Genomic DNA, 46,208 nt, shown 5'->3' with positions numbered 1-46,208 from the left:
TGTTGCTGCAAAAAGCCCGTCGCGCCGTAGACACTGCGAGTAATGCGGGCGACGGGCTCATCTTCGGCCCGCAAACGGTGGTAAGCCACCGTGCGTACCGGGGCCCCTCGGGGGTCGAACGCCGTAAGCGCGGGGGTATGTCGGTGCAAGGAAGGCATGGCGCGTCACCTGATTGGCACAAGGGAGCAATCAGGCTAAAGCGCCGGGGTTGGCGGGGTGCGGTAGTTATTGGTTGCGGGGTGTCGCGGGCTTGCATCAGTGCGAATCCTTGCCATCACACCACTCAGCCAAGGCGTGCCCTGAGCCACTGCCAATGCATAGCACCCTAATTAAAAGCCCGGACTAGAGGCCTTGGCGCGGCTCTGTATCATTCTGAATGATATTGATCTTCGCTGGGTTCGATTCGTGTGCAGCCACGCGCGACAGCATTATCCGCCCCATCTCAACAGCTTGGCGGATCTCCCTCTCATGGAACAGTCACTTAAACAGTTGCGCTTCCCACTGGCGGCCTTGGCCATCGTGGTGATGAGTGCATGCGGCAAAACTCCACAAGCGACTGCTCCTGCGACTGCGGCAAAGGTCAGCGTGGCTCAGGTGCTTGAACAGCCAGTCAATGAATGGGACGAATTCACGGGGCGCCTTGAAGCGCCCGAAACCGTTGAAATTCGTCCGCGCGTATCCGGCCAGATTGATCAGGTCGCCTTCACCGAGGGCGCCCTGGTGAAAAAAGGCGACGTGCTGTTCCAGATTGACCCGCGTCCGTTCCAGGCCGCGGTGCGTCAACTCGAAGCCCAACTGCAACAGGCCCGCGCCAGCGCGTCACGCAGCGAAAACGAAGCCCAGCGCGGCGAACGCCTGCGTCAGAGCAATGCCATTTCCGCCGAACTGGCCGACTCGCGCAGCACCGCCGCCCAGGAAGCCCGCGCCGGGGTTGCCGCCATTCAAGCGCAACTGGACCTGGCCAAACTCAACCTGAGCTTTACCCGCGTCACCTCACCGATCAGTGGGCGGGTCAGCCGTGCCGATATCACCGCCGGTAATATCGTCACCGCCGATGTCACGCCGCTGACCAGCGTGGTGTCTACCGACAAGGTCTACGCCTACTTCGACGCCGACGAACGCGTGTTCCTCAAGTACGCGCAACTGGCCCGCGACGGCCAGCGCGGTCAAGCCACACCGGTGTACCTGGGCCTGTCCAACGAGGAAGGCAACCCGCACCTGGGCCAGATGAACTTTGTCGACAACCAGGTCAACCCCAAGACCGGCACCATTCGCGGTCGCGCCGTGTTCGACAACAGCAAGGGCGACTACACGCCGGGCTTGTACGCCCGCCTGAAACTGGTGGGCAGCGGCACGTATTCGGCGGTGCTGATCGACGACGAAGCCGTGGGCACCGACCTGGGCAAAAAATTCGTGCTGGTGATGGATGCCAATAACACGTCGGCCTACCGCGCCGTAGAGCTGGGCCCGAAACTCGAAGGCCTGCGCATTGTGCGCAGCGGCCTGAACAAGGGCGACACGATTATCGTCAAGGGCTTGCAGAAAGTACGCCCCGGCTCGCCGGTCACCCCTGAAGTGATCCCGATGGCCACTGAACAGACCCTCGCCGCACTGGCGCAACAACGACAAGCCCTGGAAGCCAGCAACCTGCCCCCGGTCAAGCCCGCCATTGGCGCGCCGAAGCTGGCCAGCGTTACGACTCCTCGCGGTTAAGGGACGAACACTCCGATGAATTTTTCCCAGTTCTTCATTCGGCGGCCGATTTTCGCTGCCGTGCTGTCTTTATTAATCCTGATTGCGGGCGGCATTTCGCTGTTCCAATTGCCGATCAGCGAATACCCGGAAGTGGTGCCACCGACCGTGGTCGTGCGCGCCAACTTCCCGGGTGCCAACCCCAAGGTTATCGGCGATACCGTCGCGGCACCGCTGGAGCAAGCCATTACCGGCGTTGAAAACATGTTGTACATGTCTTCACAGTCCACCGCTGACGGCAAGATGGCCCTGACCATCACCTTTGCCCTGGGCACAGACCTGGACAACGCCCAGGTGCAGGTGCAAAACCGTGTGACCCGAACCCTGCCCAAGCTGCCGGAAGAAGTCACGCGCATCGGCATTACAGTGGACAAGGCCTCGCCCGACCTGACCATGGTGGTGCACTTGACCTCACCCGACCAGCGCTACGACATGCTGTACCTGTCCAACTACGCCATCCTGAACATCAAGGATGAACTGGCGCGGCTCAACGGTATTGGTGACGTGCAACTGTTCGGCATGGGCGACTACTCGTTGCGCGTATGGCTGGACCCGAACAAAACCGCGTCACGCAACCTCACGGCAACTGATGTGGTCACCGCGATTCGCGAGCAAAACCGTCAGGTAGCGGCCGGTGCCTTGGGTGCGCCGCCGTCGCCAAATGCCACCAGCTTTCAATTGTCGGTCAATACCCAAGGCCGCCTGGTTACGGAAGAAGAGTTCGAGAACATCATTATCCGCTCGGGGGATGATGGCCAGATCACACGCCTCAAAGACATTGCCCGGGTGGAACTGGGCTCCAGCCAGTACGCCCTGCGCTCGCTGCTGAATAACCAGCCGGCCGTGGCGATCCCGATCTTCCAGCGCCCGGGTTCCAACGCGATCCAGATCTCCAATGACGTTCGGGCCAAGATGAATGAGCTTAAGCAAAGCTTCCCGGCCGGCATGGACTACGAGATCGTCTATGACCCGACGATTTTCGTGCGAGGCTCTATTGAAGCCGTGGTGCACACGCTGTTTGAAGCGCTGATTCTGGTTGTGCTGGTGGTGATCCTGTTCCTGCAAACCTGGCGCGCCTCGATCATCCCGCTGGTGGCGGTGCCCGTGTCGCTGATCGGTACATTTGCCGTCATGCACATGCTGGGCTTCTCGCTCAACGCGCTGTCGCTGTTCGGCCTGGTGCTGGCCATCGGTATCGTGGTGGACGACGCCATCGTGGTGGTGGAGAACGTCGAGCGAAACATCGAACTGGGGCTCGCCCCCGTGGAGGCTACTCAACGGGCCATGCGCGAAGTGACCGGCCCGATCATCGCCACCGCTCTGGTGCTGTGTGCGGTGTTTGTACCGGCCGCGTTTATTTCGGGCCTCACCGGGCAGTTTTATAAGCAGTTCGCCCTGACCATTGCGATTTCGACCGTGATCTCGGCGTTCAACTCGCTGACCTTGTCGCCAGCGCTGGCCGCGGTGTTGCTTAAAGGCCATCACGCGCCGAAAGACCGCTTTACCCGTGTGCTGGACCGGCTGTTGGGTAGCTGGCTGTTTGGCCCGTTCAACCGGTTCTTCGTCAAGGCCAGTAATGGTTACGTAGGCACTGTACGGCGGATTATCCGTGGCAGCGGCATCGCCATGCTGGTGTACGCCGGCCTGATGGTGCTGACATGGGCCGGGTTTGCCCACACGCCGACCGGGTTTGTGCCTGCGCAAGACAAGCAGTACCTGGTGGCCTTCGCGCAACTGCCGGACGCCGCGAGCCTGGACCGCAGCGAAGCTGTGATCAAGCGCATGTCCGATCTGGCCCTTAAGCAGCCGGGTGTGGCCAACTCGATTGCCTTCCCCGGCCTGTCGATCAATGGCTTCACCAACAGCCCGAACAGCGGCATCGTGTTTGTGGCCCTCAAGGACTTCAAGGAGCGCAAAGACCCGAGCCAATCGGCAGCGGCGATTGCAGCCACCTTGAATGCCCAGTTTGCGGATATCCAGGAAGCCTATATCGCGATCTTCCCGCCACCGCCGGTACAAGGCCTGGGCACCATCGGCGGGTTCCGCCTGCAGGTCGAAGACCGTGGCGGCCTGGGCTATGACGAGCTGTATAAAGAAGTGCAAAACGTCATCGCCAAGAGCCACGGCGTACCGGAACTGGCGGGCCTGTTCACCAGCTTTACGGTGAACGTGCCGCAAGTCGATGCCGCCATCGACCGCGAAAAGGCCAAAACCCACGGCGTAGCGATCAACGACATCTTCGACACCCTGCAGATTTACCTGGGTTCGCTGTATGCCAACGACTTCAACCGCTTCGGGCGTACCTATCAGGTCAACGTACAGGCCGATCAACAGTTCCGCCTTGACGACAGCCAGATCGGCCAGCTGAAAGTGCGCAACAACAAAGGCGAGATGATCCCGCTGGCGACCTTTATCAAGGTCAGCGACACCGCTGGGCCTGACCGCGTTAGCCACTACAACGGCTTTATCACCGCCGAGATCAACGGCAATGCCGCGCCGGGCTACAGCTCGGGCCAGGCTCAGGCGGCGATCGAGAAACTGCTCAAAGAGGAACTGCCTAACGGCATGACTTACGAGTGGACCGACCTGACCTATCAGCAAATCCTGTCGGGCAACACCGCGCTGTTCGTGTTCCCGCTCTGCGTGCTGCTGGCGTTCCTGGTGCTGGCCGCGCAATACGAGAGCTGGAGCCTGCCGCTGGCGGTGATCCTGATCGTACCGATGACCCTGTTGTCCGCCATTACCGGGGTGATTCTGTCGGGCGGTGACAACAACATCTTCACTCAGATCGGCTTGATCGTACTGGTGGGCCTGGCATGCAAGAACGCGATTCTGATTGTCGAGTTCGCCAAGGACAAACAGGAAGAAGGCCTCGACCCGCTGGCCGCCGTGTTGGAAGCCTGCCGCTTGCGTCTGCGGCCGATTCTGATGACCTCGTTTGCCTTCATCATGGGCGTGGTGCCCTTGGTGCTGTCCAGCGGTGCCGGTGCTGAAATGCGCCATGCGATGGGTGTGGCGGTGTTCTCCGGGATGCTGGGGGTCACGTTCTTCGGCCTGCTGCTGACGCCGGTGTTCTATGTCCTGATTCGCCGGTATGTGGAGCGCAGTGAAGCGCGCAAAGCTGCCAGGCACCTGAAGCTGGAGTCGCAACAATGAGCGTGAAACTGTTTATGCCGAGCCTGTTGGTGCTGGCCTTGAGCGCCTGTGCCGTCGGCCCGGACTACAAAACGCCGGACACCGCGCCGGCACAGATCAGTGCCGGCAACCTGAAGGGCTTTGACCGGGCGCATTTTGAAGGCATCTGGTGGCAGCAGTTCGACGACCCGACCCTCAATCAGTTGGTCACCGAGTCGCTGGCGGGCAACCGCGAGTTGCGCGTCGCCTTTGCCCGCCTGCGGGCGGCCCGGGCGATTCGCGATGACGTCAGCAACGACGCCATGCCCACCGTCACCAGCCGCGCCAGCAGCGATGTGGGCAAAGGCCAGGTACCCGGCCAAACCGAAAAACGCGTCAACAGCGAGCGTTATGACCTGGGCCTGGACATGGCCTGGGAGATCGACCTGTTTGGCCGTATCCAGCGCGAGTTGGAGGCCAGCGACGCCGACGAGCAGGTGGCCGCCGCCGACCTGTACCAGTTGCAGGTCACGATGATTGCCGAGCTGGTGGATGCCTACGGCGAGCTGCGGGGCGCGCAGTTGCGTGAACGCATCGCTCTGGACAACCTGAAAAACCAGCAGGACTCCAAGACCATCACCGAAAGCCTGCGCGACGCCGGTGTCGGCGACCAATTGGACGTGATGCGTGCTGATGCGCGCCTGGCGGCGGTTGAAGCCAGCGTGCCGCAACTGCAGGCCGAGCAAGTGCGCGAGCGTAACCGCATTGCCACCTTGCTGGGGCAGCGGCCGGAACAGTTGAACATCGACCTGAGCCCCAAACAGCTTCCGGCCATTGCCAAAGCGTTGAATATCGGCAACCCCGGCGACCTGTTGCAACGTCGCCCGGACATCCTCAGCGCGGAACGCAAACTGGCAGCGGCCACCGCCCGTATTGGCGTGGCCAAGGCCGACCTGTTTCCACGGGTCAGCCTGAGTGGTTTCCTGGGCTTTACCGCCGGGCGCGGCTCGCAAATCGGTTCGGCGGCGGCCAATGCCTGGGCACTCGGCCCGCGCATTACCTGGCCGGCGTTTGACCTTGGCAGCGTGCGTGCACGTTTGCGCGGTGCCGATGCTCAAGCCGAAGGCGCACTGGCCAACTACGAACAGCAGGTGCTGTTGGCATTGGAAGAGTCGGAAAACGCCTTTAGCGACTACGGCAAACGGCAACAACGGTTGGTGTCGTTGATTCGCCAGAGCGAATCCAGCCGTACCGCTGCCGACCTGGCGGCCATTCGCTACCGCGAAGGCACGGTGGATTTCCTCGTGTTACTCGATGCCCAGCGTGAGCGGCTGGCGGCTGAAGACAGCCAGGCCCAGGCCGAAGTGGAGTTATATCGCGGCGTTGTCGCGATCTACAAAGCCCTGGGCGGCGGCTGGCAAGTCGACACCCTGGCCAGCGTGAACTGATTTAACCCCTGTTTTAAAGCGCTCCTTTGGTTGGCCGCAACCAACCATTTTTTAGCCCCGCAATCATTCGGCTGCGGGGCTTTTTTTGCGTGCTGTTCCGCCCCCGCGCGCCTTGAGTGCACTGGCAAGGCGTTTGACTCCAAGCGCCCTCATGTCCCAATCTTGCGCTTCATCCATACGCCTGTTTCTGGATATTGCATGTCCCAGCCTCACCGCTACCTTGTTATCAGCCTGCTGTCGGCCTTTATTGCCATGGGCCTGTGGTTCTGGATGCGCCCCGCACCGACCGTAGCGCCCGCCACCGCGCATCAAAACTACGCTGCCTCGCTGGCCATGGCGCATAACGGTCAACCGGGGGCTGCTCGCGTGCTCTACCGGCAACTGATGCGCACCGACCTCACCGACATTCGCCGTGCTGACCTGCATGCCGAGCTGCCCAACTACCCGAGCCCGCGGGCACTGAAACTGGCAGATGACGACTTGCAGAACCCCTCTGCGCGGGTGCGTCAGGCGGCGATCCGGAGCATTGTCGGCTTGGTGCCCAACGCCCAGCGCACCCTGTTGCTTGGCCCGTTGTTGAGCGACGAAGAACAACCCGTACGCTTCGCCGCGGCCAACGCCTTGCTGGGGTTGTCGCCGGATGAGCAAGGCCTGTACTACGGGCCGTTGCAGCAAGTGATTGACGAATACGAGCGTGACCTCAAAACCCGCCCCGAAGACCCTCAAGCCCTGGGACAACTGGCGCGGTTGTACCTGCATGAAGGCCAACTGGATGAGGCCCAGGCCACCCTGGAAACGGTCATGGCACTGGCACCGAACGACCTCAGGGCTGTCGTCGCACAGATCGATTTACTGGACAAGCGCGGCCAGCCTGACCAGGCCCGACAACTGCTGGCCCGGCAACTGGCCTCGCACCCGGACTCGGCGTACCTGCAACATGCGCTGGGCATCTGGCTGCTCAACCATGGTCAAACCGAATACGCCCTGCTCGGCTTGGCCAAGGCGGTTGAACTGGAGCCTGACAACAGCGACTACCGCTACAAACTGGCGATTGCCCTGCATGACCTCGACCAACTGGAAGCCGCCCAGCGCCAGTTGGAAGACCTGCTGCAACGCCAGCCAGCCAACCGCAAAGCGCGTGTTTTGTTAATTCGCTACTGGAAAGAGTCGGGGCAATTGCAGAATGTACAAGTGCTACTGGCACAACTCGAACAGCAAAACCCGGACGACCCGGCACTGCAACAAGGGCTGTAAACCCGGAATTGCGGTTCAGACAGGAACATCGCACCAGACGTTGCCTCACAAGATTCGTCAACGAGGGGCACGCGTTATAGGCTGACTCAAGCCTGGCCTTCGCCAAGGGGCAAGCGAACGCTGAACAGGGCCCCTTCGCCCAAGGCACTCTGGACCGTCAAGGTGCCGTTGTGGGCCGTGACGATCTGCTCGGATATAAACAGCCCCAAGCCCAGGCCGGCAGCCGCGTGACCTGCCGAAACCCGTTCAAATTGCTGGAACACCCGCTGCTGGTTTTCCGGGCTGATGCCGATGCCTTGATCACGCACATCAATCACCGCCTGTTCACCGTCACGGTACACAGAGACGTCAATGGGCTTTTTCGCCCCGTAGCGCAGCGCGTTGGTCAACAGGTTTGAGACCACTTGCTCAATCCGGAACTCATCCCAATGCCCGATGACCGGCTGGTCAGCAGTGAACGTGACACTCGACTGCGCCGCGCTGATTTGCGGTGCAAAACCCTCCAGCAACTGGCTGACCACATGGGCAAGGTCGAACTCCACCGGGCGGATAGACAGCTTGCCAGTGCGAATACGGGACACGTCGAGCATGTCTTCGATCAACCGGATCAGGCTCAGGATCTGACGCTCGTCGCGTTCAACCATGGCGTGCATTTTATCCAGGGTGAAGGCCGACGCGTTATCCCGCGCCAGGTGCAATTTGCGCAGTTGGGTTTCGAGGATCAAGCCGTTGAGCGGCGTGCGCACTTCGTGCGAAACAATTGACATAAAGTCGTCGCGCATGCGCACTGCATGTTCCAGTTCGCCTTGCGTCACTTGCAACTGGGCCAGTAACGTTTCCTGCTCGCGGCGGCTCTGTTCCAGGGCTTCGACTTGCTGTTTCATCGCCTTGCTCTGGCGATAAAGGTCGACAAACACATTGACCTTACTTTTCACCGCGTGGGTGTCCAGCGGCTTGTGCAAGAAGTCCACCGCACCGCTTTCATAGCCCTTGAAGGCATAGTTCATCTCGCGGCCCGCCGCGCTGACGAACACAATCGGGATGTTTTTGGTCTTTTCCGTACCGCGCATCAATTCCGCCAGCTCAAAGCCATTCATGCCGGGCATTTGCACGTCGAGAATGGCCAGGGCGAACTCATGCTGCAGCAACAGTGACAGCGCCTGGTCTGCCGATAACGCTTGATAAACCTGCAAGTCATCGCGCTTGATCAACGCTTCAAGCGCCAGCAGGTTTTGCGCCAGGTCATCCACGATCAATAATTTGGCTTGAATACCACGTAGTCCCATTCGATTCGTTCCAGCTTGACGGGCAGACGGCCAATGCCGTGAAAAGTAAGGTGCAGTCGATCTTGTCTGAATCACACTCACCGTTTTCGGTAGATCCGCGCATGCGCAACGACCGGGGTGAACTGTTGGCTGTACGACGAGAAGTCCAGGGTTTCCTTACTGCCCAGCATCAGAAAACCACGATGGCATAACGACTCATGAAACAACCCAAACGCTCTACCTTGAAGATTTTTATTAAAGTAAATCAACACATTACGACATGAAATTAAATTAGTTTCTGAGAATACACTGTCCGTCGCCAGGCTGTGGTCAGCAAACGTGACTGACTCACGCAGGCTCTTGTCAAAAATCGCGTAGTCATAGGCGCTGGTGTAGTAATCGGCCAACGACTGTGTTCCGCCCGCTTGCTGGTAGTTACGGGTGTAGGCGCGCATGGACTCCAACGAATAAATCCCTTGCTTGGCCTTTTCCAGCGAATGCGGGTTGATATCCGTCGCATAGATGATAGTACGATCCAGCAGGCCTTCTTCACGCAGTAAAATGGCCATGGAGTACACCTCCTCACCCGTGCTGCAACCGGCAATCCAGATTTTCAGTGACGGGTACGTCCTGAGAATCGGCACCACTTCCTGACGCAGGGCCAGAAAGTACTCAGGGTCGCGAAACATCTCACTGACGGGTACCGTCAAAAACTGCAGCAACTGCATAAACACAATCGGGTCATGCAGCACGCGCTCCTGCAAGCCCGAGAGCGTCTGGCAATCGAGCTGGTGCATCGCCTGCTGAACCCGGCGCTGGATGGACGCCCCGGCGTAGTCACGGAAGTCATAGCTGTACTTCAGGTAGATCGCTTCGATCAGTAGCCGTAACTCGATATCACTGCTTTGTAGCACTTAGAGACGTTCCATTTTCGGTAGCCATACCCGGATCAGCGAAAACAGCCGGTCCAGATCAATGGGTTTGGCCAGGTAATCATTGGCACCGGCCTGTAAACAACGCTCTTGATCATCCTTCATGGCCTTGGCCGTTACGGCAATGATCGGCAGCTTGCTCCAGCGCGGGTTCTTGCGAATTTCGAGGGTGGCTTCATAGCCATCCATCTCCGGCATCATCACATCCATCAACACCAGGTCGATGTCATCCATTTCATGCAGGCGCGCAAGGGCTTCATGGCCATTACGGCCGATAACCACGATGGCCCCCTTGTGCTCCAAAGCGCTGGTCAACGCAAAAATGTTGCGCACATCATCGTCCACCAGCAACACCTTGCGGCCTTCGAACACTTTGTCGCGGCTGCGGGCTGACTGCAGCATGTTTTGGCGGTCATGGGACAACTGCGATTCAACTTTGTGCAGAAACAGCGTCACTTCATCGAGCAAACGTTCCGGTGAGCGCGCGCCCTTGATGATGATTGAACGCGAGTACTTGCGCAGTTCGACCTCTTCATCACGGGTCAAGTTGCGCCCGGTGTACACAATCACCGGCGGGAACGAGCAGATATCTTCGGTAGACATGCGCTTGAGCAAATCACTGCCCAGCATGTCCGGCAGCTTGAGGTCGATGATCATGCAGTCGTACAGCGTGGTGCGCAGCAGGTCCAGGGCTTCCTGGGCCAGACCCACGGCGGTGATTTCGATGTCATCGTCGCCGATCAGGCGCGCAATGCTGTCGCGTTGCAGGTCGTCGTCTTCCACCAACAGCACCCGCTTGACCTTTTGTGCGAGCTTGGCTTCCAGCCGGGCAAACACCCCCTTGAGTTCATCGCGCGACGTGGGTTTGACGGCATAACCGATAGCCCCCATGTGCATGGCGGCTTCGACCCGGTCCTCGACTGAAATCACATGCACAGGAATATGCCGCGTCGAGGCCCGCTCTTTGAGGCGCTGCAACACGGTCAGGCCGGAATGGTCCGGCAAGCGCATGTCCAACAAAATGGCGTGGGGGGTATGCTCGGCCGCCAAGCTGAAGCCCTCATCCGCGCTGTGAGCAACCAGGCAGTGATACCCCAGTTCATGCGCCAGGTCGAAGAGGATGCGCGCAAAGTTCGGCTCATCTTCAATCACCAGAATACTGCGCGTGTTGAACGGGGCCTGGTCGCGGTCATCCGCAAAGCTGGCTATTTCCAGTGCCGCGACCCGAGGTGCGGGCAACCGGAGTTCAGCCGGTCGAACGGCCACGGGGGGGCTGAAAGATGCGGGCTCCGGTGCCGGTTCCTGCTCGACATACTGCTCAGGCACCACCAACGTAAACTCGCTGCCCTGCCCCGGCGTGCTGCTGACACTGATCGAGCCACCCAGCAAGGTGGCCAGGTCACGGGAGATCGACAGGCCCAGGCCCGTGCCCCCGTACCGGCGGTTGGACGTGCCATCGGCTTGGCGGAAGGCTTCGAAGATGCATTCCTGTTGATCCGGCGCAATACCAATCCCGGAGTCACGCACTGTGAACGCCACGCCAAGTCCCGGTGCACGGGCAATACTCAAGCTGACCTCACCGCGCTCGGTGAATTTGATGGCATTGGACAGCAGGTTCTTCAGCACTTGCTCCAGCCGCTGGCTGTCGGTGTAGAGCATCGACGGGGCGTCGGGTTGAATATCGATCCTGAACGCTAGCGACTTGTCGTCGGCCAGGGGTTGGAACAGGCTGCGCAGCCCCTCAGCCATGCGCGCCACGCGGGTGTTTTCGGGGCGCACTTCCAGCTTGCCGGCCTCAACCTTGGCGATGTCGAGGATGTCGTTGATCAGGTTGAGCAAATCATTGCCCGCGGAGTAAATCGACTCGGCAAACTTGACCTGCTCATCGGTGAGGTTCTGATGCAGGTTTTCCGACAACAGTTTGGCCAGAATCAGTGAGCTATTAAGCGGTGTGCGCAGTTCATGGGACATATTGGCCAGGAACTCGGACTTGTAGCGGCTGGAACGCTGCAGCTCGTCAGCTCGCTCCTCCAACTGCACCTGAGCAAGGTTGAGCTGATCATTCTTGCGGTCCATGGCGTCACGCTGCCCCGCCAAGGCCTCATTGGTCTGTTCCAGTTCTGCCTGCTGCGCTTCCAGGTGGGCCTGGGAGTCCTTCAAGTGGCGCGACTGCTCTTCCAGCTCTTCGTTGGCCGCCTTGAGTTCCTCTTGTTGCACCTGCAGTTCTTCGTTGAGTTGCTGGGTTTCGGCCAGCACTTCTTGCAGGCGCTGGCGATAACGCGCGGCTTCTATCGAGGTGCCGATATTGTCGGCAATCAGCTCCAGCAACTCGACATCCCGTTGCGTCAATGGCCGTAGAAAACCCAACTCGATCACACCGTTGACCTGCTTGTCGTCGCTGGTGGGCATGACCAGCACACTGCGGGGGCTGCCCTCGCCCAACCCGGAGCTGACCTTGAGAAAGTAATCGGCGGGCACATTGTCCAGGCGAATCATCTGCCCCTGCTGCGCGGCCTGACCGACGATGCCTTCATTGTTGTGGATCAACTGATCCTGAAGTTGCTGATCGCGGGAAAAACCATAAGTGGCTATGCGCTTCAAGCCTCCATGATCTTCACGCACATACAACGCAGCCACTACGGAGCCCAGGTACTGGGCACAAAATTGCAGAATATTGCGGCCCAACATGTTCAGGGTTAGACGCCCCAACACTTGCTCTGCCAGTTCGGTTTGCCCGTTTCGCAGCCATGCCTGCTGCTCCAGACGCTGCGCTGCTCTTGACTGTGCTTCGAGCGTTTTATTGTAACTGCTTGAAAGCTCGACCAAATCTCGACGACCTATATAGGCCAGGAATCCGCTCAAACCCAAAATGAAAATGAGGTAAAGCCCGACACTGACGACGGTGGTGGTGCTGGCTTGCGCGTTGCGAGTTGCGCGTAATTGCTGCTCAAATTGTATGAATTCGTCATATTCCTTGCGCATCTGGTCCGTCAAGCGTTTGCCTCGCCCCGCCTGCACCGGGGAGCGATAATCACCACTGTCACGACGAATCGTGACCATGGATTGGGCATACAACGCCCACTCATGCTGCAAGGCCTCAAGGCGCTTCAAACGCTCGACCTGCTGCGGGTTATCGCTCACCAACGCCTGCAGGTTCTGCAACTGCGCGGTGATTTGTGGCTTGGCCACTTCATACGGGTCCAGGAAATGCTCGTCCCCGGTGATCAGAAACCCGCGCATGCCGGTTTCAAGGTCGACGGTCAATCTGACCGCCTCATTGGCGTTGCCGATCACCCGGTCGCTGTGTTCGACCCACTTGATCACCGACAGCAAATAACTGATCAACACCACAAACAGCACAGCACTGAGCACGCCAACCGCCAACGGCAAGCCGACGTTGCGCGCCAAAAGCCTGCGAAAACTTTTCTCATCAATTAATGCAGGTGCGTTCATTTGTCAAAACCCGGGAACCGTCAGTAAAAAACCCGATTGTGCAGGATCAAGCGGGAATAGTTCTAATTTCTTATTTTCATTGGAGGTATTTCCTACAATAAAATGTATATTTTCTTGCACAATAAACGTCTTCTAACAGCAGTAAACGCTATTCTTCCCCCACGACGCCGCCCGGAGCCCGTCATGCGGCACCTCCCCCCGAGCTGTTGATGACCCCGCACGCGTTTTTTCATTTTCGAGATCATCACTATGTCTGCAACAGGCTCCACCATCCTGGTCGTCGAAGATGACGCCATAATTCGCATGCTGATCGTTGACGTGCTGCAAGAGCTCGATTACAGCGTGCTTGAAGCCGCCAACAGTGAAGATGCAATCACCGTGCTCACCGACATAGCCCAACCCATTGACCTGTTGATGACTGACGTGGGCCTGCCTGAAATGGACGGTCGGGAACTGGCCACCAAGGCCCGCGAGCTGCGCCAGGGCTTGCCTGTCCTGTTTGCCAGCGGCTCTACCGAGTACCTGACCCCCGAGCACGGCATGTCGGTCATTGGCAAACCGTTCTCCATTGATCAGTTGCGGGACAAGATCCGCAGCATCCTGAGCTGACATTTCGATTTGACGGATCCGGCGCTGCCGTGATCTCCTACACATCTTGTATCAGGTGCCCTTCACAGGGTGAAACGGGAAACCGGTGCGTCAGGCCAATCGTCTTGACCAGTCCGGTGCTGCCCCCGCAACGGTAAGCGAGAGATGCATCTAATCCACTGTGCCACCTCGGCATGGGAAGGAGGTGCAAAAAGGTTCGATGTGAACCCCTCGCAAGCCCGGAGACCGGCCTGGTTACGTCGAATAACAAACCCGCGGTGGGCGGGCGCTGTTGAACCCTGCGAGCTTCGTTCGTGGGGTTTTTCTGTGCTCTGAGGCCCGCTGCTTGCCCAAAGGGAAGCGCCATGTCTATCAGCACCAGCCAAACCCGTTCCGCGGCGTCAACCGCCACTCAAAGCCAACGCATTGTCGCCGCTGTCGGTGCTGCCGTGCTGGGGGCCTTCCTCGTTTACTTCGCCGGCTTTTCCCATATAGAAGCGGTGCACAACGCTGCCCACGACACCCGTCACAGTGCTGCTTTTCCGTGCCATTGAGAGTACCTGCCATGATTAAGCGTATTGCTCAAACGGCCGGTTTCACGGGCTTGCTGGCTGCCTTGTTGCTGACCCTGCTGCAAAGTTTTTGGGTGGCCCCGCTGATCCTGCAAGCGGAAACCTACGAAAAACCCGAAGCGTCTGAAGTGCACGAACACGCCGACACCGCCATGCCTGCTCACGCACACGACGCTGAAGCCTGGGAACCTGAAGACGGCTGGCAGCGCGTGCTCTCGACCACCGGTGGCAACCTGGTGGTAGCGGTTGGCTTCGCCCTCATGCTGGCGGGCCTTTACACCCTGCGCACGCCGACTCGCACTGCACAGGGCCTGCTGTGGGGGCTGGCGGGTTACGCCACTTTCTGCCTGGCCCCGACCCTGGGTTTGCCGCCAGAACTGCCCGGTACGGCGGCCGCTGATTTGCTGCAACGCCAGACCTGGTGGGTCGGCACAGCGGCATCGACTGCGGTGGCCATTGCGCTGGTGGTGTTCGGCAAACACTGGGCCCTGAAAATTCTCGGCGTGGTGATTGCAGTGATCCCTCATCTCCTGGGTGCGCCGCAGCCGCTGGAGCATTCAAGCCTGGCCCCGCAAGCGCTGGAGTCACAGTTCATCATTGCTTCGCAACTGACCAACTGCGCGTTTTGGCTGGCCTTGGGCGTGATCAGCGCCTGGCTGTTCCGCCGCAAACCGGAAGGCCAATACTCGGCATGATAGCTCCCGGCCGGGCACCCATCCTGGTCATTGGCCTGGGCTGTCGTCAGGGCTGCAGCGTGGAAGACTTACACGCCTTGATCCAGCAAGCGCTGGGTCAAGCCAACCTGGTGGTCGAAGCGATCAGCGCCCTGGCCAGCATTGATCTAAAACGCCAGGAGCCGGGGCTGATACAGTTAGCCGCACAACTGGACAGGCCTTTTGAAGTGTTCAGCGCCTCACAGTTGCGCCGTTATGAGCCGCATCTGAGCCATCACTCGCCCATAGCTTTTGAGCAAACCGGGTGCTGGGGCATTGCTGAAAGTGCCGCCCTGGCATTGGCCGAACAGTTGAGCGGCCACCCGGCCACACTGCTTGTTCGCCGACAAAATTCCCCTATGGCGACCTTTGCGTTGGCCTGCGCCGGGTAAAAACCGCGATAATCCCCCGCCTCACTATGAGCGTTCCTCAAGAGCGACTCACTCCCGTTCCCTTCAAGAGACTGCCATGACTGTTTACTTCATTGGTGCCGGCCCCGGTGACCCGGAGCTGATTACCGTCAAGGGCCAGCGCCTGATCCGCCGTTGCCCGGTGATCATTTATGCCGGTTCACTGGTGCCCGCAGCGGTACTGGAAGGCCATCAGGCTGTACAGGTGGTTAACAGTGCCGAGTTGCACCTTGAGCAAATAATCGAGCTGATCAGGGCGGCCGATGCTCAAGGCCAGGACGTGGCGCGCGTGCACTCCGGCGATCCCAGCCTGTACGGGGCCATCGGTGAGCAGATCCGCTGCCTGCGCGAGCTGGGCATTGCGTTTCAGATCATTCCAGGGGTGACGGCCACGGCAGCCTGCGCAGCGCTTCTAGAGGCAGAACTGACACTGCCGGACATTTCTCAAACCGTTATTCTGACCCGCTACGCGGAAAAAACCGCCATGCCCGCCGGGGAGGAACTGGCCAGTCTGGCGCAGCATAAAGCCACGATGGCGATTCATCTCGGGATTAAAAACCTGGAAAACATCGTCTGCGAACTGACGCCGCATTACGGCAGTGATTGCCCGATTGCGGTGATTCACCGTGCCAGTTGGCCAGATCAGGCGTGGGTCACCGGAACGCTGCAAGACATTGTGGCCAAGGTGCAGGCGCAAGGTTTCAAGCGTACAGCCCTGATACTGGTGGGCCGGGTGCTCGGCAGTGACACGTTCTCGGACTCATCGCTGTACCGCGCCGGGCACGCGCACCTCTATCGGCCGTAAACCTCAATCACGGGTAATCAGGCATAAAAAAACGGTGCTCACGGGGCACCGTTTTTTATGCACTGGCAGCGCACGCCCTGGGACTGATCACTCAGTAGTAGGCGTTTTCTTTCTGCGAGTGGTCGGTCACGTCACGTACGCCCTTGAGTTCAGGGATGCGTTCGAGCAAGGTGCGCTCGATCCCTTCGCGCAAGGTCACGTCGGCCTGGCCGCAGCCCTGGCAACCGCCACCAAACTTGAGCACGGCAATCCCGTCTTCAACCACTTCGATCAGGCTGACCTGACCACCGTGGCTGGCAAGCCCGGGGTTGATCTCGGTTTGCAGGTAGTAATTGATACGCTCGTTGATCGGGCTATCGGCATTGACCATTGGCACTTTGGCGTTCGGTGCCTTGATGGTCAGTTGCCCGCCCATGCGATCGGTCGAGTAATCGACCACGGCATCTTCAAGAAACGGTTCGCTGACCTGGTCGATATAGGCGGTGAAGCTGGCCAGCCCCAAAGGCAGGTCTTCCGGTTTCACTTCATCGCGCTTGCAGTAGGCAATACAGGTTTCAGCATATTGCGTACCCGGCTGGGTAATAAACACGCGAATGCCGATCCCTTCACTGTTCTGCTTCGACAGCAGATCAGCCAGGTATTCTTCAGCGGCTTGGGTAATCGTTATGGCGCTCATGGAACCTCCTCGCAGACATGGGGCGCAGTTTACGCCAATCGGCGCGCCTGACAAAGTCCTAGTATTTTTGTCAGGAAAGCCACGCCCCAAGCCGTTCAATCTATCGGCCTATTACAGGTTTTCGTACCGGTTCATGTCCAACACACCCGCCTCAACCGGGTCGGTTTCACTGATGTACTGACCGATATCATGAAAGTATTCCCAGAATTGCGGATGGCTACGGCGTACGCCCCAACGCTCGACAATGGCCTCAAACGCTGGCTGATCCTTGCTCTGCTCCATCGCATCAACAAAGGCTTGCACCTCATCTGCGGGAATATTGAACATAAAGTTGGGGTAACTGCTCAGCACGCCAGGGTAAATGGTCAGGGTGTCAAGCCCCGGCTGCAGACGGTAGGCTTCGCCCAGCATAAAGGCCACGTTGCTGTGCGCACGGTTGCGCAGCAAGCTGTACATCTCGCGCTGGCCGTCACTGCCCTGGATACGCAGCATGGTGGCTTCAGGCAATTGATTGATCACCGCCAGGCCCGCGGCCGGGCGTGACACCAGGCGGCTCAGGTATTGCTCGGCGTACTGGAACTCCTGGCTGACATTGGGCCGCGAACAATAGGCACCGGTGCAACGGTTGATCGGATCCGGGTGCGCATTCAAGGTGCCCGCACGGTCGATCAACTTGAGCGCAAAGTCGCGTTTGGGGTCTTCAGGGTCAAGGTGCATACCGGTCGGTGTGTCGGTGTCGATTTTCTCGTAGTCCAGCCACAACTTGATTTTGCCACTGTTCTGGTACCAGTCGCTGAGCATGTCGGCTCGCGAATCGGCAGGCATCAGTCGCAGGAAATTGACCTCGGCCCCATTGCGAATCAGGTCGAAGTACAACCGGGTTTGCGCCTGATGTGACACGTTGCCGAACACATCGAAGTTGACCGCCAACTGGTAATAGGTGCGCTCCAGCAGCGGGAAGTCAAACAGCCACATCGTCTTGGGCACATCACCGATCAGGCCCTTGGTGACGCTGGCACTGTCGAAGTGACGGAAGATCGTCAACATCGCGTTATCGTTACCTGCCCACAGCGTGGACCAGCTCGGTGGCGGCATGTCGGCGTAAGCTTCCTGGCGCAGCTTCACATAGGCGTTACGCTTGTCACGAAAGGCGTGCCACAGCGAAAGAATGCTGCCCACGTTGTCAATCTGCCCGGGCATGGCCAGCAACGGGGTGGCTTCGCCCCGGTAGGCCGCGTCGGTGATATAGCGGTCGCGGGCAGGCTCCTGGAACACCGCCCAGAAGTTGTCCCGGATAACGTCCGTGGCGATTTGCCCACGGCACACCGGGCCGCGAATAAAGGTGCGCACGAAATACTCGGCGTTATCCAGCATGAACTGGTAGCGCGCCACGGCCGGTATGGCTTCGAACGTGTCAAACGGGTTGGCGCGACTGCGCGGGCCGTAGCCGGGCAAGCGGTCGGTCTGCCAGTCACCGCTATAGAACAGTTGCTTGACCCGCTCCAGCTTGCGCGCACCCATCGGGTAGGTGATGTGGGTCTTGTGAACAATGACTCCTTGCACGGGCATCATGCGGTAGTAAAACGTCGTGCCCGGGTCATCATTCGGACGGCGCGTGGCGATCAGGTCAATAGGTTGACCACTGGGGGTACGCGAGCGCACCCACTGGAAAAAATGCCCCGGCACACCGTTGTCGAAATAGGCATGGGCCAGGAACCAGTGCTCATACAACCAGCGGCCTACCAACGCTTCGCTTGCGCCGGGGCGGTTGAGCAGCGCTTCCCACTCGGCAATTTGCGCCGCTTCGGTCGCACTCGGGACGATGGCATGCGGGTCGACCGGCGCACCCGCAGCCAACCAGGCCTGCAAGGTGGAATACTCAGTGGGCGACAGCCCGGTGACCGCCAGCGGCATGCCCTGACCAGGATGATTCTGAGCGTAAGCGTCGAACTCTCCCGGCGTTGCGCAAACGTTCTGACGGTTCAGGCCCAGCACAATGTTTGCGGGCAACTTGGCATTCGGCGTCACCGGCGCGCTGTGCCCCAGTTCCAGCATCCGCGCCATCAATGAAGCCTGCGCACCCTGCGCATCCAGCACCGAGTAGAAGCCCTTGCGCCGCCATTCATCCGGGCCGTTGGCATCGTAAAACAGCCGCGTGGGCGGTACAGCGGTGGTGCGGTCCCCTTGGTACACAGGCACTTTGCTGGCCCCACGGGTGGCACCCTCTGCGCTCCCCAGGTTGAGTTGGCAGGCCGCGTCGTTACACGCATGGCAGGCAACGCATTTCTGGGTGAGGATCGGCTGAATGTCCCGGCTGTAAGAAACCGCCGGACTCGCAAGCGGGACTTGCCCGACTGCGGTACTGCACACCACCAGCGTCACAGCGCTGGCGAGAAGGCGAAAAAACATGTGCCATGGTCCTGATATTAAAAGTGTCGCGATTCTACCTGTGCTGCGCGCACTGCAACATGAATGGATTTCATGCAAATCCGAAAACGATCAAATCCCGCGCAGGTTTGTTATGCTTTGCCATCTTTTGCATGGCTCTAAACAGGTAGTCCTATGTCCGACCGCAGCGCTCGTCTCCAAGCACTTCAGCAAGCCCTTAAAGAGCGCATTCTGATTCTCGATGGCGGCATGGGCACTATGATCCAAAGCTACCGTCTAGAGGAACACGACTATCGTGGCACACGCTTTGCCGACTGGCCGAGCGACGTCAAGGGCAATAACGACCTGCTGGTCATCACGCGCCCGGATGTAATTGGCTCCATTGAGAAAGCCTACCTGGATGCCGGTGCCGACATCCTCGAAACCAACACGTTCAACGCCACTCAGGTGTCCCAGGCCGACTACGGCATGCAGGCACTGGCCTACGAGCTAAACGTCGAAGGCGCACGCCTTGCACGCAAAGTCGCAGACGCCAAGACCCTCGAAACCCCGGACAAGCCGCGTTTTGTGGCCGGCGTTCTGGGCCCGACCAGCCGTACCTGCTCGCTGTCGCCCGACGTCAACAACCCCGGCTATCGCAACGTCACCTTCGATGAACTGGTGGAAAACTACACCGAAGCCACCCGTGGCCTGATCGAAGGCGGCGCCGACCTGATCCTGATCGAAACCATTTTCGACACCCTCAACGCCAAAGCGGCCATTTTCGCCGTTCAGGGCGTGTTCGAAGAGCTGGGCGTCGAATTGCCCATCATGATCTCCGGCACCATCACCGATGCCTCGGGCCGGACCCTGTCGGGCCAGACCACTGAAGCGTTCTGGAACTCGGTCAGCCATGCCAAGCCGATTTCGGTGGGCTTGAACTGCGCACTGGGTGCCAGCGACCTGCGTCCGTACCTTGAAGAACTCTCGAACAAGGCCGGCACCTATGTGTCGGCGCACCCGAACGCCGGCCTGCCCAACGAATTTGGCGAGTACGACGAATTGCCGGCCGAGACCGCCAAGGTCATCGAAGAATTTGCCCAAAGCGGCTTCCTGAACATCGTGGGCGGTTGCTGCGGCACCACGCCGGGCCATATCCAGGCTATCGCCCATGCCGTGGCCGGTTACGCGCCGCGCCAGATCCCGGACATTCCCAAGGCTTGCCGTCTGTCGGGCCTTGAGCCGTTCACCATTGATCGCAGCTCATTGTTCGTCAACGTCGGCGAACGTACGAACATCACAGGCTCCGCCCGCTTCGCCCGGCTGATCCGCGAAGACAACTACACCGAAGCCCTGGAAGTGGCCCTGCAACAAGTTGAAGCCGGTGCGCAAATCATCGACATCAACATGGACGAAGGCATGCTGGACTCGAAGAAGGCGATGGTCACCTTCCTCAACCTGATTGCCGGCGAGCCGGACATCTCCCGCGTGCCCATCATGATCGACTCCTCCAAGTGGGAAGTGATTGAAGCCGGCCTCAAGTGCATTCAGGGTAAAGGGATTGTCAACTCGATCAGCATGAAAGAAGGCGTCGAGCAATTTATCCACCACGCCAAGTTGTGCAAACGCTATGGCGCTGCGGTGGTGGTGATGGCGTTCGACGAAACGGGCCAGGCCGACACCGAGGCGCGCAAAAAGGAAATCTGCAAGCGCTCCTACGACATCCTGGTCAATGACGTCGGTTTTCCGCCGGAAGATATCATCTTCGACCCGAACATTTTTGCCGTGGCCACCGGCATCGAAGAACACAACAACTACGCCGTGGACTTCATCAATGCCTGTGCCTACATCCGCGACGAACTGCCGTATGCCCTGACCTCGGGCGGCGTGTCCAACGTGTCCTTCTCGTTCCGTGGCAACAACCCGGTGCGCGAGGCGATTCACTCGGTGTTCCTGCTGTATGCGATCCGCAACGGCCTGACCATGGGTATCGTCAACGCTGGCCAGTTGGAGATCTACGACCAGATCCCGACCGAACTGCGCGATGCGGTGGAAGACGTGGTGCTCAACCGCACCCCGGACGCCACCGACAACCTGCTGGCCATTGCCGACAAGTACAAGGGCGACGGCAGTGTCAAGGAAGCCGAAACCGAAGAGTGGCGCGGCTGGCCTGTGAACAAGCGCCTTGAACATGCGCTGGTCAAGGGCATCACCACCCATATCGTCGAAGACACTGAAGCGTCGCGCCTGTCCTTCGCCCGCCCCATCGAGGTGATCGAAGGCCCGCTGATGTCGGGCATGAACATCGTCGGTGACCTGTTTGGCGCGGGCAAAATGTTCCTGCCGCAGGTGGTTAAATCCGCCCGCGTGATGAAGCAGGCCGTGGCCCACCTGATTCCGTTTATCGAGCTGGAAAAAGGCGACAAGCCCGAGGCCAAGGGCAAGATCCTGATGGCCACGGTGAAGGGCGACGTGCACGACATCGGCAAAAACATTGTGGGCGTGGTGCTGGGCTGTAACGGCTACGACATTGTGGACTTGGGCGTGATGGTGCCTGCCGAGAAAATTCTGCAGGTGGCCAAAGAGCAGAAGTGCGACATCATCGGCCTGTCCGGGCTGATCACCCCGTCGCTGGATGAAATGGTGCACGTCGCGCGCGAGATGCAGCGTCAGGACTGCCACCTGCCGCTGATGATCGGCGGTGCCACCACGTCCAAAGCGCACACGGCAGTCAAGATCGAACCCAAGTACCAGAACGACGCGGTGATTTACGTCACCGATGCATCCCGTGCGGTGGGCGTGGCCACGCAGTTGCTGTCCAAGGAACTCAAGGCCGGCTTTGTGGAAAAAACCCGCGCCGAGTACGTCGACGTACGCGAGCGCACTGCCAACCGCAGCGCACGTACCGAGCGCCTGAGCTACGCCGCATCCATTGCCAAGAAACCACAGTTCGACTGGGCCGCTTACACGCCGGTCGTGCCGACGTTTACCGGTGCCAAGGTACTGGACAATATCGACCTGAAAGTGCTGGCCGAGTACATCGACTGGACGCCGTTCTTTATCTCCTGGGACCTGGCCGGCAAATTCCCGCGCATTCTCACGGACGAAGTGGTCGGTGAAGCTGCCACCGCGCTGTATGCCGATGCACAGGAAATGCTCAACAAACTCATCGATGAAAAACTCATCAGCGCCCGTGCCGTCTTCGGCTTCTGGCCGGCCAATCAGGTCAACGATGACGACCTGGAACTGTACGGTGACGATGGCCAGCCCATCGCCAAACTGCATCACTTGCGCCAGCAAATCATCAAAACCGACGGCAAGCCGAATTTCTCGCTGGCCGACTTTGTCGCCCCCAAAGACAGCGGCATCACCGACTATGTGGGCGGGTTCATCACCACCGCCGGCATTGGTGCCGAAGAAGTGGCCAAGGCATACCAGGACGCGGGCGACGACTACAACTCGATCATGGTCAAGGCCCTGGCAGACCGCCTGGCCGAAGCCTGTGCCGAATGGCTGCACCAGCAGGTACGTACCCAATACTGGGGATACGCCAAGGACGAGCAGTTGGGTAACGAAGAACTGATCAAGGAACAATACAGCGGTATTCGCCCGGCACCAGGCTACCCGGCTTGCCCGGATCACACCGAAAAGGCCACGCTGTTCACATTGCTGGACCCTGAAGCGCAAGAAATGCGGGCGGGTAAAAGCGGCGTGTTCCTGACCGAGCACTACGCCATGTTCCCGGCGGCAGCGGTCAGCGGTTGGTACTTTGCGCACCCTCAGGCGCAGTACTTTGCGGTAGGCAAAGTCGACAAGGACCAGATCGACAGCTACACCGCCCGTAAAGGCCAAGACCTGAACGTGACCGAACGCTGGCTGGCCCCGAACCTGGGGTACGACAACTAAACCCCGGAGCCGCACACCTGTAGCCGTTGTCAGCGGTGTTCCTGCCTGGCTTCACGACGCCTTCGGCGCCGGACGTAGCCTCGCATGGCTCGTCAACGACTACAGATGTAGTCGCTGACGCAGGTCTTACGATTGCGCAGCGATCGCAAGGCCTGGTCTCTACGGTGCCAGTGCCTGCAGCACCGTTTGGATTGAGAAGGGGTAGCGGTAACTGGGCGGTTTACCCTGCGCCGAGTAGTCGGCAAACGTCAGCGGGATGCCGTTCTGATGAGCAGCTTGCAGCAAATGCCCGGCCTGCTCCGGTTCAATTAACTGCAACACCGGCACGAGCCGGTCCCGCCCGCCATAACGCGCCGTATCAATGCCCTTGCTGTCATCACTGAGCAGCACCATCGCCCAACCGCCCAATGTAAAGTGCCCGGCCACCAATGCACTCAGTCGCCCGTCCATCCTTGCTTCAAGGGCCGGGATTGAACTGTTGACTGCACTGAACAACACATCACGGCCCGGGATCCGCCCCGTCTCGCTCGCTGCACGCATTGCCCCGAACGCCATCTCATCATTGGCCGCCCACACCAGCTTCGTGCCGGGATAACGCTTGAACAACTGTAACGCCTGATCGTAGGCCCGCTGCTGACTCCATTGACCGTAGACCTTTTGCCGCAAGCGTACCTGCGGGTGCTCCTTCAATGCCCTTTGCATGCCCTTTTCCCGCAGGATAGACGCCGGGGTGTTTTTAACCCCGGAGAACGCCAGCAAACCAAGGGTTTGATCCGGCTTGAGCGGGCCATGCTGACGTAGCAGCTCCTTGAGCATCAGGTAACCACCCTCCTCGTCATTGGTGGCCATGCTGCCAATCAGGCCGGAAACTTTCGCCGCCTGTGCCCCTATCCTGCTGGCCTGCTCAGAGCTCAGGGGGTTGTTGACGATAAACAGCTTGACCCCGCTGCCCTGAGACAGGCGCAGAATCTGCGGGGCGATGTACTGCTCATTGGTAAACACCAGATAGTCAGGCCGATCAGGCCCTTGAAGGGCTTCACGCGCCTGCATGATTGACCGCTCCGGGATGCGCTGACCGTATTGGATCTGCAACTCCAGGCCCAGCTCATTGGCCGCTGTCTGCATAAACTGCGAATAGCTGACCCAGAATGTTTCGTTGGCTTTGCCGGGGTTGAGAAATAGCACCTTGGCAGCGTGCACCGCACCAGAGAACGGCAGGCACGCCATCAAGACGAACTGGCAAAAAAACTTGAGCATTGGCACCGGTCCCTGGCGAGTATTACAGGCACAATACCATTACGCTGATCAGGGCGACGACAGACTGGACTAAAGCCGTAGAGCTACGTGTGGTTGCTCCAAAATACCGCGGCGGCCACCACCAGGATGACCAGAAAGACAATGGCCCACGCATCAACCTTGCCCGGATTTTTACGCACTTTCGCTGGAGTACTCATCGCATCGCCTTTTTTTGGGTTTATGGGTGAATGCTTGAAGACTTCAGTGGAGTTAAGCCCAGTAATACCCTTCTTACAAGTAAGGCATTGCGCATCAGGCGCTTATAGGCGTTTTGGTTCTTTGCATATGCCCAAACATGACTTTTGCGCATAACTACAAACTGGTATCGTGCCCCACTCCGTGGGGAGTGCGCGGCCGTGCGCGCAGACAAGCTGTTAGCAGCCTGAGAACAGGACCTATATGTACGTATACGACGAGTACGATCAGCGGATCATCGAGGACCGCGTCAAGCAGTTCCGGGATCAAACCCGACGCTATCTGGCAGGGGAGCTGAGCGAAGAAGAGTTCCGCCCCCTACGCCTGCAAAATGGCCTTTATGTCCAACGCTTTGCCCCGATGCTGCGCGTCGCTGTGCCTTATGGCCAATTGACGTCGCGGCAAGCGCGAATGATGGCAAAAATCGCCCGCGACTATGACAAGGGTTACGCCCACATCAGTACTCGCCAGAACGTTCAGTTCAACTGGCCTGCACTGGAAGACGTACCGGATATCCTGGAAGAGTTGGCGACCGTGCAAATGCACGCCATTCAGACCAGCGGCAACTGCCTGCGGAACGTGACGACCGACCAGTTCGCCGGCGTTGCTGCCGATGAGCTGATCGATTCGCGCCCGTGGTGTGAGATTGTTCGTCAGTGGACCACCTTCCACCCGGAATTCGCCTACTTGCCACGCAAGTTCAAAATTGCGATCAACGGTTCGGCGTCAGACCGCGCAGCGATTGAAGTGCACGACATTGGCCTGGAGCCTGTGTTTAACGAGGCCGGTGAGTTGGGCTTCCGCGTGCTGGTCGGTGGTGGCTTGGGCCGTACGCCGGTGATCGGCGCGTTCATCAATGAGTTCCTGCCGTGGCAAGACCTGCTCAGCTACCTGGAATCCATCCTGCGGGTTTACAACCGCTATGGCCGCCGGGACAACAAGTACAAGGCGCGGATCAAAATTCTGGTCAAGGCCCTGACACCTGAAGTCTTCGCCGAGCGCGTTGAAGCCGAGATGGTTCACCTGCGTGGTGGCTCGACCACCCTGACCGAAGCCGAAGTGCAACGTATCGCCAAGCATTTCGTCGACCCGGACTATAAAGTCTTGCCTGACTTCAGCGCCGAACTGGCTGAACTGGACAAACAACACCCGGGCTTCGCCCGTTGGCGCGCCCGCAATACGTTGGCCCACAAGAAACCGGGCTACGTCGCTATCACTTTGTCGTTGAAACCGACTGGCGTAGCGCCGGGCGATGTGACCGACAAACAGTGGGACGGCATTGCCGACCTGGCTGACCAGTACAGCTTCGGCCAACTGCGCACCTCCCACGAACAGAACATCATTCTGGCCGACGTCGAAGAAAGCCAGTTGTTCACCCTGTGGGGCGCTCTGCGCGAGCAAGGCTTCGCCACCCCGAACATCGGCCTGCTGACCGACATGATCTGCTGCCCTGGCGGCGACTTCTGCTCGCTGGCCAACGCCAAGTCGATCCCGATTGCCGAATCGATCCAGCGCCGCTTTGAAGACCTGGATTACCTGTTCGACATCGGCGAGCTGGACCTGAACATTTCGGGCTGCATGAATGCCTGCGGTCACCACCACGTGGGCCACATCGGCATCCTGGGTGTCGACAAAAAAGGTGCCGAGTTCTATCAGGTGTCGCTGGGTGGCAGCGCCAGCCGTGACGCTAGCCTGGGCAAAATCCTCGGCCCGTCGTTTGCTCAGGACGATATGCCGGATGTGATTGAAAAGCTGATCGACGTGTACGTTGAAAAACGCAACGAAGACGAGCGTTTTATCGACACCTACCAACGTATTGGCATCGATCCCTTCAAGGAGCGCGTCTATGCAGCGAATCATTAAAAATAACGAAGTCATCGACGAAACCTGGCATTTCCTGCCAAAGGACGCGAGCTTCGACGGCATTTCCAACTGTGACGACCTGATCGTTCCACTGGCCTTGTGGCGTGAGCATGGCCACGCCCTCAAAGCCCGCGATGGCGGCCTGGGCGTGTGGCTGGACAGCGATGAAGAGGCAGAAGAAATCGGCCCCGACGTAGAACACTTTCAGGTTATTGCCCTGAACTTCCCGGCGTTCACCGATGGTCGCAGCTATTCCAACGCTCGCCTGTTGCGTGATCGTTATGGCTACAAGGGTGAACTGCGGGCCGTGGGAGATATTCTGCGCGATCAGTTGTTCTACCTGCAGCGCTGTGGCTTCGATGCATTTGCCATCCGCGCCGACAAAGACCCTTACGAAGCGCTGGAAGGCTTGAAAGACTTCAGCGTGACCTATCAAGCCTCGACGGACGAGCCTAACCCGCTGTTCCGCCGCCGCTAATAGCTGCTTGCCGCCCCGGGAACTGCCCATTGGCAGCCTCGGGGCGCGCTCGCCCTGCCCGCTAACGAGAGGCAGGGGGTTTGGCGAACGGATGCTCCTGCACCTCCTCGCGCGTCAACCGAGTGATCAGCTCGGCCCGGCTTTGGTCACGCCGCTGACTGATCTGCTGGCTTTGTGTCAAAAAGTCCGCGCTGCTCAGCCCTTCGCGTCGCGTATAGAGTTCGTCCATGCGCTGCTCGGGCGACAGCACCACCCGGGAAAAGTCCATCGGGTATTTTTTCTCCAGAAACGCCTCCCAGAAGCCCTGTTTCTCGATCGACGCCATCATCGCGGGCGTGTCGTCATTCTCCAGCGCAAAGGCCTTCGCGGCCTCCAATTGCGTCTGCGTCACCTCGATAATATGGCTGTAGTGCATGCTCGACGGGCGCGCTGGCAACTCCAGGTCATCGGCCAATTGGACATGAAAGTACATTTGTACCTCCAGGGGTTCCACCTGGTTGATCCGGGACTGCAAGGCCAGCGGGCTCAGCAACTGCGCCAACCGTAAAGCACGAGGAGAGCCCAGGCGATACGCCACGCCCTGCTGCTCTACAGCCTCCATACCGGCGACAGCCTCAACCTCAAGCCCAGCCAGGTCCACCATGCGTTGCAGTTCCTCAACATACCCGGCTTGCTCAGCCATGATCTGCGCGATTTTGGCATCCACTAACCCTTGCACATACTGATCAAGCCGATCCATTCGAAACATCCCGCGTGCCAGTTTCAACAGTTGCGCCTCCGTGGCCGCCGATTTCTCCGCGACATACACCTTATGGCTCAACTCCATATCGGAAAAAATCATGGCAATGCCATCCACGCATGCCCGCTCATGGCTAGCTACAGCGAACAGGCGCCTGCGCAACTCCGTGTTGTCGTGGAGGGCCTGCATCAGATCCCAGACCCGTTGCGTCAAATTGTCCCGGGTTTGAGCAAACTGAGGTGACACACTCATGTCTTCAAGCACCCGAAAAAAATCGACCGAATTGTGTGCTTCATACAGGCTACGCCAGAGCTTGCGCTGCACGTCGGTGGGTTCTGGAGCCCAGTTGTGAATACCGCGTCCGCGCGAGGTGTGCTCGCGCTGAGGGCGTATGCCCAGGTCAATGCCGTGATCGCGCCGGTACACTTCAAGCTGCCGAATCGCGGTAGCCGTCAGCGGGTTATCGTGTAAATGCGTTACCCGGTTCAGTCGCGCGCGTTCTTCAGTCAAGAGCCCGGCAGGCAGGGTGCGGATTTGGTTGTCACGCAGGTCGAGGGTTTCAAGATTCGACAGCGCTTCGACCCCTTCCGGCCAGCCTGTGGCACCGGTATAACGCAAATACAGGTGTTTGAGCCTGGTCATGCGGCCGACCTGAACCCTCTGCGCCAACGGGCTGCCGTTCAGGTTCAGCGACTCCAGGCGGGTAAGCCCCGCGAGGGTCGAGAGCGACGGCGCATCCAGAATGATTCGATTGTCCTGCAAGTCCAGCTCAAGCAGATGCGTCATCGAAGACAGCTCGGCAGGCAACTGCCTCAATTGCATACTTCTTAATGAGAGCGTCCGTAACTGTTTAAACAGCATCAGAAAGTGAGAGGGAATCACGGCACTCTGCGCGTTTGCCATTTTCAACGCCGTGATATGCGAGAAATTTGCCGTCAACACGGGTAACCCGTCCACGGGCCAAGCGTTGAGATCCAGCTCATACCCCGTGTGCTCGGCACCCTGCACACTGCGGCTTTGCCGCCGCCAGGCACGTATCAGGGTCAGGCTGATACCGCGCTTGGCCTGCTCCGATAACAGCACGCGCGCGCCCCGAGGCGGTTGCGTCCAGACGTCCGAACGCACCCAGGCCGCCAGCTGCACACGCAAGGTTTTGAGCTCGCTTTTCAATTGGGCCAATGCTTGAACGGCAGGCCCCGGCTCAACGCGCAAACGCAGTAAAAACTGGCCAATCTGGGCCTCGGTCAACTGCGGATACAGCTCAGCCACCCGATCTTTGAGCAAGACCGTCTGACGCACATCGACGTGATGACTCGATCGCCCTCCAAGGGTGTAACCCAAGCGCCCATCCGCCAACCGCATGGGTGATTTGAACCAGGGTTTTATCGTGTGCAGCCCCAACTGTTGCGCTGAATGCGCGCGCTGTTGCGCAGCACTGGCCGCTACCCGCTGGCTAAGTACCGCAAGAGAACCCTCACTGCCCAGACCCAAATCGTCCCGTTCAAGTGGCGTCAACGCTTCATGGACACAGGCTAGAACACCGGGGCTGGTGAGCGTCTGTTGGCGAGAAGTCACGTAGTACTCATAGCCGTCTGCGCGCTTGAACACCTCACGCCGAAGGGGTGCCGTTTGCGCTCCGATGCTGTCCAGTTCCAAGCCTGTGGCCTTATCCAGCAGTACAAACCGAACATTGCTGGGCCATCCCGACAAGGAGGGCAAGGTATGAAACGCCAGACGCTGACTGTCGGCGCTGCTCAATTCGCTGAAAAAAAGCCCCTCCAACGCTCTGTTCAGCCGCACCACTTGCACGTAACTGCGGGCCTCTTCAAGCACGCGCAACGGTAAACGCTGATCATCGGAAAACCGTTCAAGTTCCGGTGGCGTCATGTGCGCGGCCAGCTCTGCCGTCACCCCGGGGGGCAAGCTCGGAAATTGCCTTTCAAGGTTTAACTGCAGTGCCGTTTTAGGGGCGAGATCAAGCGTCAGCCGCTCGATTGTCGGCAGCACATGGTCACGTGCAAAGGAGCCCAAAAGCTGTTTAAGCGCCTGCACGCGTTGCGCACTGTCACTGCCCACCGACCCCAGCATGCCCTCTATCTGCTCTGTGGACAGGCATTCCAGCAGCGTGCTGAGCAAGTCCCCCCGATCCACTTGCGCCTGGGTCACTTGCACCCGGCCGCCGGGCGTGCTCAGGTTCTGGCCATACTCCTTGATCAAGGCACCTTGGTTGCTCAACAGGCGCACCACCTTATGAGGTGGCCAGCCGGGCAACTGCGGCAACAGTTGCAGTTGCAATTGGGCGTCTTCGGCCACATGGCCGGAAGCCTGGGTCATACGGGCGATAAAGCCAGTGAGATACTCACTGGCACGTACCCGGCTCAAGGTATTGGCCAGCAAGGGAGGCACACCCAGATTATCCCTGTACAGCGTACGCAGCATGGGCTCTCGGGTGTCCGTGAGCGCAAGAATGGCCTCAGCCACCGTGTCGTCAATACCCTGCACCTGATACCCGAGGCGTTTGAACAACCGCAGGCGCGACCACTGGCCAGGCATGTCGGCTTCATGGACCCAGGTGCCCTGGCCATTATGCTGCACCACTGGGGTATAAGCCTGAGGGTCTGAGGGGTGTTCAATGACGCCTTCCCGAGCCCCGGGCGCCATTTTCAGTGAATACACGGCATCGTCCAGCAAGAGGTACTGGCGGGTATCGACACTATAAATACCCTGGGCATCGGGCTTCAGACCCGCTACCCGCGTGCGGGGGTGTTGATACGCCATCAGGTCAGGCTTCCACAAGCGGGCCTGGCCGTTCGCCAGCTTGACCGGCTCAAGCGCATCGACCACGGGCTGCGCTTTCAAGGCCTTTACGGCCCCGGCCGTAGCGCCCGCCAGGGCAGCGCTTTCAGCCACGTCGAACAGATAGCCAAGGGCTGCCACGCGGTCATTGTGTTGCCAGGCTTTTATGCCGTTGTACACATCTACGCCCAACTCAACCACGCTGGCCGCCAGTAAGACCTCCCCCAGCACCGGCACAAAGCCCAGTGCCAGGGTCATCAGGCTCAAGCCCGTATTCAGGTAAGTGGCCTGGCGAGCCTGGCGGCTCTTACTGTCTTCGTCAGCGGTCGGGACTACCAACAAGCGCGCATCATCCTTGAGCCGGGCCAATTGCAATGCCCAGGCCACCCGAAACGGATCAGCGGCCTGCGCCACAGCCTGCGTGACGGCGAAGAGCGCCGGCTCAGTAATCACCGGCGAGCGCACCAACAACAGCGAGTCCCAAGTGACGTTGCGTCCATCGATACGACGCTTGAACTCGGCACGATAGCGCAAGGGCGACAGGTTTAAAAAGTAAGTCACCCACAGCGGCGACTTTAGCCACTCTCGCAACGTGTGTTTGAACAGATCAAAGGTGGCAAACTCATGCAGCGACTGTTCCGGAGAGTGCGGCAAATACACAATACAGCGCTGTACATCGCCCGCCGGCAAGCCTTGAGGCCAGAACACAACCACACCCGGCAATTCAAACTCCATGATCTTAAGTGTGCTGTGTGTAAGGTCAGGTTTCGCGATCAGTGCACCCGAGGCATCAAACAAACTTTTAAGAAAAAGATAGCTGTCCGGGCGTATATAACGCTGCATAAAATCCATGTGCACCGAACACAAAAAATCGTAACGCTTACTGACACTAAACAGTGCGCTGACTTGCTCTGTCTGCGAAAAACCCTGCGCCTCAGGTGCCTGTACACTATCTGGTTCAAACACTGAACTTAGATGGCTTTGATATTGTTCACCCAGATTAAGTTGCCGGCAGATTCGGGCAAAGCCTTGCGGCGTGACACCGGGCTGGATGACCTCCTCATCGTCCAGTACCTGATAGATGCAGGAGCCCGCATCAAAGCCCTGTTCTTCAGTGGCCTCGAAGTTCTGCAGCGCCGCTTCCAGCAGGCTGCTGCGCGTGGTGCTGGTCACAAGGTTCAACTCAAATGACGCCGGCACCCAAGGGGCTGGCCACAGCCACCGCACCAGCGAGTCGGCCAGATTAATATGTTGCTGGGCCAAAAACAGCAGGTTCTTACTGAGCAAATTGACCTGTTTGAGCCCGTGCTGCCGGCAGTTAAGCTGCGACCAGCCCTGCTCAGACAACGCCGCGAGCAACAAAGGCTCGGCAAATGTTTCAATGGGCGTTAACCGGGCCATGAGCGCTGCAACGGACCGCTGCGCCTCAAGACTATGATGCATGGCATCACGCAGTGCCTGGCGCAACTCCGAAGGGGAATTTCTAAACCAGGGAGACAATAGCGGTTCTATAAACTGGCTGTATTGATTTTCAACGACGGTATGACTCAGTTGCTCTGAGGGGCTCGCAACCGAGTGTTGTTCTACAGAAGGAACACGGCTAATAAGTTCTGACATCACTGACGCCTAACGTATAGAAGATACCGTTAGCTTATACGCAGAGAGGCGGCACCATATCGCCAAATACTTGATCAAACTTACCCACGATCAAACAATAAGCCAATGAGATAACAGCAATAATTACCGCACTTTATTTGTTTAGGCATTAGCGAAGCATTGTGCTCCACTAAACACCGGTTCCCTGTCGCGATCGTTCAATCACGACAGGGACGGCGCAATTACCAGAAACGTTGCTGCGTCAGGCGACTCCACAGCGAATCCACCACTTTTTCAGCCGAGTGGCTGGCCGCAAGACCTACACGTTCTTGCAGGCTTTTGCGTTGCGCGTAATGCAGGTGGTACAGGTTGGCCTGCTGGGCACGCTCCGACAGGTACTCGTCGCTGGTTTTCAGCTCATCGACCAGCTGTTTTTCAACCGCCGCCACACCGAGCCAGACTTCACCGGTGGCCACTTCATCAATCGCCAGTTGCGGGCGGTACTGCGCGACAAAGTTCTTGAACAGTTGATGAGTAATATCCAGGTCCTGCTGGAACTTCTCGCGGCCTTTCTCGGTGTTTTCGCCAAACACGGTCAAGGTGCGTTTGTACTCGCCAGCGGTCAGGACTTCATAGTCCACGTCATGTTTTTTGAGCAGGCGATGAACGTTGGGCAACTGCGCCACCACGCCAATTGACCCCAGGATGGCAAAGGGCGAACTGATAATTTTCTGGCCAATGCACGCCATCATGTAACCGCCACTGGCGGCGACTTTATCGATGCAGATGGTGAGCGGAATGCCCGCTTGGCGAATTCGCGCCAGCTGTGACGACGCCAGGCCGTAGCTGTGCACCATGCCGCCACCGCTTTCCAGGCGCAGCACCACTTCATCGGCCGGGGTGGCCAGGGTCAGCAGCGCGGTGATTTCATGGCGCAGGCTCTCAGTGGCCGACGCCTTGATGTCACCGTCGAAGTCCAGTACGAACACGCGTGGCTTGTCCTCAGGCTGCTTTTTCAGTTTTTTATCGGCTTTACCCACCTGCTTGCGCAGGGCCTTGAGTTGGGCCTTGGTCAGCAGCGACTGTTCCAGACGTTCGCGCAGCCCCTTGTAAAAGTCATTGAGCTTGCTGACCTGCAACTGGCCGGCGGTGCGGCGACGCCCTTTGCCCCGTAAAGCCGCAAGGGTCACAAGCACCACCACAATGGCGACCACCAGGGTCACGGTCTTGGCCAAAAAACCGGCGTAATCGGCAAGAAATTCCACAGACGCTCCTTAAAGCACTCGCAGCCCTCGGGTCGGGCCGCGTATCGGCGTTCAGCATACCGACGCCAACAGGCCCCTGCCAGCCGGGAAACACCTTGAATAATGGCCTTTCCAGGAATTCAAACAAGCGTATGTTTTTTTATTGACAGGTTACCGGCATCCTCCTAACCTCGCCTGACTTCAACGTACCGGGACGACGCGGACGTGGGCAGCATCTATTTGATACGACATGGCCAAGCCTCCTTCGGTGCCGACAACTACGACCAGTTGTCGCCCATGGGCGTGCGTCAGGCGCAAATCATCGGCCAGCACCTGGTCGACCTCGGCCTGCGCCTGGACCGTTGCGTCTCAGGCGACCTGATCCGCCAGCGAGATACCGCCGAGCACGCTCTGCAGCAATTCAAGGCCGCCGGGCTGCCGGTTCCCTCACTGGACATTGACCCGGCCTTTAATGAATTCGATGCGTTCGGCGTGCTGCGCGCCCTGCTGCCGGGCCTGTTGCCAGACGAACCGTTGGCGCTGGCAGCGCTCAACAACGCCGTACACGCGCCGGCCGAGTTCCAGCGCATCTTCGACCTGATCGTCGCCCGCTGGCTAAGCGGCCAGTTCGACACCCCTGAACTGGAGAGCTGGCTGGCCTTTGTCGAACGCGTGCAAGGCGGCCTCGATCAGCTACTGGAGCAGGCCCGCGACCACCAAACCATTGCCGTGTTTACCTCCGGCGGCACCTTGACCGCCCTGCTCCACCTACTCACCCGGATACCCGCCAGCGAAGCCTTCAAGCTGACCTGGCACATTGCTAATACCTCGCTCAGCCAACTCCAGTTTCAGGGCCGCGAGGCCACCCTGGCTTCCTTCAACAGTGTTACGCACTTGCAACTGTTGAAGACGCCGTCACTCATCACTTATCGTTGAGCGTCGGCAACCGCGGCTTTAGCGCCGCCGTCCACTACCTCAAAAGGATCGAACCATGACTTCTGTAGCTGATGCCGTTCAAGCAATGAAAGCCAAATTCAACCCCGCCGCTGCTGCCGGCCTGGACTTGGTCTTCGGTTTCCGCATTGATGAAGACAAACACTTCTCGCTGATCGTCAAGGACAGCACCTGCGAGCTCAAAGAAGGCGAGAACCCGGACGCACAAGTGACCCTGGTCATGGACGGTGAAACCCTGGAAGGCATCGTCAGCGGCGAAACCGACGGCATGCAAGCGTTCATGGGCGGCAAACTGCGCGCTGAAGGCGACATGATGCTGGCCATGAAACTGAGCGACCTGTTCCCGGCGTAAGCCCGCCACGTCGTAAAAACCGAAGCCTGCGCGCTTCGGTTTTTTTTGCGTGCGCCATCAGGCTCACTGAGGTGATGCGCCAGCCCGGCCTCTGATTCCAGCCCCCAAGGAACGCCCATGTCCAAGACTCATCTGTTCGACCTTGACGGAAAAATTGCCTTTGTGTCCGGTGCCAGTCGCGGTATCGGTGCGGCCATTGCCACCTTGCTGGCCCAACAGGGCGCACACGTCATTGTCTCCAGCCGCACGCTGGAGCGCTGCCAGCCGGTGGCCGATGCGATTATTGCAGCCGGCGGGCAGGCGAGTGCCATGGCCTGCCACATCGGTGAAATGGAGCACATTACCCGCACCTTTGCGCAAATCCGCGACAAGTTCGGCCGCCTCGATATTCTGGTCAACAACGCCGCCACCAACCCGCAGTTTGGCAGCGTGCTGGACACTGACCTCGGCGCCTTCCAGAAAACCGTCGACGTGAATATTCGCGGGTATTTCTTTATGTCGGTCGAAGCCGGCAAGTTAATGCGCGAGGGCACCGGCGGCAGCATTATCAATGTTGCTTCGATCAATGGCGTGTCGCCCGGCGTGTTTCAGGGCATCTATTCGATCACCAAAGCCGCCGTCATCAATATGACCAAGGTGTTCGCCAAGGAGTGCGCGCCGTTTGGTATTCGCTGCAACGCCCTGCTCCCTGGCCTCACCGATACCCAATTCGCCTCGGCACTGGTCAAGAATGACGCCATTTTGAAAACGGCCTTGCAGCACATCCCGCTCAAGCGCGTGGCCAACCCTGAGGAAATGGCCGGTGCCGTGCTGTACCTGGCCAGTGATGCGTCCAGCTACACCACCGGCGTGTCCTTGAATGTGGACGGGGGCTTCTTGTCCTGATTCACCCGCCCGACCTGCGAGGGGGCAACCGTCGCGGGCCGGGCGAGCGTTAACCCACGGCCAGTGTTTCGACCACCGCCCACACCGGAACGAAACCCAGCGGCAACCACACCGCCAACCGTGGCCGGTAAGGCAACAGCATCAGCAGGCCGAAGCCGCTCATCGATAGCAGGCCAAACCAGCCTACCGGCCCCATCGCCCAGCCCCACGCTTGCCCGCAAAACCAGAAACTCAGCGCCAGGCAGCCCCAGCCTGCGGCACGAAGCAAGCGGCGCAAGCGGGTCGAGGGAACGGTTTTCCACACTTGTTTGTAATGCCGCTCCAGGCCTTGGCACAGCGCAAGCATGCCCAGATAGGCGAACGCCCAGGCTGCAAAGAAATGTCCCAGCATGTCAATTCACCTCGGCCAGGCCGGCCGCTTTTTTGCGCGGTGCACGTTCCACCGCAGGCTGCGAGACTTTCCAGCTCATCCACAACAACCCGGCACCGAGCGCCACCGACACCAGCTCAAGGCCCGCACGCGCGGGCAAAGCCCACTGCTGATCCACCGTCAACAGACTCAACAGCGGTAAGGTCAGGCACATCACCCCGGCCAGGCCCAATTGTTCGCGCCAGGCGTGCATTCGCGGCCTCACCAACGCATGCAGCAGGCTCAACGCCCACACCCCAAAAAACACGTCCAGCTCGGCACCTGCCCGCTCAGCCATGCCGACCGGCAACAGGTGATTGCCCCACAGCAAGCTGATACACGCCAGGCTGACCCCCGCGATAACCGTGATGTTGATGGCTTCCACCAGCCGATACAGTGCATGGGCCACGCGGCCTTCACTGGCGTACTTGCGTCGACGCTTGACGGTGAACAGCACCAGCCCGCTGGCAATCATGGCGCTGCTGATCAAACCGCAGATAAAGTACAACCAACGCATCGGGTAACCGCCGAACTGAGCAAAGTGCAAGCCGGAGACCACCTGATGCGTGAGCACGCTGGCACGCGTCTCGCCCGGCCCGGACAACAGTTCGCCGGTAACCCCGTCAAAACGCATGTTCTGCCCCTTGGTAAGCGCGATCCGATTCCCCAGGATCGACCTCACCTGGATTTCGGCATTGCTCTTGCCGGGGTTCGTGATACCGATACCGCTCAGTGGCCCCATCACCTCACGGGCCTGGGCCAGCAGCGGAGCCAACGCCACCATGGCGGCCGGTTCCACGCTGGCAGGCCGTTTCACTACAAGGGCGGCCGGCGTCGCGTCCTGTGCTTTGAAGTACGCCTCACGGTCGCCTTCGAACAGCGCGTCCATGGCCGCCGGCATGTAGATCAGCAAAAATATCGCCAGCCCCGTGTACGTAATCATCAAGTGGAACGGCAACAACAGCACAGCACTGGCGTTGTGGGCGTCCAGCCAGGAGCGCTGGCCCTTGGCAGGCCTGAAAGTGAAGAACTCCTTGAAAAACTTTTTATGAATCACGATGCCGCTGACCAGCGCGGCCAGCATGCCCATAGCCAGAGCACCCACCAGGTAGATGCCGATCATGCGCGGCATGTGCAAGGTGAAGTGAAACAGGAAGAAGAACCGCCCGCCGACCGTCTCGCGCACGGGCAATGCTTCCCCGGTATTGGGGTCGAGCGTCACCGAGACACCGTCACGTCGCCCGCCCGTCGAGGCCTGCAGTTCAGGCGAGCGCTCATAGGGAAAGCGAATGCCCCATTGTTTGGCCCCCGCTTCGTGTTCGCGAAGGTAAGCCAGCCCATGCTCAACCGCCTGTTCATTACTGATGATTCGGGCAGGCAGTTCGGGGTGCATCCAGGTGTCGATTTCTTTATCGAACACCGCCAGTGTGCCGGTCAGGAAAATCACGAACAGCAGCCAGCCCACGATCAAACCGCCCCAGGTGTGCAGCCATGCCATGGATTGGGTCAGTGTCTGTTTCATCCCAGGCGCTCCAGCAGTTGCGGCCAAAAGCCGATCATCGCCAAGGGCACGGCCAGCACCGCGCCCATCCAGGCACGGGCCTGGTTGCGAGCGGCAAACGCCCACAGAATGGCGAAGGTGTAGACCACAAAGGACAACAGGCTGGACACGATCAGCGAGTCAACATCATCCAGCGGCAACAACCGGGCCAGCGCTGCCGTGAACGCGTAGGTAAACCCATAACCACCCACCAAGGCTGCCACGGTGCGGGACAGGATCGGCACCCAGGCCGTAGATCCGTATTTCATGTATGCATTCCTTCATTGCACGGTTCTGCCCGCCGTTTTTTTACCGTCGGCAGATGTGACAACGGCGCGGCCCCGTCTCCCCGGGTGCCACGCCTGTATACGCCTTGGCTGACACACGCTCAGCCTGAAGGCAGACGGTTAATCAGAACGACGTCGTCACCGACGCAAAGTAAGCACGGCCCGACTCGTTATAAGTTTGCGCGCCCGCCTCATCCGAGTTGCCCTTGCGGTACAGCTGCTTGTCGAACAGGTTGTTGATGCCTACCCGCACGCTCAGGTGTTTGGTGAATTCATACCCACCACTCAAGCCCACGATCCCGTAGGGATCGACCGGTTGCTGCACGCTTTTTTCCAGCGGCCGGTTCGCACGCAGGTTGTGTTCAGGCGGTGTCTGCTTGCCGTAATACGTGCCGCTGACCTGAAGTGACAACTGCTCGGTGGCGTACCAGTCCAGCATTGTGTTCAGGGTGTACTTGGGAATGATACTCAATGGCTCGCCGGTTTTCTTGTCTTTACTTTCAATCATGTAGGTCAGGTTAGTGTTCCAGTCCAGGTCCTGGCTGAGGCTGACAAACAGGTTGCCTTCAACCCCCTGTACCACGGCCTTGCCACTGTTTTCCCACTGCAACACGCGGCGACCGTCAGGCAAGCGGAAGGCCGCCTGGTTGCTGGCATTGATCTTGTTCTCGTAGTCGTTGCGAAAATAAGTACCGCTGGTGCGCCAGTTGCCCTTGTCGAACGCCAGGCCAATCTCTTTGTTGATGCTGATTTCCGGTTTCAGGTCCGGGTTACCCACCAGGTAGCAGCCGCCGATGTTCACCTCAACCGAGCTGCAACCGGCACCGCGGCTGTAGAGCAGGTAGTTGGGGTTGGACTGGTACAGGTTCGGGGTTTTGTAAGCCCGTGCGATGCCCCCCTTGATGCTCAACGCGTCGGTGATCTGGTGCGACGCGTTCAGGCTTGGGCTCCAGTTGCCACCAAACTTATCGTGGTGATCAAAGCGTACGCCCGGCGTGATGATGGTGTCGGCACCCGCTTCGATGTTGTCTTCCACGTAGAACGCGTAGCTGTTGGCCGTGGATTTGGTCTGGGTACGGTCGGTGCCCTCAAGGCTCGGGATGCCACCTGCACCCGGATCCCAGGTTTGTGCACGCAACGAACCCGGATCGTTCAACGACTCGTACAGGTATTCGCCGCCCAAGGTCAGCACCTGTGCGGTGCCCAGGGTGAGCGGCAGGTTCACCTCGCCCGTGGCGCGGGTGTTGCGCAGCCGCGACTCGAATGACCCGGCCGCCTCATTCGGCGCGCCCTCACCGCTGCCCGCCAAACCTTCGTTAAGGCGGGCATTGCGAGTCAGGTCATGCGTCAGCGAGGCGCTGGTCGAGCCCCAGTCAAACGAGCCCTTGTGGGTGGCCGAGAAGGTGCTGCGCTGCAATACGCTGGTTTCCTTGCCATACAGGCGGTTAACAAAGTCACCGCCGCTGTTGAGCATGGTGTCACCGGCAAAAATATTACCCTGGCGGCTGTAGCTGGCTTCCAGGTCCAGTGACTGCTCAGGGGTGAACTGCCAACTGAGCAAGCCATTGATGTCTTTGTTGCGCACGCCCTCGCGGCCCGCGACCAGGCCATCTGCGGACGCCTGCTCGGCGGTGTTGATGCTTGCATCGTCGGCGTCGGTTTTGCTCAGGCCGCCGTACACGCGAAACACCAGATCATCCGTGATCGGCCCGCTGAGGTTGAAGTTGGTGCGTTTGCTGATGCCTTCGGCGTCGTCTTCCGGCGACAGGTAATACGCGGTCAACGAGCCGCTGAGTTTGTCCGTTGGGCGCTTGGTGATGATGTTGACCACCCCGCCCATGGCACCTGACCCGTAACGGGCTGCGGCCGGGCCACGCAGAATTTCAATACGCTCGACCTCCTCGGCCGGCACCCAGTTGGTTTCACCCCGCGTGTCACGGTCACCGCTCCAGCCGTAACGCTGGGCGTTGCGCGAGGACGACGGCTTGCCATCAATCAGGATCAGGGTGTTTTCCGGGCCCATGCCACGCAAGTCGATTTGCCGGTTATTACCGCGAGCGCCGCTGGAACTGTTACCCGTCAGGTTGACACCCGGTTCGCGGCGGATGATTTCAGACAGGTCATTGGCCGGCGGGCGTTTTTTGATGTCTTCGGCGGTGATGATCGACACCCCCGGTGCCTGCTTCAACGCCTGAGCTGCCGTGCCCAACACACGGGTTTCTTCAAGCTGTAGCGCCTGGCGCGTACCGTCGACCGGCAGGTCGGTAGACTCCACCTGAACCTCATCGCGATCGCGTTCCAGGACATCGGCCTGCAACGAAGGTGAAGCCAGTGCAGCAGCAAAAACCAGTGAAAATTGACTGCGTTTAAATCTAGACGACATGTCCAGTTGTTCCCTTAACTGTGAATGATGCCGAGCAGGCCAAGGGCTGGAAAATCAGGCACACGGCGGCCCGTGGGGCGTATCGTGAAAGCTCTGCCTGGCGCTGCGAGAGCGCCAATAGTAATCATTCTCAGATAAGAGTAAAGGCCAAATGCGAAATAGACATGTTTAGATTGGGAGCAAGGACTGTGATTTAGAGCCTTTTCTGACGAAAAACGCTCAAATATATTGCCAAAAGGCCTACAAATTGAGAAAACGCCGACCCAACGCGTTAAGCCCTCTCATTTTTTTGAGTACCCCCCCATGCATGATGAACTGCACATCACCGACCTGTTGCCCGGTAGCGGTAAAGCGGTGGTCAAAGGTGCCTTGATCACCACCCACTACACCGGCTGGCTGGACGACGGCACGGTGTTTGACTCCTCATTCCAGCGCGGTAAGCCCTTCCAGTGTGTGATTGGCACGGGGCGCGTTATCAAGGGCTGGGACATTGGGCTGATGGGTATGCAGGTCGGCGGTAAGCGCGTTCTCCAGGTGCCCGCGCATTTGGCCTATGGCGACAGAAGCATGGGCGCGCACATCACGCCCCATTCAAACCTGCGGTTTGAAATCGAACTGCTGGAAGTACTGACGCGCGACGATTGAGATCACGCAAGGTTAGCGAAAGCTGAATCGATTAATCTTACGCTTTACTCGCCTTATCGCCACAGCGTTATCGATCGCGCCTATCCCTTACACCGTGTACTGCCTGAACAACTCCTCCTTGATGATCAACAGGGCATCTTCGTAATAACGCTCACCCCGGGCTTCACTGAGCAGCACCGAGCGCACGCTGCCTTCACCCTCGCGCGGGCGGTGTTCGCAGGTCAGGTAGAACTCGGCGGTTTCGGGCCTGAATTCCAGGTAATAAAACAACTCGCGGCCTTCACGGTGCCAATAACCGATTTCTCTACGCATGGGGATCTCGCTGGAGGTGAAAATCGCACAGAGTACCCGTAGTCGTCGCGATGCGTTGAAGTGCCCTGTTTAAAGCCTGCGCACTGGGGGCCGCCGTGAGGCTGATGCGTACCGCGTCGGTGGCTCCGGGCTTGACCGCAAACACATCAGACGGCACAACATCGACACCCGCCTCACGGCAGGCCTGAGCCAAGGACATATCGCGGCGGGCGGCGGTCAGCCAGATATGCGGCGAGGGGGTGGTGGTTTGATACATCATGTGCCCCAGGTATTTTTTGGCCAGTCGCCAACGCCGTGACACCTCTGCCGTTTGCCAGGCGAGGCGCTGCTCAGCCGTGCCGTCTGCGAGCCATTGACTGGCAATGGCCACGCATAACGGTGACACCCCCCAATGCGCCGATTGCGCCTGCGGATCGATACGCGCCAACACCTGCGGGCTGGCCACAATCCAGCCCACCCGCACACCGGCGGCAACGGTTTTGGACAAGCTGCTCACCAGCACGCCCAAGTCCCCCAGCAACGCGCACAACGGCGGGTTGTCGGTCAGCGCACCGTACACGTCATCCTCAATCACCCGCACCCCGTGACGGTGGGCGACCTGTGCAATCGCCTGCTGGCGGGCCAGCCCCATCACGGCCGACGTCGGGTTTTGCAGGGTCGGTGTGAGGATGGCAAGCCGAGCACCCGTCGCCCGAATCATGCGGTCAAAGTCCTCAGGCACCATGCCTTGCTGGTCAAGGGTAACAGCGTGCAGGGGCAAGCGCAGTTGCGCGCAGGCCGCCTTGATACCCGGCGCGGTGTAAGCCTCAACCAGCACCGGCTCACCCGCCTGGCACAATGACAGCAAGGCCGTAAACAACCCTTGCTGGGCCCCGGTGCACAACATGACATGTTCGATCGGCACAGGCAGCCCGCGGCGTTTAACCCAGTCGGCCCCGTGGGCACGCGCCAGTAACAGGTCCGCCGCGCTCAAGTACCCCTGCAAGCGCACCGCCTGCCCGGTGTCGAGCAGCCACGACAAGGCACGGGCATCGCCGGGCGCGGCATGATCCACGGCCGGCACGTTGGTACGCAGGTCAAGCCGGGCGGGTAGTTCGTCGACCTGCTGCAACTTGAACAATGTGGCTTCCTGGCTACCGGCCAGCACGTAGGTGCCACGCCCCACCTCGCCCGCGACCAGATGCCGGCGCGCCGCTTCACGGTAGGCCTGCATCGTGGTGCTGGGGTTCCAGCCCAGCGCCCAGGCCAGCCGGCGTTGCGGCGGCAAGCGTTCGCCGGGTTTCAGTTCGCCACAAGCGATAGCCCGGGCAATCGCATCCACCAACGCCACGTAGCGCGGTTGCTCGGAATCCGTCAGGGTGGGAGTCCACATTTATTGTCGGCCATGCAATATAAGGGTCGGCCCATACAATGCTTCGTGCTTAGAATCGCGTCAAATCCCTTGATGACGGTGTGCCATGTTTGACTTGAACGCGCTTCGCTCGGCGGCCTCAACCGTGTACCAAACGCTCACCCCGACCCCGCAACTGGCCTGGCCCGTCCTGGCCGAACGCTTGGGGTGCGCCGTGTGGGTCAAACACGAGAACCACAACCCCACCGGGGCTTTTAAAGTGCGCGGCGGGTTGCTTTATGTGCAGGGCTTGCTGCAACGCGAACCGGACACCCAAGGGCTGGTAACAGCCACCCGTGGCAATCATGGCCAAAGCTTGGCACTGGCCGCCCGCCACTGTGGCATGCGCCTGCAGATCGTGGTCCCTGAAGGCAATTCGCTGGAAAAAAATGCCGCCATGCGCGCCTTGGGAGCCACGGTGATCGAGCATGGCAAAGACTTCGATGAAGCCCGCAGCCACGCCGCGCAACAGGCTCAGGCCCAAGGCTGGCATCTGGTGCCGGCCTTCCACCCCGACTTGATTCGCGGCGTGGCCACGTATGCGCTGGAGCTGTTCGAAGCCGTGACCGAACTCGACACCGTGTACGTGCCCATCGGCATGGGCTCGGGTATTTGCGGGCTGATCCAGACCCGTGACCTGCTGGGCTTGAGCACCGACATTGTCGGCGTGGTGTCCTCCCATGCCGATGCCTTCGCCCAGAGCGTCGAGCAAGGTCGCGTGGTCCACACGGACAGCGCCCACACGTTTGCCGATGGTCTTGCCTGTCGCCAGCCCTTGCCCGACGCGCTAGCAATCATTGCCAACGGCGCAGCTCGGGTGATTCGTGTGTCAGACGCCGACATTGCCCACGCCATGCGCGTGTACCATGAAACCACCCACAACACGGCTGAAGGTGCTGGGGCGGCGGCACTGGCGGGGTTGATCAAGGAACAGGGCCTGCAACAAAAGCGACGGGTCGCGGTGATCCTGAGCGGGGCCAATATCGATCGGCACCTGTACGCCAGCCTGCTCGGTCAAGCGTCAGAGGGCTGAGCCAGGGGCATCCGTTGGCGACACTCGGCAAAACCCGCTCAGGTGGCTATGCTCAATCAATGACCCCGAGCCCTGCCCTTCGCCAGCCCTGCCCTCCCGGCGTTTGCAACTGCAAACGCGAACAGTTGTTGGGGGCTAGCGAGACCGACCTGCGTATTCTGAAGCTGACCCGCCTGGCAGAAAAAGAGTTGCTGGAACGCTTGGAAAACGTGCAGACCCTGAGCCAGCTGGAACACCTGCAACGCCGAATGTACGACCAATTGGGCATTCAGGTGTCCATCGAACCCGGCTTTAATGAAGTGCGCTCCGCGCGTGGTATAGACATTCAATTGGCGGAGCAACCAGGCCTGTGCAGAAAAACTCGCAAAGACATCCCTGCTGCAATCCGTCGAGCTATGACAAAACACCCGGAAATAGCCTACAAACTGTTGGACGAACACGACTTGTTGAGAGGTACCTGAGCGTGCCTCAAATCGCCTGTTTAACACTGAAAACGGATCATTTCCGCAACTCAGAAAAAAATCACTTGCCTGTGCAGCTACACTGCACTATAAGCCCGTCTTTCTCACCAATCAGAGTCTAAACATGAGCTCCGGATTCACCGAGGACGAAATGCGCAGAGCGCTCGGCCTTGACATGCCAACGCCCCCCGCGACCCCTCACCTGCAACCTGCTGCACCGGCCCCCGTTGTGGCTCCGGCCCCGATCCCGCCCCCCCCGAAAACGGCGGCCCCGCGCGCGCCGGTCAAGCGCCGCGGCCCGATCCTGCGGGTCACGCTGCAAGTGAGCAAAGTCTTCGACGGCGAAGAAACCCCGTTCGTCCACGACTCAAAATCCCTGAGCCGTTTCGATGCCGAGCAGGAAGCCAAAAAAGCCCTGGCCAAAGCCGGGTTTAAATACTTTGTCGTCGAGTCTATTGTTAAGGTCGATTGAGTCGCAGGGAGCGATTGGCACTGGATAAAACGCCTGCCAAAAGGCATCCTCCGCGATTTTTCAAGCGAAGCTGCCCAGCCAAGGAATCTGCCCCATGCTCCCTCACCCCCTGAACGCCGCCGAGTTCGACCTTATCGAAAACGCCCTGCTCCAGTACGGCGACGACCATAGCGTGCTCAACCCCTGCGAGCTGGATGGTTATTTCACCGCGCTGGTGTCTGGCCCGGTACCCGTTGATATCGCCGAGTGGTTCCCGGCCATCTGGGGCGGCCAGAACCCAGCGTGGCAAAGCCCGGAAGAAGCCAAACAATTCATTGAACTGAGCGTCAGGCACATGAATACCCTGGCCGCGCAACTGGCCACGGACAGCCAAGCCTTCGCACCGCGCTTCGAACACAGTGAACATCATGGCCACACCGTAACCCTGGCCGAAGAGTGGTGTTTTGGCTACCTGCGTGGGGTTTCTGTCGCCAACTGGCCCACATTGCCCGCCATTCAGGCCGGTCTTTTGCAAGCTATTTCCGATTGTGCCGAACAGGACAACTTTGAACTGCCCGAAGACCTCGACATCGCGGCACACCAGCACCAAGTGTCTGAAATTGCTCCTGCGGCACGCGCGCTGCATGACTACTGGTCGAGCCAACGCTGATGATCGTGCTCACCCACTTCGATGCGCCGGTCAGCGAGCCGATCAACAGCCAGATAATGCACATGGTGGTCGACCAGCTCACGGAACTGAGCATGATGGACCTCACGCCCAGCAACCTGCTGTACAACATCTACCAGTACACCCTCGGCTACGAAGTGCACCTGTACCTCGAAGCACTGGGCGGTACCCAAGGGATTGCGGTTGAACTGATTGTCGCCACTGATGAACAGGCCCCGGACACCGTCACGGGTTTCGTCCTGTACCTGCCGGTCAAAGACGATCCACAGGCGAGCGGTATTGCCTACATGGCAGAACGGGCGAGCCATCACGGCCAGGGCGTGACACGGGCCCTGTTGCAGGCTGTGATTGCTCGATATCCGCACACCGAACTGACCTGCAGCGTGCGCAGGGTAGCCGATTTTGAAGCCATGGGCCTGCACGTCCTTGGCACCCGTGGCCCGCAGGTTGTCATGAACACCCGCGACCACAGCACCGACGGGTTGATGGGCGTCTTGGATGTTTCGGCGGTGTACAGCTCTACAGAAGTACGCCAGATCCACACCTACCTGCTCAATCGCCACGGCAAGAAAGCCATGATCGACGCCGAGAAAAAACGCGACCGCCAGATCGACCAGCTCACCGCCAAAGCCAGAGCCTTTGTCGCCGAACGCCTGAGCCAATAGCTGTTGTTCAGGGTTTACGATCGCTGCGCAATCGGACGTAGCCTCGCCCAGCTAGGCAACTGCTACGGCACACGCCGCACGCGCTGTTGATCTTGATCTTGATCTACAAGCCCCTTTTCGGCAGGCCGAGAGCAGGTTCTGCGTAGAGGGTTGACCGGCATGGATGCCGGGAAAGCCGTGTCGGGCCAAGGATGGCCCGTCTCGGCGTGCCCTCGAAGCGGGACCGGAGCGAGGGAACCTGAGCGCAGCGAAGGCCGAACGTCGGGGCAAGGCCTTTTTGGTTCCTTTTGT

The 46,208-nt window shown here is 59.4% G+C and carries 35 protein-coding genes and 1 riboswitch; of the genes, 21 read left to right on the top strand and 14 right to left on the bottom strand.

The window, feature by feature from the left end; translation table 11 throughout:
* Window positions 1-468 precede the first annotated feature (468 nt).
* The 4 genes from mexE to Q1W15_RS17070 all read left to right on the top strand — a co-directional run bounded on the left by mexE (window position 469) and on the right by Q1W15_RS17070 (window position 7,568).
* Complete coding sequence (gene mexE / locus Q1W15_RS17085) at window positions 469-1,713, top strand: multidrug efflux RND transporter periplasmic adaptor subunit MexE (protein WP_300730446.1); 1,245 nt, start codon at window positions 469-471, stop codon at window positions 1,711-1,713.
* 15 nt (window positions 1,714-1,728) lie between these two features.
* The gene (locus tag Q1W15_RS17080) at window positions 1,729-4,908 is read left to right on the top strand and encodes an efflux RND transporter permease subunit (RefSeq protein WP_300730444.1); all 3,180 of its coding nucleotides are present in this window, start codon (window positions 1,729-1,731) and stop codon (window positions 4,906-4,908) included.
* Entirely contained in the window at window positions 4,905-6,314 is a 1,410-nt protein-coding gene (locus Q1W15_RS17075) for an efflux transporter outer membrane subunit (RefSeq protein WP_300730442.1), read from the top strand. Before Q1W15_RS17080 ends, Q1W15_RS17075 begins: the two co-directional genes overlap by 4 nt.
* 198 nt (window positions 6,315-6,512) lie before the next feature.
* Complete coding sequence (locus Q1W15_RS17070; RefSeq protein WP_300730440.1) at window positions 6,513-7,568, top strand: tetratricopeptide repeat protein; 1,056 nt, start codon at window positions 6,513-6,515, stop codon at window positions 7,566-7,568.
* An 86-nt stretch (window positions 7,569-7,654) separates the two neighbouring features.
* Here Q1W15_RS17070 and Q1W15_RS17065 read toward each other — a convergent pair whose 3' ends face one another.
* From Q1W15_RS17065 to Q1W15_RS17055, 3 genes are all read right to left on the bottom strand, one after another.
* A complete protein-coding gene (locus Q1W15_RS17065; protein ID WP_300730438.1) occupies window positions 7,655-8,854 on the bottom strand; it encodes a hybrid sensor histidine kinase/response regulator in 1,200 nt (399 codons plus the stop codon).
* 77 nt (window positions 8,855-8,931) lie between these two features.
* Entirely contained in the window at window positions 8,932-9,747 is an 816-nt protein-coding gene (locus tag Q1W15_RS17060; RefSeq protein WP_300730436.1) for a protein-glutamate O-methyltransferase CheR, read from the bottom strand.
* Window positions 9,748-13,218: a response regulator gene (locus Q1W15_RS17055; RefSeq protein WP_300730434.1), complete on the bottom strand. Its 3,471-nt coding sequence runs from the start codon at window positions 13,216-13,218 to the stop codon at window positions 9,748-9,750. It abuts the gene before it with no gap.
* A 249-nt stretch (window positions 13,219-13,467) separates the two neighbouring features.
* Here Q1W15_RS17055 and Q1W15_RS17050 point away from each other — a divergent pair, with 249 nt between their 5' ends.
* From Q1W15_RS17050 to cobM, 5 genes are all read left to right on the top strand, one after another.
* Window positions 13,468-13,827 carry a response regulator gene (locus tag Q1W15_RS17050; protein ID WP_300730432.1) on the top strand — a complete coding sequence of 120 codons (360 nt, stop codon included), beginning with the start codon at window positions 13,468-13,470 and terminating at the stop codon, window positions 13,825-13,827.
* Window positions 13,828-13,863: 36 nt separating this feature from the next.
* A riboswitch (cobalamin riboswitch) is annotated at window positions 13,864-14,076 on the top strand.
* Between the two features lie 95 nt (window positions 14,077-14,171).
* The gene (locus Q1W15_RS17045) at window positions 14,172-14,360 is read left to right on the top strand and encodes a CbtB domain-containing protein (protein WP_300730430.1); all 189 of its coding nucleotides are present in this window, start codon (window positions 14,172-14,174) and stop codon (window positions 14,358-14,360) included.
* 11 nt (window positions 14,361-14,371) lie between these two features.
* Window positions 14,372-15,073, top strand: coding sequence for a CbtA family protein (locus Q1W15_RS17040; protein ID WP_300730428.1), 702 nt, complete (start codon window positions 14,372-14,374; stop codon window positions 15,071-15,073).
* Window positions 15,070-15,483, top strand: a complete 414-nt coding sequence (locus Q1W15_RS17035) for a cobalamin biosynthesis protein (protein ID WP_300730426.1) — start codon at window positions 15,070-15,072, stop codon at window positions 15,481-15,483. The genes Q1W15_RS17040 and Q1W15_RS17035 overlap by 4 nt, the downstream gene beginning before the upstream one ends.
* Before the next feature lie 76 nt (window positions 15,484-15,559).
* Window positions 15,560-16,306 (top strand): precorrin-4 C(11)-methyltransferase, encoded by a 747-nt coding sequence (gene cobM, locus Q1W15_RS17030; protein WP_300730424.1) that lies wholly within the window; start codon window positions 15,560-15,562, stop codon window positions 16,304-16,306.
* Window positions 16,307-16,397: 91 nt separating this feature from the next.
* Here the strand turns inward: cobM and nfuA are convergent, their stop codons facing one another.
* A complete protein-coding gene (nfuA, locus tag Q1W15_RS17025) occupies window positions 16,398-16,982 on the bottom strand; it encodes a Fe-S biogenesis protein NfuA (RefSeq protein ID WP_300730423.1) in 585 nt (194 codons plus the stop codon).
* 111 nt (window positions 16,983-17,093) lie between these two features.
* The gene (locus Q1W15_RS17020; RefSeq protein WP_300730421.1) at window positions 17,094-19,391 is read right to left on the bottom strand and encodes a fatty acid cis/trans isomerase; all 2,298 of its coding nucleotides are present in this window, start codon (window positions 19,389-19,391) and stop codon (window positions 17,094-17,096) included.
* A gap of 153 nt (window positions 19,392-19,544) precedes the next feature.
* On the opposite strand from Q1W15_RS17020, the gene metH reads away from it, so the two are divergent.
* A complete protein-coding gene (gene metH, locus Q1W15_RS17015) occupies window positions 19,545-23,255 on the top strand; it encodes a methionine synthase (RefSeq protein ID WP_300730419.1) in 3,711 nt (1,236 codons plus the stop codon).
* A 159-nt stretch (window positions 23,256-23,414) separates the two neighbouring features.
* Here the strand turns inward: metH and Q1W15_RS17010 are convergent, their stop codons facing one another.
* Entirely contained in the window at window positions 23,415-24,512 is a 1,098-nt protein-coding gene (locus Q1W15_RS17010; protein WP_300730417.1) for an ABC transporter substrate-binding protein, read from the bottom strand.
* A 438-nt stretch (window positions 24,513-24,950) separates the two neighbouring features.
* Here Q1W15_RS17010 and Q1W15_RS17005 point away from each other — a divergent pair, with 438 nt between their 5' ends.
* Together Q1W15_RS17005 and Q1W15_RS17000 are read left to right on the top strand one after the other, a co-directional pair.
* A complete protein-coding gene (locus tag Q1W15_RS17005) occupies window positions 24,951-26,609 on the top strand; it encodes a nitrite/sulfite reductase (protein ID WP_300730415.1) in 1,659 nt (552 codons plus the stop codon).
* Complete coding sequence (locus Q1W15_RS17000) at window positions 26,593-27,087, top strand: DUF934 domain-containing protein (protein ID WP_300730413.1); 495 nt, start codon at window positions 26,593-26,595, stop codon at window positions 27,085-27,087. Before Q1W15_RS17005 ends, Q1W15_RS17000 begins: the two co-directional genes overlap by 17 nt.
* Before the next feature lie 61 nt (window positions 27,088-27,148).
* Here the strand turns inward: Q1W15_RS17000 and Q1W15_RS16995 are convergent, their stop codons facing one another.
* Window positions 27,149-32,239 (bottom strand): NEL-type E3 ubiquitin ligase domain-containing protein, encoded by a 5,091-nt coding sequence (locus Q1W15_RS16995; RefSeq protein WP_300730411.1) that lies wholly within the window; start codon window positions 32,237-32,239, stop codon window positions 27,149-27,151.
* Between the two features lie 221 nt (window positions 32,240-32,460).
* Complete coding sequence (sohB, locus tag Q1W15_RS16990; RefSeq protein WP_300730409.1) at window positions 32,461-33,483, bottom strand: protease SohB; 1,023 nt, start codon at window positions 33,481-33,483, stop codon at window positions 32,461-32,463.
* 204 nt (window positions 33,484-33,687) lie between these two features.
* Here sohB and Q1W15_RS16985 point away from each other — a divergent pair, with 204 nt between their 5' ends.
* The 3 genes from Q1W15_RS16985 to Q1W15_RS16975 all read left to right on the top strand — a co-directional run bounded on the left by Q1W15_RS16985 (window position 33,688) and on the right by Q1W15_RS16975 (window position 35,653).
* Entirely contained in the window at window positions 33,688-34,398 is a 711-nt protein-coding gene (locus Q1W15_RS16985) for a histidine phosphatase family protein (protein WP_300730407.1), read from the top strand.
* A gap of 55 nt (window positions 34,399-34,453) precedes the next feature.
* Window positions 34,454-34,768: an SCP2 sterol-binding domain-containing protein gene (locus tag Q1W15_RS16980; protein ID WP_300730406.1), complete on the top strand. Its 315-nt coding sequence runs from the start codon at window positions 34,454-34,456 to the stop codon at window positions 34,766-34,768.
* A gap of 117 nt (window positions 34,769-34,885) precedes the next feature.
* Window positions 34,886-35,653: an SDR family oxidoreductase gene (locus Q1W15_RS16975; RefSeq protein WP_300730404.1), complete on the top strand. Its 768-nt coding sequence runs from the start codon at window positions 34,886-34,888 to the stop codon at window positions 35,651-35,653.
* Window positions 35,654-35,702: 49 nt separating this feature from the next.
* Here the strand turns inward: Q1W15_RS16975 and Q1W15_RS16970 are convergent, their stop codons facing one another.
* The 4 genes from Q1W15_RS16970 to Q1W15_RS16955 form a co-directional block, all read right to left on the bottom strand.
* Complete coding sequence (locus tag Q1W15_RS16970) at window positions 35,703-36,044, bottom strand: DUF3325 domain-containing protein (protein ID WP_300730402.1); 342 nt, start codon at window positions 36,042-36,044, stop codon at window positions 35,703-35,705.
* Window position 36,045: 1 nt separating this feature from the next.
* A complete protein-coding gene (locus Q1W15_RS16965) occupies window positions 36,046-37,584 on the bottom strand; it encodes a PepSY domain-containing protein (RefSeq protein WP_300730400.1) in 1,539 nt (512 codons plus the stop codon).
* A complete protein-coding gene (locus Q1W15_RS16960) occupies window positions 37,581-37,871 on the bottom strand; it encodes an iron transporter (RefSeq protein ID WP_300730398.1) in 291 nt (96 codons plus the stop codon). The genes Q1W15_RS16965 and Q1W15_RS16960 overlap by 4 nt, the downstream gene beginning before the upstream one ends.
* 142 nt (window positions 37,872-38,013) lie before the next feature.
* Window positions 38,014-40,272, bottom strand: a complete 2,259-nt coding sequence (locus tag Q1W15_RS16955; RefSeq protein ID WP_300730396.1) for a TonB-dependent siderophore receptor — start codon at window positions 40,270-40,272, stop codon at window positions 38,014-38,016.
* 303 nt (window positions 40,273-40,575) lie between these two features.
* Between Q1W15_RS16955 and Q1W15_RS16950 the strand changes: the two genes are divergently transcribed.
* The gene (locus tag Q1W15_RS16950; RefSeq protein WP_300730394.1) at window positions 40,576-40,917 is read left to right on the top strand and encodes an FKBP-type peptidyl-prolyl cis-trans isomerase; all 342 of its coding nucleotides are present in this window, start codon (window positions 40,576-40,578) and stop codon (window positions 40,915-40,917) included.
* Between the two features lie 87 nt (window positions 40,918-41,004).
* Here Q1W15_RS16950 and Q1W15_RS16945 read toward each other — a convergent pair whose 3' ends face one another.
* Window positions 41,005-41,229, bottom strand: coding sequence for a hypothetical protein (locus Q1W15_RS16945; protein WP_300730392.1), 225 nt, complete (start codon window positions 41,227-41,229; stop codon window positions 41,005-41,007).
* On the bottom strand, window positions 41,222-42,601 hold the full coding sequence (locus Q1W15_RS16940; RefSeq protein WP_300730391.1) for a PLP-dependent aminotransferase family protein: 1,380 nt from the start codon (window positions 42,599-42,601) through the stop codon (window positions 41,222-41,224). Before Q1W15_RS16940 ends, Q1W15_RS16945 begins: the two co-directional genes overlap by 8 nt.
* Before the next feature lie 85 nt (window positions 42,602-42,686).
* On the opposite strand from Q1W15_RS16940, the gene Q1W15_RS16935 reads away from it, so the two are divergent.
* From Q1W15_RS16935 to Q1W15_RS16915, 5 genes are all read left to right on the top strand, one after another.
* Complete coding sequence (locus Q1W15_RS16935) at window positions 42,687-43,652, top strand: threonine dehydratase (protein WP_300730389.1); 966 nt, start codon at window positions 42,687-42,689, stop codon at window positions 43,650-43,652.
* A gap of 59 nt (window positions 43,653-43,711) precedes the next feature.
* Window positions 43,712-44,113 (top strand): hypothetical protein, encoded by a 402-nt coding sequence (locus Q1W15_RS16930; protein ID WP_300730387.1) that lies wholly within the window; start codon window positions 43,712-43,714, stop codon window positions 44,111-44,113.
* 124 nt (window positions 44,114-44,237) lie between these two features.
* Window positions 44,238-44,585, top strand: a complete 348-nt coding sequence (locus Q1W15_RS16925; RefSeq protein ID WP_300730385.1) for a hypothetical protein — start codon at window positions 44,238-44,240, stop codon at window positions 44,583-44,585.
* A gap of 94 nt (window positions 44,586-44,679) precedes the next feature.
* Window positions 44,680-45,234, top strand: coding sequence for a UPF0149 family protein (locus Q1W15_RS16920; RefSeq protein WP_300730384.1), 555 nt, complete (start codon window positions 44,680-44,682; stop codon window positions 45,232-45,234).
* Entirely contained in the window at window positions 45,234-45,917 is a 684-nt protein-coding gene (locus Q1W15_RS16915) for a GNAT family N-acetyltransferase (RefSeq protein ID WP_300730382.1), read from the top strand. The genes Q1W15_RS16920 and Q1W15_RS16915 overlap by 1 nt, the downstream gene beginning before the upstream one ends.
* The last annotated feature ends 291 nt before the right edge of the window (window positions 45,918-46,208 follow it).

The organism is Pseudomonas sp. (assembly GCF_030150285.1).
Taxonomy (GTDB): Bacteria; Pseudomonadota; Gammaproteobacteria; order Pseudomonadales; family Pseudomonadaceae; genus Aquipseudomonas.
This window is presented reverse-complemented; position numbering and strand designations above follow the sequence as displayed.

Bases quoted from the DNA above. Each gene is read 5' to 3' on its own strand.
- mexE (WP_300730446.1), top strand. From the start codon at position 469: ATGGAACAGTCACTTAAACAGTTGCGCTTCCCACTGGCGGCCTTGGCC.
- Q1W15_RS17080 (WP_300730444.1), top strand. From the start codon at position 1,729: ATGAATTTTTCCCAGTTCTTCATTCGGCGGCCGATTTTCGCTGCCGTG.
- Q1W15_RS17075 (WP_300730442.1), top strand. From the start codon at position 4,905: ATGAGCGTGAAACTGTTTATGCCGAGCCTGTTGGTGCTGGCCTTGAGC.
- Q1W15_RS17070 (WP_300730440.1), top strand. From the start codon at position 6,513: ATGTCCCAGCCTCACCGCTACCTTGTTATCAGCCTGCTGTCGGCCTTT.
- Q1W15_RS17065 (WP_300730438.1), bottom strand. From the start codon at position 8,854: ATGGGACTACGTGGTATTCAAGCCAAATTATTGATCGTGGATGACCTG.
- Q1W15_RS17055 (WP_300730434.1), bottom strand. From the start codon at position 13,218: ATGAACGCACCTGCATTAATTGATGAGAAAAGTTTTCGCAGGCTTTTG.
- Q1W15_RS17050 (WP_300730432.1), top strand. From the start codon at position 13,468: ATGTCTGCAACAGGCTCCACCATCCTGGTCGTCGAAGATGACGCCATA.
- Q1W15_RS17045 (WP_300730430.1), top strand. From the start codon at position 14,172: ATGTCTATCAGCACCAGCCAAACCCGTTCCGCGGCGTCAACCGCCACT.
- Q1W15_RS17040 (WP_300730428.1), top strand. From the start codon at position 14,372: ATGATTAAGCGTATTGCTCAAACGGCCGGTTTCACGGGCTTGCTGGCT.
- Q1W15_RS17035 (WP_300730426.1), top strand. From the start codon at position 15,070: ATGATAGCTCCCGGCCGGGCACCCATCCTGGTCATTGGCCTGGGCTGT.
- cobM (WP_300730424.1), top strand. From the start codon at position 15,560: ATGACTGTTTACTTCATTGGTGCCGGCCCCGGTGACCCGGAGCTGATT.
- nfuA (WP_300730423.1), bottom strand. From the start codon at position 16,982: ATGAGCGCCATAACGATTACCCAAGCCGCTGAAGAATACCTGGCTGAT.
- Q1W15_RS17020 (WP_300730421.1), bottom strand. From the start codon at position 19,391: ATGTTTTTTCGCCTTCTCGCCAGCGCTGTGACGCTGGTGGTGTGCAGT.
- metH (WP_300730419.1), top strand. From the start codon at position 19,545: ATGTCCGACCGCAGCGCTCGTCTCCAAGCACTTCAGCAAGCCCTTAAA.
- Q1W15_RS17010 (WP_300730417.1), bottom strand. From the start codon at position 24,512: ATGCTCAAGTTTTTTTGCCAGTTCGTCTTGATGGCGTGCCTGCCGTTC.
- Q1W15_RS17005 (WP_300730415.1), top strand. From the start codon at position 24,951: ATGTACGTATACGACGAGTACGATCAGCGGATCATCGAGGACCGCGTC.
- Q1W15_RS17000 (WP_300730413.1), top strand. From the start codon at position 26,593: ATGCAGCGAATCATTAAAAATAACGAAGTCATCGACGAAACCTGGCAT.
- Q1W15_RS16995 (WP_300730411.1), bottom strand. From the start codon at position 32,239: ATGTCAGAACTTATTAGCCGTGTTCCTTCTGTAGAACAACACTCGGTT.
- Q1W15_RS16980 (WP_300730406.1), top strand. From the start codon at position 34,454: ATGACTTCTGTAGCTGATGCCGTTCAAGCAATGAAAGCCAAATTCAAC.
- Q1W15_RS16975 (WP_300730404.1), top strand. From the start codon at position 34,886: ATGTCCAAGACTCATCTGTTCGACCTTGACGGAAAAATTGCCTTTGTG.
- Q1W15_RS16970 (WP_300730402.1), bottom strand. From the start codon at position 36,044: ATGCTGGGACATTTCTTTGCAGCCTGGGCGTTCGCCTATCTGGGCATG.
- Q1W15_RS16965 (WP_300730400.1), bottom strand. From the start codon at position 37,584: ATGAAACAGACACTGACCCAATCCATGGCATGGCTGCACACCTGGGGC.
- Q1W15_RS16960 (WP_300730398.1), bottom strand. From the start codon at position 37,871: ATGAAATACGGATCTACGGCCTGGGTGCCGATCCTGTCCCGCACCGTG.
- Q1W15_RS16955 (WP_300730396.1), bottom strand. From the start codon at position 40,272: ATGTCGTCTAGATTTAAACGCAGTCAATTTTCACTGGTTTTTGCTGCT.
- Q1W15_RS16950 (WP_300730394.1), top strand. From the start codon at position 40,576: ATGCATGATGAACTGCACATCACCGACCTGTTGCCCGGTAGCGGTAAA.
- Q1W15_RS16945 (WP_300730392.1), bottom strand. From the start codon at position 41,229: ATGCGTAGAGAAATCGGTTATTGGCACCGTGAAGGCCGCGAGTTGTTT.
- Q1W15_RS16940 (WP_300730391.1), bottom strand. From the start codon at position 42,601: ATGTGGACTCCCACCCTGACGGATTCCGAGCAACCGCGCTACGTGGCG.
- Q1W15_RS16935 (WP_300730389.1), top strand. From the start codon at position 42,687: ATGTTTGACTTGAACGCGCTTCGCTCGGCGGCCTCAACCGTGTACCAA.
- Q1W15_RS16930 (WP_300730387.1), top strand. From the start codon at position 43,712: ATGACCCCGAGCCCTGCCCTTCGCCAGCCCTGCCCTCCCGGCGTTTGC.
- Q1W15_RS16925 (WP_300730385.1), top strand. From the start codon at position 44,238: ATGAGCTCCGGATTCACCGAGGACGAAATGCGCAGAGCGCTCGGCCTT.
- Q1W15_RS16920 (WP_300730384.1), top strand. From the start codon at position 44,680: ATGCTCCCTCACCCCCTGAACGCCGCCGAGTTCGACCTTATCGAAAAC.
- Q1W15_RS16915 (WP_300730382.1), top strand. From the start codon at position 45,234: ATGATCGTGCTCACCCACTTCGATGCGCCGGTCAGCGAGCCGATCAAC.